Origin of the sequence: Rhodococcus sp. 05-340-2 (assembly GCF_002258915.1) — a bacterium.
Taxonomy (GTDB): domain Bacteria; phylum Actinomycetota; class Actinomycetes; order Mycobacteriales; family Mycobacteriaceae; genus Rhodococcoides.
Genome location: NZ_NOYU01000015.1, coordinates 115,343 through 173,013, shown reverse-complemented (window position 1 = coordinate 173,013; position 57,671 = coordinate 115,343). Strand labels below are relative to the sequence as shown.

Below are 57,671 nucleotides of genomic sequence, written 5' to 3'. Positions count from 1 at the left end.
AGCGCCGACACCAGCATCTCGCGACATCACCTCACCCTGCGTTCCAACGATGGCGTGTGGTGGTGTGCCGACAACAGCAAGACCGGTACCTGGATCAACGGAGTGCGTGTAACCCCCGGCAGATGGACCGAACTCGCCGACGGCGACCGCATCGCGTTCGGCACCACATCAGGCACGAACACCGCCACGTTCTACCGAACGGGTGCCCATGCTGCCCGCTGACCGGAACCTGCTGTTCTCGCCACGCCGAACCGCCGACCCTGTGCGACACTTCTTAGCCCAATACACTCGGAGGAGAACCGCCTTGAGCAGTGACGTCCCCGCTCACGCGTCGACTCCGCCGACCCCGATGATCCGATGAGCGGCGGCGCGCCTCCACCCGACAATTCGGCCAAGGAAGACGACGGCATGGACCCCCCTGGGCCCGATGGTCGTCAGAAGCCGAAGTTCGACGTCGACAACAACTGCGGTTGGCTCACCAGAATGTTGCTGCGGATCGGCGGCTTCCACCGCCCGTGGATCGACAACAATTCCGACGCCTCCAAACTTGCCGCCCAAGCCGGGATCCTGATTCTGGTGCCTACCATCGCCTTCGGCGGCGTTCTGGCCAGTGCCTGGGCAGTCAACGTCGGGCACCGCTTCAACTACTGGTTCATCTGGGTCCTTGCCGCCGTGTGGGCACTGTTCGTATTCTGCGTCGACCGATGGATCATGACCTCGATCGACTACGGCGACCTATTGGTCGGACCCCAAAACTGGCTTCGGCGAGCATGGCGTTCGGCATGGTTCTACCTCGCACGCATCGGGATGGCGGTCGTCGTCGGTTACGTCATCTCCGAATCGGTCGCTCTCGGCATGTTCAACACCGCAATCGAACGGGAGCTGCCGAGCATCCAGTCCGACAACCTCACCGACTACAAAGCATCCATAGGCGCAGAGTACGACACAGCAATCGCCGATGCGAAAGATGCGCGCACAGCCGCCGAAAACGCTCGAGATATAGCCAATAGCACCCGGGAGACTGCCCAGGCTGATTGGCAGGATGAACGTCGGGGGACTGGAGGCACGCTTGACGCCGGCGACAGTCCCCCCAGCGCGAACTGTCTACTTCCGAGCGACCCGCGGGAGATCTGCGCGGAAAGCAACAGAAGATACGTGTACAACCAAGCCGACACGACTGCAATTACCAGCCAGCAGAAGGCCCTAGAGGCGCAGGACCTCGTTCGTACGCTGGAGAGCACCCGCCAGACTCGAATCGACGAGAAGGCCGCCAAATACGAAGCGGTCAACGCCGCCGACACCAATGCTGTGACTCGCCACAGAGCCCTTGTCCGACTCATCGGCGACGACCTCGGATACAGATGGTTCTACATCGTCATCATCGTCACGCTACTTGTCGTCGACCTCACCCCACTGCTGCTCAAACTATTCGGCCCTCACACTCCCTACCTGGAAAATGCGCGACGGGACGCAGCTCGTCTGCGCGCCCGCACCACTGTCCAAGTAATCGAAGGCGCGAAGGGCGAAGCGGACGCCCAATACGACTTGGACGACCGCAAGCACCGCAACCGGGCGAACACTGTGGCCCATGCCGGTGACCTCGACGAACGCGAGCACCGCAACCGGATGGACTCGCTGACCCGAGAACACGAGCACACCCTGGCCGACGCTGCCGCGAAGCACGCCGTCGCACAGACCCGTGAAGCGCTGCACAAACTGTCGGACGACTCCGCCGCCGCAAAGGATCTGGCCGACCACTATCTCAAGACCGCGTTTGCACACCTGAAAGAGCGCCGCCACCGTCCGCGCGCAACCCCCACCCAGCCATACACACAACAACACCCGCGCAACGCACAGCAAGGTGAACAACAACCCGACGACCTCAGCGGCGAGACCCCAACTCCGACACCGCAACCCCCACAGACACCGCAACCGCAACCCCCACCGGCGCCGGCACCGGCACCGCGCGCAAGCAACCACAGACCTCCTGCTGCTTCGCCGCGCGATGAGTACGGACTCGAGATCGGCAATGTGTTTCCCGACGACACAGTCGACAACCCGCTCGACAGGCACTGGCGAATCACAAAGTTCTGGCGACACGTCAACGGCGGTTCTCTTCTACTCGCCGTCGACGAGGACAGTCCCGACAACGGAATCGAATACGTGATCAAGGTCTACCTCCCCGACCGCTCCTGGAAGCTCCGAAAGCGTGATCGGGCCCAAGGCCTCGCCGAACTCGATGCTGTTCCCGCACTGGGCGTGTCGATAAACGACGCCGTCGCAGACGTCTACTTTTCGGACATCTACCAAGACCAGATGGTGATCGTCACCCGACGATATCCCCACACCCTGAATACATTTCAAGACGCCCGAATCAACGGCAACGAGCCCGGGGGCTTCGACCTTGCCCTGGTACTGCAGATCGCCGAACGACTACTCAGCGCACTGGCCTGGTCGTGGACGAAAAGAGAGAAGGGGGCTCGCGCGTACCTGGATATGAAGCCCCCCAACATCTGCATCGACAACGACGGCACCCCGAAGATCATCGACTGGGCACTTTCTCGCAGTCTCGATGAGGCCGCACACACCAGCTCACGGCTGCGGTTGCAAAGCCTCTTCTACTCGCCACCAGAGCAAGGCTCAGCAGGGCAGCTGTGGCCGACCCACCTCGTTGCCGCCGACATCTACGCCTGGGCCGCAACTCTGTACGAGATGATCACCGGGAAGCCGCCGTATCTGTACGAGGCCGAACAGCAAGGAATCACCCTCAACGACTTCCAAAACGGCAACCCTCGTGCCGAAAGGGCCTTGGACTCATATCGCAGACTGCGCAGTGGGCCTCTCACCCCGGTTTCGAAGTTCGCACCGTTTGTACCCGAAGGTCTCGACAACTTGCTGCGTCGATGCCTCGACCCTGCACCCGAAAGACGCCACGTAGTGCCGACGGACAACAGTTTCGACGCACGTGTGAAAGCAGCTGAACGTAGCGCGGACCAGCTCATTCGATGGCTACGACTCGTCAAACAAGATGCTCTGCACGTAGACGCAGGCGGCGCGATACCGGCAGCCCAACAGGTCGGTAACTTCACGCGTTTCAAGAAACCTCCCAAGCAACAACAGCAACAGGACGTCATCGGCAATGCTGGCCATCTGGTTCAACAGCAGCACCAGCCGCGAACACCGCACCCCGACAGTGTGCCGACCGACGACCCCCCTTACCTGCCACCGGACAACGATCCGGACGCGCCGCGCTCACCCGCCATCAATCGCTAACGGAGTTCCGATGCCCATCAAGTCAACAGGCCGGCGGTTTCCACGGCCACGCGTGTCGAAGCGTTCGCTGCGGCGACGTCTCGACCGACTTCGGCACTGCCCACTGATCGGACGAGTCGGGACCATCGCGGTGGGTGCTCTCATCGCGGCCGGATTGTGGATGATCGATTGGCGGATGGGCATGGCGATCATTACCGCGCTGTTGGCCGGCTGCGGACTGTGGTGGTTGGCGTCTCGACGCGGCACACGAAACGGTGCTGCCCGAACCGTCGAACTGAGACCCGTCTCGCACACGCCCACCACCGACCGCCTCGGCAAGGCGTCGCTCGACAACACGCAGCGCGTCTTTCTACATGATCTGCGCGGCACGAGCGATATTCCACCCATCGAGTTGCGAGGCGAAACAGTGACGTTGGGGCGCGCACGAGGTAAAACAGCGGTCGTCACCGATAGAAAAACAAGACGCCAGCGTGCGCACTTCGTCCGTCACCCACAGACGCGTCGGTGGTGGGTGACAGCGTTGTCCGGCGCGCCCATCACCGTCGATGGGCATCGCCTGTACGCAGGCCAACCGCCGTTCGAGATACACGACGGCGCGGTCCTGATTGTGGGGGCTTCGGTGTATCGCGTCACGTACGTCGGCGAGCAACATTTCCCGCCGACCATCCCCGTCGGACAGGTACACACCGAGCGTGCTGCGCCCGCCGTGCGACAAAGCCTGCCCCACACACTCGGACGACCTATTCCCCAACCAGCCGGTGACGAGTCACCCACGCAGGCAATGGCACCCGCAGCAGCAGCGCCTCTCAAACTCCAAGCAGCCGGGGAGACCTCGGCGGGCGACCGCCGTCACAACAACGACGTTTTCCTGATTCGAGGACACACATCAGCGATTGCCGATGCCGCGGGCGGCGGCGAAGACGGCGTCCTCACAGCCCGAACCGTACGCGCGACACTACGAACCCTTCTGCCCACCTCGCCTATCGACGACGTCTTCGCCGCCACTGATCAAGCACTTCGAGGACTCCGCGGACGCTCGGTTCTCGCCGCGCCTTCCACGCTCGACGTCCTGACACTCGACACCTCCACTTTCACTGTCTCCGGCGGGCACGTGGGAGACAGTCAGGTGTTTCGTGCCCACACCGACACAGCCGACGACACCGTTCACGTCACAGCGATGACACCAGCCCTGCATCAGCACGCTGCCCTGGACAACGCAATCGGGTTCTTCTCCGACGCCCCAGCGGGCTACACCTACAAGTTGTCTCGATGGCACCAGCCAGCAGTAGCCAATGACCGCTACATCATGGTCACAGACGGCTTCCTCAACGCCTGGTCCGGCCCGCACACCCAAATGGACACCACACCTGATCGAGACCCTGAAGACGCCATACGTGAGGTTCTCGGATCCCAGCCACCGGATGCCAGTCCCGCTCGACTAGCAGAAGCACTCGTTCGTGCGGCCCTTTCTGAGCACAAACGCCACGGCACAATCGCCGACAACATCACCGTGGTCGTGGCGCATCTGTCACCCAGTGCTGAACCGGAACAAGGAGGATCCCGTTGAAAGCGCCCTATGTCCTTCCACCTCTCGAGACTGGACAGCACGGATTCCACGTCGAATCGATCTACACGCCATTCACAAGATACATACTCAACAATTTCGAGGGCGACCCAAGACTGAGCAACAACTGGTGCCCCGCAGTTGTCCGGGACACGGAGACGGGCGCATATCACGTGGTCAACCACAGCGAGTACCCCGTATACGTCGCGATGAGCGTACCGCTTAAGTCATCCAGTTTGTCATACAGGCAGGTGAAACTTGATGCAGCAGAACCTGAACACAGACTGGGTAGCCACACCTACGGCGCAGTACTCGAACAATTACCCAGAGAAGCACGCGAATCAGGAGACGCCCGCGATGAGCGCAAAGGCAATCGCTTTGCACTGTCAGAACCTGGTGCCCGTTACCGCATAGCGGTTGGACCACCTCCAGCGTTTGCAGTCCACGCCATCCGCCGCCAGCGCGAGTACGTTGTACTGGTCGACACGCCCGAAGCAGGCCCCGACACATCGAATTCGGATCTTATCCCGACTTTCGTACCGAACGAGCATATCGAACAGCTTTCATCCAACGAACACATTGCTCGGGCGCTGCGCGAATGGCTACACGACGACAAGCACAAAAGCACTCTTTTCTGGTTGACCTTTCGTGAATATGAATTCATTATCGGCGGGTTCTCGAATCCCAAAATCGTCAGAAAAGGCAAGATAGAAGAGTGGCTTGGAAGCTACTCGATCAGCGAGACAGGCGTATTCAAGAATCTCCACAGAGTCATGGATAAGCATTTCGACGATATCAACAAGCTGTCATGGGCAAGCGAAGATGGCCTCAATCCAGGGATGAGTCGTTGGCTGGTTGACCACCACGTACTCACTGTCTCGGACGTCACCGACTTCGACAACGAGATGAAGAAGGTACACGGTTCGGGATGGACGTCGCTGTTCGGTTGACACAAAGAAGCTGCTGAAGCAGAAAGTGAGCGGTGTTCACGAACAGTCGGCCTCTAGACTCCGAATACCACTTCCCACTAGGTCTCGCGAGGTCGGCGGTGTCACAGCGTTACCGCACATCCGGACGTCTCGTTGCTTGGTTCCCCCGCGTAGAACGTACGAGGACGGAAATCCCATTGCGCCTTTGAGTTCCGGTACGTCGAGCATTCTGAAGGACAGGTCTTCGACGGCGATCGGTCGGCGTGTGGACTTTCGATGGTGAGCGGCAGCGGGCACGACCAAGCCATGGTGGTTACCCGATGCCGTCACGGTGCAGAGAGCGTCGCTGACCGATCGCGCAGTCGAACCTCCACCTCGCAGCTCTGCGATGAACGGGGTGATCACCGCATGATGGCGGCCGCCCGCGGATACGGTCGACAGCGCCTCCGAGGTTCGATGATTCTTCGACTGGCCCCGCAGCACCGACACGAACGGCTCGAACACCGGGGCCCGCCCCTCAGACGGCCGTGATCTTGCCTGCCGATACTCGAACAGCGTGCCCGCGGCTTCTCTCGCGTCCTCGGCATGCGGAGCTGCCCAATACCGGTCGATGCCGGCCTGGATTCGTGCGATCGTTTTCGGCTTCAACGGACGAGTGCGGTCCCCTATCCGCTGGCCGGTCTTGGTCCAGTCGATGATGGTCGAGGCAGGGAGCCAGTCGGGCTCGAGCACGGTGTCCGCACACGCACGTGCGGGGCACCGGTAGGAGTACTGGCTACGGTACTTACCCACAGCCACCCCTGGGTTCTTCCAGGCCTGCAACGCACGCACGGGCCCGCAGCGAGAGCAGGTTGCCGGCGGACGGACCACGGTCTCGAAGTCAGGTGCCCGGTTGCCGGCCTTCCAGAAGCACACATAGAGGCGATCGCGGGACTGCGGCGCTGGTGTCCCAAAAGTCCATGAGTGCATCGAATTCAGGCAGATAAGGCGATGTTCGTAAACGAGGGCGTGCATCGCCGCGATCCATGGCCTGTAGAGAGGCCATGAGTAGATCTCGACGACGTTCTCGACGAAAACCAATTCGTATCGGTGATACTCGGTGAACCGAACGACGTCCCACATCGTCGCCCTCGATCGCTCGGCGGCCTCGGACGGTAGGTCGTCGGACAGTAACGAGATCTGCGCGGCGAGGCGCTTGGCCCCGCGAGCATTCGAGTGCCAGGTGCATTCGGGGCTGAACCATCCGATTGTCGTGCGAGGAAACAGCTTCGGAGTGATCTGAGAGAGGTCCGCGAGGATGTGCTCGGTGTGCTGGTGGTTGTACTGGTGCGTCTCGATTGCCTTGTCCCAGTGGTTCGACGCTGCCGATACCCTCACCCCGGGGATGGCGATCATTCCGGTCGTGGATCCGCCGGCACCGCAGAAGAAGTCCGATGCCGTGATGTCGAGCGATCCACTCATCGTCCGGCTCCGTCGGGCACGCTGTCCCACACCCGTCGGTCGAGGATCCGGCCGGCGGCCTTACGGCCGACTCGTCGAACTTCGGTGCCGTCGTCGAAGTGGTGGTAGTCACGGAATCTGGCGATCACCTCCGCTGGTGCCCACTCGCCCCACTGCTTGAACAGAAAGGGCACATCGGCAGCGGTGCACTGGTCCCGGATCTCTCGTACCCATCGCGGATGCATAGGCCGTGCCCCGCGGCCGGACTCACCGCCGACGATCACCCAGTCAAGCGCTGGTTCGCGCTCGCCGCCGCATTTCGAGTCTTCGACCGAACGGAGCCCGTCGCGAGTCAGCGCTCCTCCGATTCTGCTGGGTCGTAGGCGCGTGAAGTCGATCGGTCCGAGGAGCGGTTCGGCAGAGACGAACCGAAGAGCTGCAGGCGTGTCCAGCAGCGCCCATACTCGCAAGGTCTGCAGTCTTCTGGTCTTCGGCCGAGACGCCGATCCACAGGTTCGGCAGCGGCCAGCTCTGGTACCAGACATCGGCGGGGCGGAAGGCTGCGACGACGCCAGCGATGGCGTCGTCGACGGCGCGGCGGAAGGCATCGGACTGGAGCAGTGCCCGCATCCGAGCGGGTCTCTTGGTAAGCAATTGAAAGGTGTGCTGGCGGGCGAGCGCGATCACCGCGAACACCCGGGCGATGTAGTCGTCCGGGATTGCTGGATGGAAGAGGTCGCTCATCGAATTCACGAAAATCCGGCGTGGCCGGCTCCATCGCAGCGGCTGGTCGAGCTTGCCGGGGCGCATCTCGACGTCGAATCCGTGCTCGAAGTAGTGCCCCGGTGTGCCGCGGAACCGCTCAGCGAGGGTTTGGGCGTAGCAATGATCGCAGCCCGACGAGACTGCGGTGCAGCCGGTGACCGGGTTCCAGGTTGCGTCGGTCCATTCGATGGCCGTGGCGTCGCCCATCATCGCTCTTCCGGGTCGTGGAGGGCATCGAGGAGCTGGAATCGTAGATCGGCGTCAATCGCGAACGAGATCCCCCTGCTGGGCAATTCGATCGTGTAGCTGTTTCGATCAGGTGCGGTCGTGATGATCCATGGGTTGGGGTGGAGCGGGACAGCGTTTGTGTCGGTGGTGGGGTCGGTTTCGGTCATGGCGTCCTCCGAACGTTGGGTCATTGGCTGCAGACGCTCGACGCTGTTTGCGCATCGGCGCTGGTGATGTCGAGGTCGTATTTCGCGGCCACGGTGAGATACGAAGTGACGTAACGGCATTGGTATGGCGCGTTGGGTGGCAGCCAGGTGTCGATTCCCTTGTCCGACTTCTGCTGATTCGTACGTCCGTCCACCGCGAGCAAGTTGATGTCGACGGCGTTGGCGAAGGCGGTTCGCTGGTCGATCGACCAGGCCCACGCCCCTGCGTCCCACGCCCTCGCCAACGGGTACACGTGATCGATCTGAATCTTCCCGAGGTCGTCGATCGTCGATCCTGTGTAGGGGTCGTGGAGTATCCCTGCTGCGACTTTGCAGTCGCGGGTTCCGGGCTTGAACTCGACGTCGATCAGTTGGGTTGCCAGGACGTCGTTTCGAGTGTCACAGCCGTTGTGCGATCCAGGGGCGGACGAGTCATCGGTCCACGCCGGGCCGAACACGCACCCTGAGCCCTTCTTGCAGGATCGGTCGTATCCATCGACGTCTGCGAGCGAGTCCACCGTTTCGAGCTGAGCGAGGAGCTGCGCGATGGGTACAGGCGTGCTCGCCGCGGCTGGGTCTGGGGTGTCGACCACCGCTGGTCGTGAGAGCGGATCGGCGTGCGTTCCGAACGTGTACGTCCCGACCGCGAGTACGGCCATCACGATGGGCACCGCGATGCGGAGTCGTCCGCGCGCGCTCATCGAACCGCCTCCGCCGGCAAGTCGGCATGCCCGCAGCTTCCGCGCCGCCTACGGTCCGAACGGTCTGACCAACGATGCAGTAGTGCCAGAGTCAGAGCCGAGAAGGCAGCGAGCAACGTGCCGGCCAAGGAGATGACCAAACTGACGGTGACCAGATCCTTCACGATCGGCAGAGCCCCGTTGAAGATCGCGAGCATGCCGACGACGTAGCCGACACATGCAAGCGCAACAGTGCGAGCCTCGCGGCGGCCATCTTCGGCCGCGAGGTGGCGCTCTACGTCGTGGATGAGGCCGTCTCGGCCGGATTGTGGGTCCATCAGGGAGTCCTTTCGTAGTGAGCGCGATAGCAAACGCAGTCCTGCACGGGGTAGATAGCGTCGCGGTGAGGTCTGTGACAGCCGGCCACTGAATCGCACCCCAGGAGCGTTCTCCTGTGGCCGCACCGGGCGGGCAATATGCGCCCGGGTGTCACAAGCGTTGCGAGTTCGGGGCCGTCGGGTACTGGTCTAGTGGCCGGTCGCCGGGATGGACCGGGCCGACGTTGCGACGCCACGGCCCGGTCAGGTAGTCGTAGTGCTCTTGAGTGAAATCGGAACCGATCAGATCTCGTACGACCAAGCCTCGGCCGACATCGCGGGCAGCGACTCTGGCAGCCCCGCATCCGAGGACGCCGAGCAGGTTCATGGTCGCTGTGAGTTCGTGACGCCGATTGTCGCCGCAGGCCGCCGTGTGGGCAGCGTGTGTCGCTTTCCGCCAGCCGGGTGCGCACCACCACGCGGCGCTGACCGTCTCCGGTGCGGTTTCCAGCAGATCGGACTCGACGTCGAGGGTGCGCGCCAAGTCGAACACCTGCCGCCACCGCAATCCGAAAACCACCTCGAAAACGTGGTCCGTCAGCTCATGGTCAGGAACGGTTGGTCGGAAGCGGTCGGCGGCGTTCGGAGTAGCAGCAAAGTACCTCTCAGACAGGCCGTGTTGCATCCGGCGATGGACTTCGCTGGCGATGGCGCTGTGCGCCTTACTGTTCGAGCTGCAGCCGGTACTGCCGGCAGCTCGTGCGTGCGGTGAGAGGTCGACCGAGGGCGGCCGCGTTGTCGAGATCGAGGATTGCATGGGTACTCCCGTTTCTGTGGGACAGATGGTCGGTCTGTCGATCAATTTCTGACTGGTCTCTGTGCCGCTATGCGACCAACAACGCGGCGCGATATCACTCTGCTGCTTAATTTTCCGATCTTTCAGCGCCGTCCAGCCAGTCACCGATCCTGCCGCGGACGGCGTCACCACCGGGGGGATCGTCGTAGGCGTCTTCGAGCGCTCCCCGCGCTCCGGATGAGATGACCGCGAGATCGCAGTCTCGTGTGTCGGCCCAGTCGCCCCACGTCCATCCCCTTCCTGCGTCGATGTGAAATTGTGTTGCTGCAGCCGGAACACCGTCGACGAAGACTTGGATGTGGGTAGGACCATCTGGATCGCGGACGACGATCACCTCGATCCGAAGTGCGGGGGCGAATTTTCTCGTCACGATGTCGCACCGGCCAGACGCTCCGGTCTGTCGAACTCCCCTGCCGCCCGACTGTTCGAGTTCACAGTCCGGTGGCGCTGCGACGAAGCCTCTCTCGGTGGTCGCACACCCTGGACGGGATCGGTATCCATTGCGCCACTGCGGCGTCGAAGCAGCCACTCGATCCCAGTTGCTACAGCACACGCCGAGCAAGAAGCGGCGAACACCATCGCTACACGGCGCGGATCTCCGTCGATGGCGGCATGGTCGGTCCGGCGTAGCAGTGCAGCCCAGGCCAATCCGGCAAATGCAGCAAAAACCGCCAACACTGCCGCCACACCACGCGCTACGGCCAGCGCGCAGTCTCGCGGCGAACCCGAACTGCTCGCAGGTCCATGATTCCTACCGTCGATCCGGACGAGGACTCTCATATTCGACACACCTCTGCTCTTCTCGGAAGTCGGATGGTCAGTCCGCTCATCTGGTGAAAACGGCGACAACAACGAAATGGTCGACGCCGCGGCTTCGTGGAACCACCCACCAAGCCGATACGCCAGGACACTACCCACCGGACCCGGAGTTCGCTAGGGCTCAGCAGCGAAAACGTCCCCGGCGCACCCAGTGCCGGGGACGGGCCTGGGGCGAGCAGCGACCCGGCGCACCGAACCGCCGCTCACTCCTCTCCCCAAGGCGTCCCCTACTCGGTCCCGTACAGCTCGCAGCGGTAGTGGTCTTGACCGCGTTCGTCCACGGCGTCCCAATCGACGCCGACGGCGTCGGCAAGGTGCCGCAGGTCGCCCAGAAAGTCTCCGAACACCGTTGTCAGCTCCTCGGTTTCGAGGCCGATCGGCCTGGCGTATGCGATCAGCCCTTCGGCAGCGTTGGCCGCTCGAACACCGTTGTCCCGGCTTCGGGTATCGAGGGTGTAGCCGATGCGCGGACGCTCGCGTCCCTCGACCGATGCGCGGAGTTCTTTCGACGTCTCGATGCCAGGTAGTCGCTCGGCCTTGTACTCGATAGATGCGTCGGACATGTTGTGTGCCTTTCTTTTTGTGGGAATCGCTACACGATGGGCGTGCAGTGCAGTGCGGCCATCAGGCCGGTATGGATGGCGTGAGCCGGGGATGGTTCGGCGTGTTGGAGGACGTGGGCGGTGGCGTCATCGATGACCACGGTCATGTGGGCTCGGTGGCGGGTGAGCATCACGCACGCTCTGCCGGAGTCGAGATTGAACGGCTCGGCTGTCCGGTACCCGGCAAGCGGGTGCAACACGACAACGGCGGCGCGTTCGAGGCCTTGCAGAGAGTTTGCGGTGCCGACAAGTACGTCGGGGTGATCCGAGAGCAAGGCCCGGACAGCGGCAGCCTGCGTGACATGAGGGACGACGACAGCCAGGTCCGCCGCTGTCATGGCCCGCTGCCCGTCCGGTGTGGTCACATCGGCGTCCAGCAGTTCTCGCGCGCGCAGGGCGCACTGTGTGGCCAGGACGGGGTCGGTTGGGCCTCCGATGACCCGCACTGGCCGATGCGCGAGTTCAGGCAGGTCGGGGCCGCTGGAATCGGTCAGATGCTCCGGTGGGCGACGGGAAGTAAAAGGCAGGCCGGGGTAGAACAGCGGTTGAATGAGGGCCGTTGTCCTCGCGCCGAGACGCCAGGTGTGTTGCAGACGGACCACGCCGACCGAATCGCCGTGAGCTGCTTGCAGAGCGAGGGGGGCAGGCAGGTTCGGTGCGGTCTCGCTGCCCTCCCACCGCGATACGTCTCCTGTGACCACCGGATCGATCTGTCCGGGGTCTCCGACGCAGACGACCTGTCGAGCCATCGCGCCGAGCGCCCCCAGATCGGCGTAGGTGCATTGCCATGCTTCGTCCACGATCAACACATCGGCACCGATTCGGTCCGGGTCCGAGAAGAGCCACCGCGCCGTGGTACCGATGAGAATTGCGCCAGTCTCATTCGACCACCGCACTTTTCGTCCTGCCACTACGGGAGTGTTTCCACTGTCGGGGAGGGGCGCTTTCGCTTTCCAGATCAACGCTGCTCGATCTGTCAGCGCGCCGAGCCGACGTGCGATTTCCACGGCTTGTTCTCGGGTTTGCGCCGCGATACCCACCCGTAGGTCTGCGCGATGGGCCAAGGCGGCGGCGAGCAACGCGACCAGTCGAGTTTTTCCTGCGCCCGGTGGTGACGGGACGACGACGGCGGGGTCTCCGGACCACACAGAGAACAGCACGCGTGCAGTGATCGGGTCGGCCATGATCTGTGATCCGGGCCAGTGGGCGGGCGATGACGGTTCGGTTCCCGTGAAAGGTGTTGCGGCGGTTTTCGGGGTGTCCGTTCGGGGTGCGACGATACGCATTGTTGTGCCGTTCTTCTTCTAATGTGTTGTCAGTGAACATTTTTGATCCCCTAGTGATCCTGGACATCCTCTGCACCCGCTATCAGGACATCGAGCGGGACTTCGCGGCGCACGGCGCTCGGGGCTTGTCCGGTCGAAAGCCAGGAACGGCGAGCGCGGTACAGATTCCAGTACCTCGCCCGTCCTGCTCGCATCGTCGCCGGTGAAGGCGGTTGGGGCATCAAGGTCACCTGGTCTCCGTCGTTCGGTGCGTGCGCTCCGACCGAGCCGAGACCGAGCGTCAGTTTGCCGTTGACCACCTGTGCGGACGTGACGTCGGCAGAGAAGCGCTCGAAGAATTGATCGAGTGCTGATCCGACCCATCCCGTAACTGCCGAATCAACCCGCATCCTCGAGTCCAGCCGGTCGCAGGTCACCGACACCGAAACGTTGCGGCGGCGTGAACCTGTCGGCGGTGCCGCCACCGATGCGATGCCCTGGGCCACGTGTCCCGTGTGCAGCGCTCGTACTCGCCACAGTGGATCACTCAGCAACGCAGCGGCTTTGAGGTCGGCGGCATCGCATCGGGTCCGTAGTCCCATGGCTGCACTAGCTGAGTTGTCCGGCCGTGACCAGTCGTGGCCCGCAGTCGTGGCCGACAATGTCCGATCCCAGGAGTATCGGTCATCGTCGTGTATCGGATCGAGAAGCGGCAACAGCGGTCCCGTTGCGATGCACGCTGCCCACTCATGCAGGCCTGCGACGCTCTCGTCGGTAATGCCGAGCCAGGAACGCCATGTTCGGGCCGCTCGCTCGGCGTCGGGCGCAGTGCCGAGGACCAGACGCGAGGACGACGCAGCAACCAGATCGATCACCGCCGACGTTCCGGGATGGTCGGCCCGATCGGCCCACCATCCGATCATGGCGGCAGCCCCCGCTATGTCCGGATCAGGGTGGTGGGCGTGCGCACGCGCCAGGGCCAGCAGGCTCGGTATCGTCGCGGCGTCATCAGTGAGCAGCATGGCCGGTTCAGCCGTACCCACCGTCGTTGCCCCGTTGCGAGCGAGCAGGGCCAGAGCCTCGGTGTCGTGCGCGGACTCTTCGGTGCATCCATCTCGAGCGACGGACACGGCCAGCGTTGTTCCTCGCGTGACCGCACGCACGGCCACTGCGGTCGTGGACGGCTTGAAGGTTGCATGTGCCAGCCGAGGGACCGGTTGCATCTTCTCGGCGGCGTAGAGGCGTTGCGCGAGGTCGAACCACTCCACGCTCATCGCTCGTCACCGTCGACGAGGATCAGGGCGTTGCTCGCGCACTCCCACCCTGCGCGCAACGCCATTGTGGCGGCGTCGGCCGCTGCGCTGGCGACGACGATGCGGATATCGGCGGCGGCGATTCCAGTGCCGGTGAGCACCCTGTCTGCGTACTTGAGCAGTTCCACGGGTCCGCTTTCGTTCATCGCGTGGCCCCCGATCCGACTGGCACGTGCACCGTCGATGCCCATGCCGGTGTGACGCCCCTACCCTGGACGCCGCCGATGATTGCGCACACCAGGTGCGACCTCGTGGGCCGGTCGGGCCAGGGTGTATCGCCATCGGTCAGCACCACGACGACGTGGGGTGCAGGGCGCGCAGCGTTGGCTGCGGCGATTCCCACCCTCATATCGGTTCCGCCACCACCAACCAACGTCACATCAGCGACCGATCGTACGTGTTGTGCCGTAGTGGATTTGGCGTCACACGCCAGAATCCGAACCCGGTCGCGTGCGATGCCACCAGCTTTGAGAACTCCCGCCACTTCGCCCATCGCGGCATCGAGGTCTGCGCTCGTCATCGACCCGGACGTGTCGATGACGAGCGAAACCGTGATCGACGGCCCCCGCATAGCCGGGGCGACGATTCCAGGAATGCGACGACGGGAGGGACGGGAGTACGAATAGTTCGTCCTACCCGCCTGCTCTGCCAACGCACGCCGAATTACGGCCCGTAGCAGACGATCCCACGCCACAGTCGGCGGGGCGAGAACATCAGCTGCCCACCGGACCAGTCCCGCCGGGGCACTACCTCGACCGGTACCAGCTGCTTCGCGAACTGCCTGCGCGACAGATCGGCGCACCAGGTCCGCTTCCGCATTGTCCAGTCCCTCCGTGATCACTTCTCCCGAGCCGATGAGTTCGCCGGGGACCGCAGGGCACCCCGATCCTGATCCGCATCCCGGATCGCCTTCAGCGCCAGCGAGTTCGACGGCAATCGGTTGCACAACCGGGTCACGTAGGTAGTCGTAGTACTGCTCGGCTGTGTCTCCGGGAAGGCAGCCGAACGATTGAGGGGTGATCACCCCTTCGGGCAGGCCGACTCCCGCAGCCAACAGGTCGTCGTTGATTTCGGCGTCGGCCGCGAAGTTCCACACCAGGTGATCGATGGGCTTCCCCAGAGCGGCGGCGCGGTCAGCATGTGCCCGCAACAGATGCCCGACCTCGTGCAGTAGCACTGCACCGACCATCGGCACCGGCCATGCGCAAGGCCCGATCAACAGATCCGGGTCCAAGTACAGCCGCCACCGAGCATCCACCGCGAAGGTACCCAGGCCCGGTGCCGCCACGGGTTGGGCTGCGAACAGGGCGCGCATGAAGTAGGGCATGTGTTCGGCCGACACCAGCCGTGCGAGTCGGAACGCTCGCATTTCAGCCGGTTCGAGCGCGCGCACACCGCTCATGCCGCTGCCTCGACCAAGCCCGCTGCCACCAGCATCGGTGCAAATCGGCGCGCGCTGGCCGGAACGGAGGCCTTCGCCGGTCGCGCTTTCGCCAGGGTTCGTGCCGCAGCCCCGGCTACGTCGGGCGCTCCTGCCTCGGCGGCGGCAATCAGCGGACCCCAGGCGTTGCGCCACGCTTCGACAGTGCCGCGCGAGGCCGCCCACGCCGTCACACCGGACAGCACGGCCCACACCAGATCAGGACGCGAGCGCCAATCGAACGCTGTCTCGGGGTTTTCGACAACGGCTACGGGGTCGGGGAGGTCGGCGTTGCGACGCCATTCGAGGAACTCGACACCGGTGCCTTCCCCGATCAGGCCGAACACCACCGCGTTGGTCGCGGCGTTGTCATCGTCGCGAAGATGTGGCAACACCTTCGCGAGCATCGACCAGGTGCGCCGAGACGGCCATGCGCCACCTGTCTGCACTCCGACCTTCGGGAACGCATCGAGCGCCTCGGGTGCACGCTGGATGTACCCGATGATGGAACTGCGCACCAACGCCTCCCGCTGCTCGTCGCTGGTCACCGCACGCGAATAGGCTGTGCTTGCCCAACCCGTGGCCATGCCGTCGAGCCATTCATCGACAGACGGCGTGAACTCGATGTGGCAGAAGCGGTTTGCCAAGGGGGCCTCCAACTCGTACCCCCCTGCTGCGCAATCGGGCGGATTTGCACCTGCGATGACCCGAGTCTCCTTCGGCAGTTGCAGATCACCCACCTTCAAATCCAGTGCGACTGCCAGCATCGCAGCCTGAACGGCCGGTGGACTCGTGGTCAGCTCGTCCAGAAAGAGGTAGCCCCCGCCCTCTGCATGTAGCCGTCGCGCCCAATCCGGGGCCTCCAATCTCACTCCACTCTCACGGACTACCGGCAGGCCTGCGAAGTCGGCAGGCTCCCGCAAGGACCCCAAGACCGTTTCGCACAACACCCCTTCGGATGCAGCAAGTGCTCGAACCAGGCTCGACTTCCCCATACCCGGCCCCGAAATCAACAACGACGGGACACCAGCCCTTCCGCACGCATCCACAACAGTTACCGCAGTCGCCAAATCCGGCATTTGAAACTCCTCGAAAGATGGGCAAGATGGTCAGTCTCGCCAACAACAGAACGCCTCAATCATACCGCGCCAGAACGCTTTTCACCCAGTCACACCAACCGCCACTGTCCCCGGCGCACTCAGTGCCGGGGACAGTGGCGGTCCGGGCTCAAAAAGCACCGGACCGCCACGTGTGCTGGGTGAAGTGTCCGGGTCCCTCGATATCGTCGAACCCACTCGAAAAAGGCCGGGTCGCCCGAAAGAAAGGACCCAACACGTGACACCGCTCGAAACAGCCATCGCCGCGCCACTGCCCCCGCCCGCGGCGGCGGACATTTCGTCATGGCGCTCGGACGCATTGTGCGCACAGACAGACCCCGAGGAGTTCTTCCCGCCCCCGGGTGGAGCAACCAGCAGAGCAAAGCGGGTCTGCGCAGAATGCCCCGCCAGAGCTGCTTGCCTCGCCCATGCACTGACGTACAACGAACAGCACGGCATTTGGGGCGGAAAGACACCACGAGAGCGCCAAGAGCTTCAGCACACCACAGCCACAGAGAGCCGGCCTACCCGGCATCAACAACAGGCGCTCACGATAGCCACGCTTTCGGCCCAGAACGTCCCAGTCGAGTCCATCGCAAGCCAGCTCGGAATCACCACCCGGCAGGTGTACCGAATACGCTCCCGCACAGCGTGAATCAACGCGCGAGTCGCCGGTCAAACCTGCCCGGTGATGCCGACCCCGTTATAGTCGGCGCGGTCAACCGCGGTTGATTGTTGAAGCGTCTCGACTTGCGTCGCTCCTCGCTGAAAGCTTCTCGCCGCAGGAGATGTCTTGGCCGGCGAGAAGGTCCGCAAGAACGACCGCGCGCGCCGCATGGGCCAAGATTTCGGCAGGTAGCGGTGGACCATCGAGGGTTCGGATTCGCATAGTTGTCAGTATGGCGTTCGACTCCGACAAGTTGCTGTCCCGCAACGTTTCCGGTGCCGATTCACGGGTCACTGGGGTGTCCATGGCATGCATACCTCGCGCATTCTCGACCAGTGCATGTGCGGTGGCCGTATCGCGCCTCGGCCCAAACCGCCTGTTTCGACTGTTGGTTTGCCCTGCAGACAGATCCGTGGGCTCAGGCGACCGAGGTGGCCGTTCGGATGGAGGTGGCCGGCCGACCAGGCATCGATGTCGACGGGATGCACTTCCCATCTCAGCACCTGCCCCTCACCCTGGCTGCGCTTCTTCCCGATTGCATCGATCGATGCCAGGGTTGCGCTCACCCGGTCGATGTCGCCGACACCTCGCCAGAGCACAGTCCGCGTGGAGGTCAGTAGGAGCGGCATCTGGCGTGCGCGATATCGGCCCTGCCGGTCGGAGATGACCGATGGTCGGTACCTCGAGAGTTGCTCGAGCGCACGGTGGTCGGGGCGTCCGCTCCAGTGATGGATTTCCGGGGCGTCGACCGGGTCTTCGGGATAGGCGTATGTAGCGCACCAATGCCAGTCGTCGCCTCCCCCCAGAGTGCACCGAGCGAGTGGCAGATCCAGATCGGCGGGCACTTCGTCGGGGCCGGCGGCTTCGAGGTACTGTCCGCGGCCCCGAGCAGCGGCTTTCTCGTCTTCCCACATCTCGGATGCGAGCAAGCCATCGAGGCTCGTCGCCCATGGAGCTGCATGCGCAAGTCCGACCGCCAGGTGTGCTTTCACCTCAAACGGCCTCATCACGTCAGCGCCTCCATGACTTCCAGCGCCTCCTCACGGCGCTCTCGAAGATGGGTTCGCCAGTCGAGCTCCTTCGGGTCGTCGCCGGCGAGAAGGGTCCGCTCGAAGCTGGTGCGGACGAGACCGTGTCCGATAGCTGTACGCCCGCCGATGGTTCCGGACTCGACGAACCTGCCGACGACGTCGGAGAAGAAGGCCACGTCCAGATCGGTTGCGCGATCGAGACGCAAGAAGGACTCGAATCGTGTACCGGCAGGCAGTGTTTCGATCTCGTAACGCATCAGAGAGCTACCGTCGACGGTGGCTGCGTCGGTTCGGGCGACTGTGGGGAAGTCATGATCGGTGGAATCGTCGAACCGGCTGTATCGTTCGAGCGCCATGGTGTCGAATTGGCTCAAGACAGCACGGTCAGGTGCGGGACGGCTCATGAGGTGGTCGGTTTCGAGGACGTGCGGAATCACTTTGCCCACGCGGAGACAGCCGTCGATCATTCGACCGCCGCCGCTGCCGCCAAAGACGCTGACCTGTGGGTTCAATGTACGGAGCCGGTGGAGCCGTTCGCCGGACAGTGGCTCTCCGGTGACCTTGGTCAGGCTGCCCCCGTTCCGAAGTGTGTGAGCTGCAGACAAGCTGAGAAGCCCTTCGTATGCAAGGGCGTCCCGTAATAGCTCCTCTCCGATCCGCCGGAGCGCCCCTCGGAAGGAGTTGCCGGACACAATCGGAACCAAGGCTGCGGAACCGTTGGGCTGCAGTATTTTTTCGCGCCGGAACAAGGTCGTTGTGGTGGCGCTGTGTTCACCGCGGTGCGAGATCGCCGAGACCGCTGTGATGTCGAGCTGCCAGCGCAGGGTCGAGGTCACTTCTGCCTCCTGGGCGATGTAGCAGTCGCTGTGGTGGCCCGGCGCGCTTGAACAGCTTCGGCCACGATCCGTGTTCGGAGTACGAGGGCGGTGGTGTTTTCCCGTAAGAGGGTCAGGACCGGTATCGATTCCTCGCGTAGAAGGACCGATAGTTCGAGGCGTTGTTCTTTCGTCGACGGCGCTGACTCGAGATCGGTTGCCACGGTGCTCCACCATCGATCGAGGTCGGCTCCGCCGGTGTATGTCGCGACCCGGACTCGGTCTGGCAGGTGGTGGTCCCAGTACAGCTCTCTCCGGCGTCCCACCCACCCGGTGTCCCAGTTGATTCCGTAGTGCAGCAGCAGCAACAGTCGTTCGGCTATTGCTGCTGCACCGGTGACGGGCGGCAGGAAGCTGGCTGCGTCCAGCCAGGTTTGGGTCGGTGTCGTAGCTCTGATCGGGGTCATGCCGTGCCTCTGGTTGACGTTGAAGCCGTCGCTGCGAGGTCGAGGTACACAGGCCGCTCTCGCCACGGATCGAGGCTGTCCCAATCCGCGAACACAGACGTCCACGTTCGATGCGGAATGTTCTTGAGCGTGCTGAATGCCGGCGCTGCGCGCGCAAGGGCGGCCAGGGAGAACCCTCGCCGTCGCAATCGCACGACTGCGCTCAGGCGTTCCGCGTCGTGCTCTGTCCATGGAAGCGCGATGTCGTCGACGGCGACCCGACCCCACCGGGCATGAGGAAGAATGTGCTTGCGCCCAGGACGTAACGGAACGACGACGGCGGACGTCGGAGAGATCGCTTGTCCCAGAACGCGACGTAAGCGGGTCTTCGACAATTTCGTGGCACGCCGTGGATCGCTGGTGACCAGCAGGAGGTCCGAGCGAAGTGCCGTTGTCGTGTACACCCAAACGCAGACGCGACACATCGTAGGAGCCGCAACGTCTACCCACCCGTCGAACCCGGTGAACGTTCTCGACACAGTCTCACGCACTCGCCGTCCGGAACCTTCTGTCGCGCCACCGCACCGCGCGCACGCGGAGTCACCTGAAACTCCGGTTGGTGGCCACGAAACCGCAAATCCTGTCGCGGCCTCGTAGGCGGTCGTCACAACGTCGAGCGCTGCTCTGCCCCTTGATAGTTCGGCCATATCTGTACTCTAACGGCGCGCCCGGACACTACGGACAGGCCAACTTTCACCGGCACAGTCCAACTCACCAAGGACTCGGGCCGGGCGCTGGTGCGTGCCGGCCGACGTTGGCAGGAAAGTCGTCGGCGAGCAGAGCAGCCAGCTCAACGAACGCGCGTTGTGCAGGCTTGCCCAGTAACTCGAGATCGATGGTGTCGCCTTCGGCAAGGTGGTCGTCGTACGGGACGACCTGGACGGCGCGAGTGCGTTCTGCGAAGTAGGACTTGAGTTGCTCGACATCGAGGGCGGTCGAGCCCTTCCGTGATTCGTTGATGACGACGACGGTGCGTTTGACCAGGTCGTCGAAGCCGTGTCGCGACAGCCATTCGAGGGTCGCCCCAGCGCTGCGTGCTCCGTCCTTGGCTGCGGAGGAGACCAGGACCAGTGCGTCGGCTTCTTTGAGGACGCCTGCCATGGCCGAGTTCATGAGACCGGTGCCGCAATCGGTCAAGATGATGTTGTAGAACTGTTCGAGGATGCGCAGTGCGGCGGTGTAGTCGTGCTCGTTGAATGCTTCGGAAACGGACGGATCACGCTCGCTTGCAAGAACTTCGAGCCTGCTTCGCGCTTGCGAGGTGTAGCTCCGTACGTCGGAGTAGCTGTGTACTTCTTTGTCCGCGAGCAAGTCTCGCACTGTGCGGTCACTGTCTCGGTGAATGCGGTACGCGAGCGTCCCGAAATCTGGGTTGGCGTCATAGGCAATGACGCGGTCGCCCCGCAGTGCTGCGAAGGTCGATCCAAGCCCTGTTGTCGTGGTTGTTTTTCCGACCCCGCCCTTCATGGAGAGGACTGCGATCTTGTAGTTCCCTCGAACCGGTTGCCGTACGCGGCGCAGGAGCTGCTCGTACTCGAGTTCAGCCGGCGACTGGCCGGGATTGGCTGAACCGAAGGAGAGTCGGTAGAGCCATCGTCGCCAACCTTTGCTAGGTGGCAGTTGCGCACGGCGGATCAGCTCCAGTTCGTCGATCGACCGCGGAGGGGCAACAGCTGCTGTCGGCCTTGCTGTCGGAATTGCTGTGGGCACTGGTTCTACCAACTGAACGGGCTGCGAGGTGAAGGGGCGATGAGCTGTCACTGCCGGAGAGTCGGGGGCGCTTGTTGGCTCCGGGTGAGATGTCGGTGCTGAACTGCCGGCCGACTTGTTGGTGTGCCATTGCTCAACAGCGGGTGCGGAGCCGCCCTGCCCTGGCCAGGCCGAGGGCCGGTCCGGTATTGGTACCTGACCATCGTTGACGCGCGGCGGCCGTGGGGCCGGCTCCGAGGTGGGTCGATGAGCACCAGAATTGGGCTGGCTCGCCGAGGGGGAGCTGCTGGGTGCGGCGCTGGGCCGGTCTCTCGGCACGATTTCGGATGCGACTTTGGACCGGGCTTGGGGTACGTTTTTTGACACGTTTTCATCAGCGTTGTCGGCTGCGATTCTGGGTGCGTCGATTGGCACGAATTCGCTGGCTACAGGCTGTTCACGGGCGGGTTCTGGCTGACCTGCACCTGAGTCCTGGAGGAGGTCACTGTCCTGCCCATCGTGGCGATCTTCCGACCCCCCTTCTGGCTCGGAATCGTTCGACTGATCGGTCGCATTGTTCGCCGCCGACGGATCAACTACCCACCGGGGCAACGCGCTGCCTGGGTCGGACTCTGTGGGACTCATCGGTCGCCACCTCTTCCTCTTGCTCATTCAACGGACGATATCCGGGCGAACATAACACCGGCACCGGACACCTCGAACAACCCGAAAACTGCTGCCGAGCGACCACACGGACGCCCATTGTGTAACCGGTAATTCCGCCTGTTCGGGGTAGCAGCTTCTGCTTCGTCCAGTCTGAAGTGTCCGTGTCCCGACTATCGTTGTGGCGGTGCGTAGCAACGATTTCGACGGCCTCGATCTCACTCGCCTGCGGTCCCTTCGATCCTCGCGACATGACATTTCGACGATCGTCGATCGCGTGGCCGAACACCTCGACGAATTCGATGGGTACGTCGCATTCAGCGGTGGAAAGGATTCCGTCGTTGCTGTTGATCTCGCCCGTCAGGCGGACCCAGATGTCCCGGTAGCTTTTTTCGATTCCGGTCTCGAATACCCCGAGACCTACGCCTACGTCGAGCAGATTGCGACGAAGCTGGGACTGGACCTGCACATCATTCGCGCTGAACCAACGCTGTTGACTGTGATGGCCCGGACCGGGGAATGGGACCACGGCGGTAGCCCGTCGGCTCATGTACCCGCGCGAGGCTTCGAGACCTTGATTGCGCAGCCTGCCCGGGCTGCGCACACCAAATTCGGTGACGGGGAGGTCTGGGGCGTGCGGGCAGACGAATCCAGGAAAGGAACCGGCAGGTGGTCGATGTACTACTCCGCTCTCGCACGTGAGATCAACGAGCGCTGCCAAGGCGCGAGCTGCTGCAGCAACAAAGCGGAGCAGCGTCGACACCACGGGGGGACGGTTCGCCGCAACGATGGAACTGTGGCCTATGGTCCGGTGTGGGACTGGTCCGCGGACGATGTGCTGGCCTATTCCCATCAGCACGAGCTTCCGAGCAACCCTGTCTACGCCAAACTGGCCGCGCTGGGCGCACCTGCAGCGAATCTGCGGGTTTCACACATTCTCGACGGAAATTTTCTCGAATCGGGCAGGGTCACTCGTCTGCGTCGAGGTTGGCCGAGCCTGTTCGAGGAGATCGCCGCAGTGCTCCCTCGAATACGCGAGTTCGTGTAGATCGCCATATCGACTGTGCGCGTGTAGCATTCCTGGTACTGAGATTGCACAGGGTGAGTCGGAGGCACACCACACGGTGGCCTCCGACTACTTTTTCGTGTCGAACCAGGAGATCTCACATCCGGCGACCGCCGCTATCCCTGGCTCATGAAAAATGAGCTTTCAGGGTTGAGCTCCAACAACAGTCGATATCCCGGTCCTGTCCGCTCGGTCTCATCTGTCAGGTTCAGCATCCGACCCACGAGATCGTCTCTGCCGATCTCGCGAGCGAATTCCCTCGCGGTGACGAGACGTTCAGCATGGCGCGCTTCATCGACTGTGGTGAGAGATTTCCGGATCGAGAACCCGCCGTTGTAGGCGGCCTGCTCGGCTGCTCTTGACGGCAGAGGATGGGTCATTTCCTCGAAGGCGTCGTCGGTGAGCGGCGATCTGTTTCCCTCCATATGGTGAAGATTTTCGGCCACCTGTCGAATTGTGGGTGTCGCGCCTCCAGATCCGGAGTGCAGGAGGTATGCCCAGGGGGTCGAGTGCACGAGATAGCGGGGGATGTAGCGCTTGTTTTTGCGGCGTCTCCTGGGGATGAGAGCCGCCGGGAAGTCCGATACCGATGGATCGCCGTGGATCGCTTTGACTTTCTGCGCCGCGGCTATTGCACACCCCCAGTCCAACGAGCCCCACAACGGGTACGGAACGTGCCCACCGTGCACCGCTCTGAGGTTTTGTGCGATCGCATCGTGATAGTGGCCTCCCACGAGAAACCTGTCCTCGGGCCACCCGTTGAAAAAGACGTACAGCGGAATTGCATCTTCGGTCAGGCTCTTGAAGATCAGGTTGTCGTATTGCTTGACTCCCTTCACTGTGTGTCCGAGCTGCTCGTACATGTCGGCATCGTGACTTGCGCGTTTCGCTTGAATTCGGAGCTTGATCCACCGCTCCTCGGCCGAAGAACCGATCCACCACTCCCAATCTGCGCCGTTTCCCGCTTCGACAGCCTTGTCGAACTTCGTCACTCGCAACGACGGAATGTGAGTCTGCAACCGAATCAAATTGAGATCGGTGAGCGTCTCTTCTCCAGGTCCGATGCCGCCTGCAATTCCCGTCTCCATCAGGTCCCACGTGTCGGAAGCAGCGAAATTCATTGCATGGACCATATGGTTGGTCCGAGGGTGTCTACTCATTCCGTAGTCGATTTCAAGCGGTCCTGCGGTCGCGTCGCGATCGCAGTTCGTCGATCCCGGCGACCTTGCCGCTTCCCGCAGCGACTGCAGGGAGCGCACGGATATCGGCAGCCACGTCCGCGACTGTATGCCCGAGCGCGATGCCGAACACGCCCTGCCCACCGCGTAACAAGTCCACAATCTCGTCGTCAGATGTGCACTCGTACACCGAAATACCGTCGCAGAGCAGGGTCACAGATGCCAGACCCTGGGCGTCACGCGCACGCAGGCACTCGATCGCAATGCGTACATTTTGCAAAGACACTCCGGCCTCGAGCAGGCGACGAATCACTTTGACCACCACGATATCGGAGAAGGCATACATCCTTTGCGATCCCGAACCGGATGCAGCGCGGATCGACGGTGACACAAGCCCTGTACGGGCCCAGTAGTCGAGCTGGCGGTACGTTACCCCAGTCACTTGCTGGACCTGGGGCGATTTGTACCCCGGACACCCGTTCACGGCGTCGTCGGCGATGCCGTTCGAGGTCTTGAAAAGCCCCGGCACGATGTCCTCGAACGAACCCTGTTCGCTGCAGCTCACAACTCGCACCCACCCTTTAATCGATCGTTCGATGCACGATACCGCTCGACATCACTCTCCTTTCTCTCCCGGCCAGCGGGCCAGCTCTGCACGTTTGGCCCGCACCGTTACTCGGTGGACAAACCGAGCAGCCATCCGATGAACGGCGTAAGACGAGGAACACCGAACCTGAAGAGCAGAAACACCGCGAGGAAGACGGCTATCGTGACCCGCCTGGATCGGAACTCCGTGAAGGAACGGATCGCTATAACGGCAGTGACTGCCACTACCAGGGAGCAGAAGTTCAGCACGTCGTCGCCGCTCGTCCGAGCAAACCTGCCGATGCAATCGGGCTGAGTGGGGTCATTTCATGGGGCGTGATGCTGTTCATCGCCGCACCGTAACGATTGTGGCACCGATGGCGGAGGTCTTGAACGGAACGTAGAATTCCCCGAATAGGGGAATTCTACGAAGCTTGATCCCACGGGCGTGTCGGACAGTGTTCGGCCACCACCGTCGCCCTGCCGACGTTCAGCATTCGCGATCTCCCGCGCTTCCGGTGGCCGTGAACCCGGATCTAGCGCATACCTGCGCCCTGACAATCACTGCCATACAACCTGTTTCGCAGATGTCATATGCCTGCCCGTTACCTTTTGAGCAGTCCTGAGAACCGAGCGTTACGGGTGCAGGTCGGCCGCGGAATCAGCCTGCGAGAATCACGTTCATCGCATTCAGGAGCGCGCCGACAGCCGGGATTCGGGTCGAGCTCGCCGCACGCAACGAACGCGTCACGGCCGGCTCGGTCGGCAGATACCGCACCCCGGCCGTTCGGACTCGCGCGGTGTCCGGAACCAGCGCGACGGCCAGACCTGCTTCGACGAGGGCCAGTTGGGTCGAATAGTCGGACACCTCGTAGCGGATCGTCGGTTCGACTCCAGCTTCGCGCAATGCGTGCACGAGCGCGGAGTGCGCATCCGACCCTGATGGGCATACCGTCCAGATCGATTCCGTTTCGCCGGAGAGGGTTGCCATCTCACGGCTATCCTCGATCGGTACCGCGAGGTGTACATCCTCGGTGTGGAGGGTGTGGACGTCGATACCTGCGGGGACCGTCGCCGGCCGATGGTCCCAGGACTCGAAGACGACGAGATCGAGGGTGCGGTGCTGGAGGCGGTCGAGCAAATCGATTCCTTCTCCGTCGACGACCTCGGGGCGCAGCAGTGGATACGTGCGAGCGAGGTCTGCCAGAGCTGGGACCACCAGCCGACGTAATGCACTTGCGACCGCGCCTACTCTCAGCGCTCCGGCAACGTCGGTATCGATCGAGGCAAGGTCGTCTTCTGCGGCTTCGGCGAGAGCGGACATGGCGGCCGCACGTGTCGCCAGTGCGCGACCGGCGGGGGTCAGCCGTATCGACCTTCCCTCTCTCTCGACCAGGGTGGTGCCGGCTTCCTTCTCCAACTTGCGGATGTGTTGCGACACTCCAGGTCCGGTGAGGTGTAAAGATTCTGCAGCTCGAGTGACAGAACCTTGTTCGGCTACTGCGGCGAAAACTTTCATCCGATCCCACGACAACATATAAGTGATACTACTGTTTTAGCGGTAGAACTGGCTAGTAGACTTATCGGTTTGTAACTGGTTGCCTTGACCAGGTGACCAGAACCGCGATACCGAGAGCTGACGCCGCCGATCGGGGGGTGGGCGGGAATGCGGCGCTGGTCATCGCCGGTGCCGCGTCGCTGTCGCTGTCCGCCACCTTCGTCAAACTCGCCGATGTCACCTCGGGGACGGCGGCATTTCTACGATGTCTTATCGCGCTGGCGGCTCTCGTTCCGATGGCGCTGTGGGAACTTCACCGACGCGGCGCAATGCCGACGAGGTTGTATCCCATGGCCATTGGTGCCGGAGTCTTCCTCGGAGCGGACTACGTGATGTGGACCGCGAGCATCCTCGACGTCGGTGCCTCGATCGCCACCGTCCTTATCAATGTCCAGGTCGTCGTGCTGCCGCTGATCGCGCTCGTCGTCGATCGAACCGCAATCCCCCGACGATTCCTCATGGCGGTGCCTTGCATGCTGCTCGGCGTTGCACTCGCCGGCGGACTCATCGGCGGAACAGGAGCCGACAACGCGCTCCGCGGGTCCATCCTGGGAATCTCCGCCGGTGCCGCGTACGCGGCCTACCTGTTCCTGAACCGCCGCTCCACCCAGCGAAGCCCCAGCCATCTGGTCACCCCGATCTGTGTGGCCACCGCATCGGCAACGGTCACTGCCGGCATTGTCTCGGCAGGCCTCGGAGACCTCGATCTCGACATCTCCGCGGCCGCGTGGGGATGGATGATCGCGCTCGCTTTGCTCGGACAGGTTGCCGCCTGGCTGTTCATCAGTTCGGGATCCCGATCGCTGGCGGCTAATACCGTCGCGGCCTTACTCCTGCTGCAGCCTGTGCTGGCTATCGCGTTCGGATTCGTTGTCCTCAGCGAGCGACCCACCTGGATTCAACTGGCCGGAGCCGCCGTCGTCGTCGGAGCCGTCTGGACCGCAACCCGACACCCCCACCACCCTGACTCCACTTCAAGCCACGGAAGAGGCCTTCATGACCCCATCTCCGACGAGCATCGATCGAGTCGTCCTACCCACCGATAGCACCATCCCCGTCGCCCGCAGCGCCGAATACGACACCTACTTCAGGATCTCCCGCAGCGCCGACCCGCACGCGTGGGCGGTCAGCGCACTGACCGTCGTCACCGCCATCACCACAGATCTGCCGCAGTCCACTCTGGACAACGACTCACGACTCCGCCTACTCGACGCCCTGGCCGTAGTCGTCGGCGACGCCTCCGCCGCAGCAGCTGTGGCCGCACAGGGACGAGATCCTTCCCCGCTGGCAGCGCCGGCAGACCACAGCACGGACGATCGCACCCCGCAGGCTCCCAACGACGCTGCACGACAAGCGATCACACGCTGGAAGAAGGGCCACCACCTGTTCCACCTGTTCGTCATATCCATGAACAGCCGGCTCGCGGCAGTGCTGGAGTGCCTTGCAAACAAGCAGTGGCCCGCTCTCGCCCACCAACTCACCGAACTAGGGACTCTCTACGCCGGGGCGACCGAGAGCATGCGGTACGCGTCCGATTTCTCACCGGAGATCTACCGTGACTTCGTCCGGCCATCCATGGAACCGCCCTGGCTCGAACCCGGGTTCTCCGCCGTGTTCAACCGGGATCACGACGTGATGCTCACCCGCGCCAAGATCGTCCGTACAACACTCAAGACGGCTGAACTTCCCGGCGTCGCAGCAGATTCCGCACGACGGCTCTGGAAGAGCCAGGCCGAGAACCGGCGCGCCCACCAACTCATCTGCCAACGATTCGTCCCCGGCGGCGATTCACTGCTGCAAGAGCACTTCGACAGCACCGGTCAGAGCAACTGAAACAGAAAGGCTTCGCCCTCTCATGATCACCGTCATCGAAACCTGGCACCTGACCGCCGAAGCGGCCGAGAACGCCCTCTCGGTCCTGCAAGAAATGGACGAACTCCTCGACGACAACGCACACCACCACCCGGGGTGGGCGGGCCACGCGCGCTTCTTCCAGCACGCATCGGACCCCCAACGCGTAACGATGACCTACCCCTGGGAAAGCGCCGAGCACGCCACGCACCTCATCGAATCGGAGACGCCACTACTCGAAGATTTCTACCGCCGGTACTGCGAACGCCCCCGCGAGGTCGTCTTCGCCCACGAGCTGCCGGTCGACGTCGAATGACCCCCGACCCAACAAAGCCGACTGGCGACTGGACTCCCGAGCAGCTCAAAGCCTTCGGCACCGACACCCTCGATCGAATATGTCGACACTTCGCCGCGCTCGACGACGTGCCCGTCACGACGCCGGCCGATGCGGCCGATGTCGCCGACGCGATCGACAGCGAGCTGCCATCCGAGGCAACAGATTTCGCCGACATACTCGACGACACCTGGAACAACGTCGTTCCGCATTTGACGCACTGGAACCATCCACGATTCCACGCCTACTTCAGCAACAGTTCCTCCGGACCGGCCATCCTCGCCGAGATGACCGCTGCGGCATTGAACGTCAACGTCATGTTGTGGAAGAGCGCGCCCTCGGCTGCCGCCGTCGAAGACACCGTCACCAGATGGCTCGCCGAACTGCTCGACTACCCCGCCGCAGACGCACTGCTCGTCGACGGTGCATCACTGGGCACGTTCTACGCGTTGGCCGCCGCCCGCCACCGGGCACAGCCCGAGGTTCGACATCACGGAACATCCGGCCAGAAACCCGGCCGGATCTACACCTCCGACCAGGCCCACTCGTCGGTCGACAAAGCTGCGATCGCTCTCGGCATCGGGCTCGACAATGTCGTACGCCTACCCACCGACGCTAGCGGCCAACTCGATCCTGCTGCTCTGTCGACTCGCATTGGATCGGACGTCGCGGACGGTTACACACCGATCGCTGTTGTCGCCACCGTCGGTACGACCACTTCAGGTGCTCTCGACCCGGTCGAGGCGATTGCGGCCGTGTGCCGCGACCACCGAGTGTGGCTGCACGTCGACGCCGCGTACGGAGGCTTCTGGCGCATAGCCCCGGCCATCGCGCAGGTCCTTCCGTCACTCGCGGCCGCCGATTCTCTCGTCGCCAACCCACACAAAGTGCTCTTCACCCCTATGGAGTGCGGGGCACTGTTCTGCCGTCACCCCGGAGCACTCGAAGCCGCCTTCACACTGGTTCCCGAATACCTGCGTACCGACACCACCGGCGGTATCGACTACATGAATTACACCCTCAACCTTGGGCGACAATTCCGAGCTCTGAAACTGTGGTGGACCCTGCGCGCCTTCGGAATACGAGGCATCCGAACTCGACTCGAACACAGTCTCACCCTGGCGACGAGGCTGCGAGACGCCCTTGCCGCAGACCCGCGGTGGCATCTCGCGAACGATTCGCCGCTCCCCTTGCTCTGCCTCCGGATCTCCTCTGCCGACGGACAGGCGACGCGGAAGATCCTCGAGACCGTCAACAGCACCCACCGGACGCTGCTCTCCCACTCCGAGCTCAACGGCCACTACGTCATCCGAGTGTCCATCGGCAACATCCACACCACTGCCGACCACATCGACCAACTGGTTGCCGAGCTCACCGAGGCAGCCGACGCCGTCGTCGGCACACCCCGTCCACTCGCTTCAGTGACCGTCACCCAACAGGAGGTATCCGCGTCGTGACCACCACCATTTCCACCGAGGCCATGCTGCACGAGAAGGCGGCAGCAATATCCGCCATCGGGCGGTGGTCCGCGGCCAACGAGAACTTGCCGTGGGCCCCGGCCCCCGACTCCCATGCCGTGCACTGGAGTTATGCCGAGCTTCGACCGCTCGCGATCGCGGCAGCCGACATGGTCAAGGGCGACCGAGCAGCTCTACGGGTACTGACCCTCGCCAATCCGGGCCATGCCCGCGAGGCCGCCGTCGGATATCTCTATTCGGGGCTGCAGATCATCAACCGCGGTGAAGGTATGACCCCGCATCGGCACGCGCCGACGGCCCTGCGCTACATGCACGAGGGTGACGGGGCATGGACGGCCGTCGGTGGAACCAAGATGTATCTCGAGCCTCGCGACGTGGTGATCACCCCCGCCGGCGAATGGCATGAGCACGGCAACGACAGCCCCACCGACTCCCCCGCCATCTGGCAGGACTGCACCAACGACCCCCTCGTCGCCGCCCTCGCCGCGACACAGTTCGAGCTCCACACCGACAACACCCACCTCGAGCCCCACATTTTCGCGCAGGACAGACACCACCGAAACCTGAGCGAGCCGCTGCTCTACAAGTGGGACAACGTACTTCGCGCCCTCGGTGAGCAACAGCGGACCCACGAGGCCGACCCGCACCACGCATACCGACACACCCTGCACGCAGAAGGAACCCACGACCCTGTCACACCGGTCATCGATGCTGCATTCACACTCCTACCTGCAGGGATCCGAACACAACCGATGCGGCGCACCGCTTCCGCCGTCTTGATCGGGGCACAAGGGTTGTCCACCATCCACGTCGACGGAAAGCCGTTCCGGTGCAGCGAAGGAGACAGCATCGCCGTTCCATCGTGGTCGACTGTCAGCTACGTCAACGACACCGACATTCCAGCCGTGCTGTTCGAGTTCAACGACGCGCCCGCGATGACCGCCCTCGGTCTCTACCGCGAAGAGAAAGACGCACAACGGTGACACCAACGTCGACCATCACGATCCTGCTGTCCGAAGCCCACATCCTGACGCTCAATGACGGCTCCACTCGACCATGCGGCTTCTGGGCCGAAGAGTTCATCACAGCCCATCGAATCTTCACGGCCGCAAACATACGGACGATCATCGCGACACCCGGCGGCGGCGCTGCGCACGTCGAACCCGACAGCATGCACGCCCCTCACAGCCCAGACCCTGACGGGTACAGAACGTACCTATCCGGTCTGAGCGAGAATTTGCGCGCGCCGGCCGCGCTCGAAACGGTTGACCCCTCTACCGTCGACGGGATCTTTGTGCCCGGCGGCTACGGGCCAGTGGTGGACCTGCACAAGAACTCTCACGTTGGAGAGTTTCTCCGCGCGCTCCGACGGGAGGGGACCCCGATCGCGACGGTCTGCCATGGAACTGCGGCGTTGCTTGCCGACACCGCATCCGGAGCAACGTGGCCGTATGCAGCCCTGACGATGACGAGTTTCTCGGACCAAGAGGAAGCCGATGTAGGACTGCTCGGCACGCTCCCCTTCACCGTCGAGCAGGAAATCCGGCGCCGGGGCGGCACGTACACCGCAGGACACCCGTGGCAGCAGCACATCGAAATCACCGACACCCTCATCACCGGACAGAACCCCGCCTCCACCGAGGCGGTCGCAGAACAGCTGACCCAACGGATCGCAAACTACTCCAGTTCGACTACCCGTTCAGGAACTCGCTAGTTCACCGGCCGGTTGACCTCTCGGCTTTGTCCCTGGATGGAACTGCTCGGAACGCTGTAACGTGCGTGGGATTTAGAATTTTATAGGCCTATTCTGTCTGTCAGCACCTGATTGACGTCTTGGCCGAAGTCGCCACGACCAGCATTCTTAACCACTGACCGACCGAAACGAAAACACGACCATGACAACTGACATTACAGATACAGAAAACCCGCCACCCTAGGTCGAGTGACGGGTCTTTCCATCGATTAAAGCGCCGAAATAATGCAAATCAACATTAATATCGAAGGGATCAATGTAGACGCTGCTACAACCAATCCCGTTGTTGCCTTAATTACTTCTGTCACGGCAACAATGATCGCCGCTAAGGTGTATAATTTATCTATCACGATTCAAATAGGTCCTCCATTCAATAGATTTACCGATGCTTTTCCGGCATCCACCAATTATAGCAGGTAATTCACCTTTTCGCTTGAGCAACCCATTCCTCCAAACGATGATAACGAACTCTGCGAAGAGTAGAAGGCAGATACTTTAAGTAGTCCTATTGTCGCATCAATTCTGCCGCGCCGCTGCCCGGCAGACCTTACGGAATTGACCGCTTCGATACCTGCGATAGCACTTCCCGGATCACCGGCCAAAACGATTCAAGACCTCGCCTCAATCACCCCGGAGGCGTCGTGCATGCTGGGACCACTCTACAGCTGGCTGACTGCATTCGGCGACCTAGCATTGCTCGACCTCGTAGGCTGCACGAATGGACAGAGCAAGCATTCCGTCGCCTGGCGATATGGACCATCTGAGCAGCGCAGAACGCAAAGCGAAGCGCAAAGATGACCGTGGACGGCGAGTCGGCACCAACGTGCGCGATTACGAGCGCATGTGCGGATCTGGACCCGATCGATTGGCCGAGACTCTGATTGCGCGCCACAACGTCAGGATGAAGAACACGGAGAAGCTGCCGGATGGATTCCGATTCGAAGCAATCCTTTTTCTGGCACCGATAGCAATACTGGATATCGCGCATCGCAAGCTGAACCTTACTTTGGATCGCGCACCGTCAGCCTATTATGGCAAATGGCCTCACGACCTCGGCTGGGGAGTGGACAGCTGCGTCGCGGCCACCCGACTGCTTCTCGCAGGACAAGTGGTGGCCGCTGCCACGATCGCCCGACAACAACTCGAACGATGGACTGCGGTCATGGCACCTGTCGTCGGAGTCGAGCAACATCCGTCTGAAAAAGTGGAGGACTTCATTGCGCGTGCGTGGACCGCATACGCCGAGCGCATGCCAAATCCTGGCGCACCGCCGGAATCATCCAACATCGAGGGCGACGCAGACCCGACTACTGCGCAAGATATCGAGGGCGACGACAGCTCCGCAAGCACAGAGGAGCCAACCGCGCCTCATAAGCACGTCGTCCTGGCGAACGGACGTGAAGTATGCCCAGCCGTCGTCTACGGCGTTCTCAGCGAAATAATGCATGCGCGACTCTTCGAGGAAGCCATGTGGTGGGAGTCGGCCGCGCTCCTGAGCAGATTCGATGTACCAAGTGTCGTATACGGCGCGGTGGACTGCATAGCGGATGCGTTGAGCTTGAGCCTTACCCAGATTCAATACATGACGGCTGCTGGCCTGTATCGGCAGGGCGATCCCGAGGACGCCGTGACGTTGATAGCAAGTATCAACCTTGCCGTACGGCCTTCGGCTGACGTCGCGGGTGAAGAACCACCAGACGATGCCCTCCCGTATTCGTCATCGTTCGTACTGCCGAGATTGCCTACCGTCATGCCATTGTCGCCCGATGAAGGCCTCTTGCCGGTGTTTGTTCGCTACCTAGACGATCAACGATCCACGTACGAGTCGCTGGCCTGGAATCATCGGCCCGCAGGTCGCTTGTATCGGGACGACGAGCTTGCGACGTTAGCCTTCGGCGCTCATCGCCAGGCGAGTGCATCGTTTGCGCTACGAGCCCTCGCCGCCGAGCGAGACGAACTAGGCGACGATTTCAACATTGACTCGGTGGCCTCGCGCGGGACGAACTACATCGTGGTTGCCGAGTTGGCGGCTCTTGCTGCTCTGTGGACACGCAACGGTCCTCTGATACCAGCAGCATCGACTCCCCTGGCTCTGGTGTCGTCGACGTTGCGGTCCGCATACTGGTTGTGGTTGGAAGACGACGACCGGGCGATGGCTTCGCTTCGATGCACGCTAGAGCAAATCGCTCGATCCAGGGTCCACCGGACGAAACCGGCGAAAGCGGAGCGCCTTGAAGAATCCGTGCACAACAAGCCTCAGCGGTGGATAGAGGCCGCCGGGTGGGGTCGACTGTCGGCTTGGAATCGAGTGTTGGGCGCGTACGCGCACGCCCACAAAAAGCCTAATTGGGAAGGCGCTAGAGAGCTCCTGAAGGACTTGCAGCTCGACGCGGACGAGCCGTACGCCTTGCAGCGAGCGCGTGGTGACGCACTGAATGTGGTGACGACTCTGGTGGCGCACGAGTCAATCAGCATTCTGGCTCTCTTCTCACAGAAGGTGGCGGCTACCGCAGCTGAACTGCTGGAAAACCACTCAGGCTTGGACATGACACGGGAATGGATGGATGCGTTGATGAGTAACGCACTTGCCCATCGGAAAACACCGATTACAGAACAAGACTGATCGGCCAGCCCGAACACCCCGCTCCGGTAGCTACTCGACGGGCTGGGCGGCGTCGGCGGGGCACCATTGGTGATCGAGCTGAAGGTACCCCTTGCCGTTGCCGATCGGAATTTTGAAACTTAGGCAGCAAATCCACTGTCCCCGTCCAGTTTTCGCCCATGCGTGAAGAAGCCCAGGGGCCTTGACGTCCATCGCGAGACCTTCCGATCTCTCGCCTGTCCGTCGCTGTTGCTGAAGCGGGTCGAATAGAGCTAAGTGGCTCGAAGGTCACGGGCCAGTTCTCTCACAGTTCGCTGGTCAAATGCACGACCGCTCGCCTGTGCGGCCGGTGGGCGACAGACATGTCCGCGCCGGCGGGCCTGCAGCGCAGTAATCTGCTCGCCGAAACGTGGGTGCGCTGTGTGATGCCGCGTCCGTGAACGGTGGTTTCGATGGTAATCGACCAGATACGGCCCCTCCCTGCTCGATACCGCCGTGGCCGACGGCCTGAGAGAACCTCATCGACGTCGTTCAAGGTCACGGCGAACAGTATGCCGCGGTCGGAAAGGTGTTGTCGTATAACACGACATCTGCGGAGCTACCGGCTCCGACCTCACCCACTCTGCGTACGGTGACCAATGCTGCGCGCGCTTTCGCACCCAGAGGCAATGGGGCAGCTCTGATTTCGTACTTCTCGTAGTGGCCGGTTTCGTGGAGCAACCGAATTGTCTCTGGCGTTCGAGCAGTGGCCGCAGGTTGTTGTACGGCTGTCGCCAGAAGTCGTGCGCACGGCAGGTCTTCGGGGTGTATGACGGGCCGCGCTTTAGTGGCGATGCTTCTCCACGCCAGTCCGGGCGGCGGTGCGGTGTGCCAAACCAGCAACATCAGCGTGGCGGGATCGACGATCGCAAGGTGTTCTTGGGGACGTAAGAGCGAGTGAACGATGAGGTCCGACAAGTGAGTAGCGGCGCTCTGGGGTGGCAGCGGGGAGGGTCCGAGGTCGTGCGAGAGGCCGTGGAACACACGGTCTCCTGTCGCGCGGTCGAGGCGAATGCGACCGGTCACGTTCACTCGGCGCTGCGCATGGTCTGCAGTGGCCTTCACTGTGGTCAGTTGCACTGCTGTGTCGGCGTGTGCGGCCACGAGGTGTCCCAGAGCTGGGGCGGCGTCGACGCCGAGATCATGTGGCTCGATGGCGTCGGCAACAGTACGCTGTCGGCCGTGGTGGGGCGCTGCCATCGTGATTGCGGTTCCTCGCGTGAGATTCCATTCGAAGGCGTGAGCGGACGGCGGAGCTGCAGATGCCTCCTCGACAGGTGAAATGAGCAGCCACACAGCTCGTGTACGACCGCGGTGATCGAGGATCGGCTCGGCGGTCACCCTCTTGCGGCCGGCCGTGACGTCGTGACGTCGTCCCGTATCGGATGCCGAGCGGACCGCATCGAGTGCCGCGGTGCGGTGGGAACCGCGGAGAAACTTCTGTAGTGGAGTTGCCCGGCGTGAGGTGTCGCCCACTCCCACCACGGTGTGTTCGTGCGGTCCGAGGGTGTCGATCAACAGCCACTGATGGCGCGTGTCGCGGCTGGCGTGGTGAGTGGATTGGGTCGTCATCGCTCGTCCGACCCGATGGCTTCGGGAGGGCCCGCTGTAGCGGTGATGGGGTCTGTGACATCGGGGCGGCGGCTTCGGTCGCGATCGAGCTCGCTCACGTCGAGGGTTGATCGTGTGCCGTCCGTCGAGAATGTGGTGCGCCGGCGGGTGGGCATCGCGGCGATGATCGCGGATCCGATCATGATCGTGGAGAAGCTCCACAGTCCCATGGTCGCGATGATCCCGACGTGTAGCACGATGTCGAGTGTCAGGCCCACTTTGCGCCATCGTCTCGTGCCTAGAAACAGGATTCCGATCAGCAGTTCGATGACCAGTGCTCCCCAGGTCATCGAGATCACCAATGCCGGTATGTTCGAGGTCCAGATCAGCATCGGTTCGAGTGGGTAGCTTGCTCCGAATGCGTTGTCGCGCAGGAAATAGTACTCGGCGGTCCCGTTGACCCAGTCCGAGACACCGAACTTGCTGATCGCACTGTCGAAGTAGATGAAGGCCAGCTGCAGTCGCAGCGCGAGCAGGCATGCGTACGAGAGGGGTTGAATCCACCGGTTGGGTTCGGTGGTGGGGTGTTGCCAATGCCAGCCTCTGTCGTCGAGGAGGGCAAGGGGGACGATCAGGATGCAGACGATGCGCACGACCGATTCGCCACCGTCGGGCAGTGCGATGCTGCCGGCGATCGAGTAGGCGACCCAGGCATGTGGGAGTGCGGTCACTCGGGGACGCCACCCTGTGGCCACCAGCAGCAGGATTGCGGCCATGCCCCAGTGTCGCCACTCCAGTGGGATGGCGTCGTGTCCGAGGCAGTACAGAGATGCGCTCTGCACTCCGGCGCAATGCGGAGCATCGTTCTGTCCGATCACCGGCACCATCAACGCAGCTGGGGTGGTGAAGAGCAGGATCGACAGCTGAGCTAGCGCCAGGACGGTGCGGCCGGTCCCGAACCACCTGTTGCGAGGATCGTGCTCGGAGACTTTTCGGTAGACGTACTCCACTGTGTCGTTGATGGTGCCTGCGGTCTCGAGCCGAGCGGTGGTCATCATGAGCACTGCACATTCAGGTGCGCGGTTGCGGTGACTTTCCGATATTCGTCCGTGAGACGTCGGAAGCTCCAGGGTGTGGTGTGCTCTTCGGTCAGGACGACGTCTCCACAGACGGTCGGTATCGGTGAGTTGCTCGTCACCTCGTCCGGAACAGACTCGGCAGCGGTGACAATGCATGTGGCCGTTGGGTCGTCGCAGGGCAACCAGGTTCGGACGGCGGCGTTGAGGAACCCGAGTTCGGGGCCTTGCGCCCGTTGGGTGCGCGATAGCCCGTAGAGGTTGGTCACCGCTCCCTGTGGGGTCTTCATCAGGCTGTAGACAGCATCGGCACTGTCGACGGTGTAGGCACCGACCTGGGTTCCTTCCGGATCGCGGGTGAAGAATGCCCAGTCCTGTGGATCCAATGCGTTGAACGCCGTCCGGACGGGGTGATCGCCGTCGCGTGTGAACAAGACGTTGCTGGGCAGTGTGAAGACTATGGCGAAGGCGAAACCGCCGACTACTACTGCCGCGGCGACCACGAAGAGCAGAACAATCAGCACCTTCGGTGGCCGACGTTGCGCCCCAATAGAAGTCGAGTACTCGCCGCGACCGGCCTCGATTGTGCTCGCTGTTGCCTCGTCGATCTGGTGCAGCTCGGGTCGAACGTCTGTCATGGCGGGCTCTCATGCTCGGACGTGGCTGATCGGATGGGTCGACCACCCCTGGGTGCGGTGCACGGATCGAAGCGGGATCGAGGCAACGCACCCAGGGGCGAAAGCGTTGACGGGTCTCAGAGCGCTGAGGTCACCAACGCAGCAGTCTCGGTTCGCTCGAAGTCGCCCTTTCGATTCAGGTCGAAGCCGTAGGAGATCGCATCGGGGACGACGTAGAGCACGACCCCTACTTCGGTCGCAGCTGCGACGTTGGCGTACCCGACTGCGTTGAGGACGCCGGCCACATTGATCTCTACAGCGATGTTGGAGTCGTGGTAGAAAAATCCGTCGGTATGGACATCTCCGCCGGACTCACTCGCGCCACTTTGCGCGGCCAACGTCTTCAGATCAGCCGAGATGGTGTCGATACCCTTCTGAGCCTGGTAGGGATCGTTCGCCTGAACGGCGTGGGTCACCGAGGAGTGGAAGTTCGGATCGACAGAGACCAGGGCATCGGTGAGTTGGCCGATCTGTTCGTCAGTGGCGGTAGGTGCTCCTTCGACCTTGAATTTGGCGGCGACGTCCGGATGGTCCTGCGCCGCACGGCCGCTGGCGAGCGCGAGTAGCCCCACCACGTCCTGGTCGGTGTATTTATCCTGCTTCGGACCGGTCGCCGATGCGGCCTGCACCGGCGCGTCGTGAACGGTCAAGGCCTGAGCAGTCCCTACTGCCCCGAGACTCAGGACCACCAGCGGGGCGGCAATAGCGGCGGCGACTTTAACTTTACGTGGGAACACAATTCATCCTCGAAGGGTGTGTTTCGACGAGACCCCTATACCGGCGGGCGACGCCGAGGCGGCTTCGATCGACGGGTTCGCCGACTCGAGCGCTCGATTTGCCACGCCGATGACCGCGTGGACCACCCCAGACCGTGCCGACTACGCAGCTCCACGCAACTGCTATCGCGCACCGATTTCCCCACCATGCCTACGCAGCAACGGCACATGCGGGTCGCCTGGCCGGTTCGCCGATGGACAGTCCGTCGGCGAACAAAACAAACCGAACAAGCTGATACTAACGACGAGACAGGCGGGTGTAAACCTTTACGAAGGACTAATTAACGAGACAAACGATCCGAATGGGACGACTGACGTGAAACCTCGCTATTGGGATTTCTACGGCTCGATGATGTTGAACTGTGCAGAGTTTCGCACTCCCAGGCGTGCAGTGATGCGACTACCGATTCGATGGTCGAGTAGCTTTTCGCTCAATGCGAGGCGCTGCGCGGGCCGACCTCGGTAGTGAAAGTAGACGCCGATTCGGTTGGCGGTAGACGGGATCTCGACGTCGTTGGTGCCCCAGTTCAATTCGTGGCCGCGCCCATCGACTTCGAGGCCAGGTTTGGTGAACAACGCGTGAAACCACGTATTCACCCACGCTGGCTTCACAGAGACAGTTGCAGTAATGGTGTCGACGGGAGAAGTCATGTGGGTTGCTCACCTTCCGGTACGAACTTGATGATGTCCTGCAGGGCTTGCATGTGTTCACCGAGCGCGGTACGTCCGCGGTCGGTGGCCCGTATCCATGTGCGCGAGTACCGAGCGGTTCGACCCTTCTCTACCGCAACGTACCCGGCCGCTTCGAGAGCTGACACATGTTGAGAAAGTAGAGAATCACTGATCTGAAGTGCCGATGCGAGGATCTTGAACTCCACCGCAGCCACACCTTCCCTCGACGCAGCCGCCAGAATCGACAGTCGAATCGGCTGGGTCAGTGCTCGATCGAGTTGGTGCCGTGGATGATCGACCGTCACGACGTTCGCACTCCGCGCACCGACACCAACACCGGGACGACGGCGACGATACCTGCGCCGGCCAGTACCAACGCACCGGATGCGACCGCCAGTATCAAGCCATGGGGCGCTATACAAAGAGCGATCGTGGCGACGCCGATCAACACCGTTCCGACGGTGGTCGACCCGGAGGAGTCCCGTCCCGGTGGCAATGGGACACCAATCGACTTGCCTATCAACAGAATCGCGCATATCGCCAGAATCGCTACAGCGGCGGGCAACCAGACCCAGCCAGGCTCGACGAACCCCATTACTGCATAACCAGCCGCCGCGACCACCACTGCCACCGACGAGAGCGTAAGTGAACGCCCACGGGATGAGGCACTGCGGTGATGGCTGCCGATTCGGCGTGAAGCCTGCTCGGACTCGAACAGCGCTCGCGCTGAGTCGAATTGCTCGGACATTTTTGCCTCCCTAGCTGATCTCCCACGAGCCTAACCGCTACTTTAAGATTCGTAAAGTAGTAATCCTCAGGGGACAGCGGCGACCAGAAATCAATCAACTGATTGCAACAACACTTCACTGGCTAGAGAACTTCGGACCGGACTTTGAGCGGCACCCCGTCACGGAAGGATCCTCCAGACGAGCCAGCCACGGTGAGCGCGACGCTGACCAAGACTCTCTGAGGGGGATCGACAACGAGGCGTGTGGGCGGATCGAAAGTGACGGGCCAGTTCTCGTACATCTCGGGGCTCACTGCGCGACCGCCAGACCGTGTGGCCGGTGCAGGACGGCCGCGTCGACGCTGGTCGGGGTCCACCGCAGGCCCTGTTCGCCGAACGTGGGCGCGGTGAGGGTGTAGCGGCCGGTGCGCTCGGCGATACCGCGCCCGTGCACGGTGGTCTCGAGGGTGATCGACCGGATACGGCCCCTGCCCTGCTCGATTCCGCCGTACGCGACAGGCCGCGAGGAGATTGCCAGGTCGAGACCGGGCATGCGTCCGTTCGTGATCGCGAGAATTCCTGCGTGCGTACGGTTTCGGGCCAACAGGGCACGCGCCCGGGTTGGCGGAACATCGCGTCCGTGCACGGTCGTCACGACCAGATCGAGGCCCTCGATACAGATGCTCGCAGCGTCGAGGGGGTCTGCTTGGCCTGGGTCGATCAGGTGGATTTTCGACAGGTCGCCGCCCTGCTCGTGGACGGCGAGGAGTCCGAACTTCGACTGCCCGATCAATGCGACGTGGTGGCCGGCCGCGCTGGCTGTAGCGACGAGACCGACGAGGATCGATCCGGCACCGGTAATCGAGATGGCCGTTCCGCGGGCCAGCGCACCGCGTGGGAGGAGTTCCGACAGTGGCGTGGGCACGGGGATGGTGCGCAGGGTCTGTGAACGCACAGGGCCGCTGAGGGTCTGTTCGTCGGCGGGCGGGGCCGTTGGCTGAGATGGGGCGAACAGGGATGCGTCGACGGGCTCGATGGGTGCGTGGACACGTCGTCCGGGGATCGCGGCCATGCTGCGTCGGAGCGCGGCGAGCTGTTCGGCCTTGCCCAAGCCGGTGAGGTCCCCGATTGCGTCGACGGTGGCCATGTGGATCGACCTTTCGCGCGCCGGTAGGAACCACCACACCGTATCGAACGCATGTTCGATTGTCGAACGTGCAGGTGGGCGCGTTCAGCGGTGGAGGGTGTGAGTGTCGAGGTCGTCTGCCGTGAAGGTCCAGGCGAGATGCCGGTATAGGTGAAGCGTTCGTTTCACCTGGTCGAGGGCGCTTACGACGGCCGGGTCGCTGGGGTCGCGCCCCTCGTCACGGATGGCTGCGCACTCGTCGTCGTCCATGCTGTGTTGGACGCACAGCGCTGCTTTGTGGTTCCCAGGCAACAGTCATTCATGTGAATGACTGGACGAGCTGCGTCGTTCTTTCCGGCATGACGGTGCATCGGTCTTCTCGAGCCTGCGCCGCGGGGTTCCGATCTACGTCTAGTTCGACGCGTCGGCCTCGGGGGCGGTTGCTGCGTCGTAGATCAGGTCGTCCGAGCCGTGGTAGCGGTAAGCACGCTGTCCACTGGGCAGAGTCACCCAGCCCGCCTGGCCGTGATCGGCGTCCGGATCGAAACTACGGTCGTTGGTCATTCAACACTCTCATTCTCCGCAGGCGGGCGCACCACAGTCACCTTGCTCTTGACGACAATCGGGGCATCCGCGGGCCCCTGCAAATGCTCATCGATCCACATGGGTAGATGACGCTTCTGCGATGGATACCAATGCCGACGCCAATGCCCCCGAACGACGTGGCGGTGCGAGAGCTTGCCAGATCCTTCCGACGATGAAGCACTGGATGCAGGCCGCGGCTGCCGGTACGACAAATACGTCACCTCACGCATCCGCTTGACTACGCCGTCGTTGTCTCGCATGCGCGCCGACTGCTGGCGGGTGGACTCCACGAACTTGTTGCCTCGCAGCATGTTCACCATCGAGAAGAACGTTCGCGCAACGTAATCCAGGTCATTCATGGCGGTCACGGAATGCGCAGGTTCGTCGGGACCGACGTCCGTGAAACCCGCGCCTCCTGATCGGTTCGGTGCACTGGGCGCAGCATCGGATTCGGCTGGGCTGAGCTGGACCTCGGCGAAAGGAAACACCGGTAGGTAGTCGTTGACGACGCGGTACAACCGGTTTCCGTCAGTAGGAATTGCCCCGTCGGCCCGCGCCAACCACCACCGCAAAGCAGGAACGGTAAGCATGGCCATCAGGAGAACATCGGTTCCACTTCCACTGTCGCGACCTGTCTCGTTCCACACCAGGACCCGCCCGTGGTCGGGCACTCCATCCGCTGGAGCGAGATAGAGAACTCCTCTGCTCGAGGGAAGATCTGCCACGGTCACAGCAACATCATGGTCTCGATCGGCACTCTGGCCGGCCTCGATCAACGCAGTCATCTCCGGCGTCGCATAGTAGGCATACCGGTCCGCCGTCGACGCGCGCAGAAGGAAGTGGCTGTAGTAGAGCATCTGGAACCAACGGAAGGGCTGCAGGCCGACATCGTGCGATTCCGGTTCGTCATCGAGCCAGAAGGGCAAGTGCTTGTGGGGCTCCCGCGCGACAACTTCGACCGGCAGCTTCGTCATCCGGGACAACCTGTGGAGCATCTCGCCCACGTCGGTCGGGTCGGACCGAAACCGGATGACGTCGTAGCCGCCCTTAAGGAATTTTCCCAGGTAGGTCTCCACCGGCCAGGCTGCGGCCTCGATGGCCTCGAGCACAAGGGGCCACCGCGCCGCGGTGACCTTTGCTTCCAGGACCTCGGCGGCCTGCCGGCGGATACGCATGTCGACCGAAAATTGTTGCCCTGGAACGAACTCACCGTCGAATCCATCACGGCGAACCCGAGTGCCCTTCGCATTCCGAGGCTTCTGCCCTCTTCTATCCGAACGCCGCGCCAATTTTCCCATCCCGCCCCCTCGTCTACCACTCCATGGCACAAATCCGCATCAACACTCTGACGATATGGACCATCGCAACATTAACTGGCAGTTGTCATTCGGAGTCTGGTGTTGCGGCGGTGACGAGTTCAGTCAAGACCCCGTGGCAATCCTTTGGGTGCAGGAAGTTGATTCGGGACCCCATTGAACCTTGTCTCGGCTCGTCGTAGAGTGCCCGGACGCCCTTACTCCGTATGGCTTCTGTTTCGCCACTCACGTCGTTCGTGCCGAATGCGATGTGGTGGACGCCTTCTCCGTTCTTGGCCAGCCACTTGCCTACTACTGAGTCGTCCCGGGTCGAGCCCAGCAGCTGGAGGTACGAGGCGTAACCGTCCGGGGTCTCGTTGATCTTCAACATCGCTTCACGGATACCCTCCTCCTCGTTCGATTCCAGGTGAGTAACCTCGAATCCATAGGTGGCACTGTAGAATTCGACGGTTTTGTCGAGGTCGAAACAAACAATCCCGATATGGTCAATTCGAGTCAGCATGCCTACAGTCCACCGCATAACTGCTCGCTATGCAACATGCTGACATGACCGAATCCGCTTGTCTGACTGATATTTACAAGATCAGTCAATCTGAACTCTGCCAACAGTCCCTACTTTGCTTGGTTGCCTAGGTCGTCAAATTCAGCCCAACCCTTGACTCGGGCCCAGTTCAAGCCGCTGCGCAGGTGATTTCGTGCCATGCAGGTGTCCCCGTCGATGTCGCAGACTTCGATCACCTAACGGTGGCCCAAAGCTTCGCTGCTTTGCAAAGCGCGGCAGAGGTAATGACTGGAGGAACGATCTGCTCCAGCTCTACGTCATAGGAGATTTTCGCTTGGCCTCAAGGGCTCTAACTACCTCGGCGGCCCCTTCTTGACGGCTGGCGGTAGTCGTCACAATGGGGACGTCGCGTTGACCAAGCTCGATCACGGCCTGGAGTTCGCGAAGTACTGCGTGGACTCCGTTCTGATCTGCCTTGTTTACGACGTAGAGGTCGGCGATTTCCAGAACACCAGCCTTGGCCATTTGGATGCCGTCACCTGCTCCAGGCGCTAGAACAACGATGGTGTCGTCCGCGATTGATGCGATTTCCACCTCTGACTGCCCGGTTCCGACCGTCTCGATCAAGATCCTGTCAAATTCGATCTCAGACAGGATCGCGATCATTGTCCTGGCCGTGGCCGAAAGTCCTCCGAGATGGCCACGACTGGACACTGACCGAATGAAAACTCCGGGATCATCTGAGTGCTCCTGCATACGGATGCGGTCACCGAGGAGCGCACCGCCGGTTATCGGCGATGACGGATCAAAGCAGAGCACTGCCACGCGCTGACCCCGCTTGCGGTACTCGGCGATAAGACATGAAATCAACGTCGACTTTCCGACACCAGGAGGACCTGTCAAGCCAATCACCGTACAGGCGGTTCGGGGGTGGTCCGGTGCAGCCGGAGAGATGACGTCAACCTCAGTGATGGCGTAGTTCTCCGCGCGAGTCATTAGTTGCGCCAGCGCCCTGATATTGCCTTGCCGTGCAGACTCCAAGGTCTGACAGTTCTGGTGCCTCGTCACTCCGTCTCCTTGAGCGGATGTAGGTTCGTTTGTGCCCAACGGGTGATCTCCTGAAGGGAATCCCGAGAGGTAAAGACCCGGAGCACTCCCATTTCAGCGAGCTTGCGTGCGTCTCCAGGTGGAATGACGCCGCCACAGAAGATGGGTATCTCCATCGCGTTATTCTCGGCCAACAGCTCGATTACGCGGGGTACCAGTTCCATGTGAGCGCCCGATAGCAGTGACAGACCGACAGCGTCGGCACCCTCTTCCAAAGTGGTGCGGACGATTTGCTCGGGTGTCTGACGCAATCCGGTGTAGATAACTTCCATGCCGGCATCACGAAGTGCGCGCGCCACCACTTTGGCACCGCGATCGTGGCCATCCAGCCCAGGTTTGGCAACCACCACTCGGACACGATGCACGCGGCCTTCGGCCTTTCCTGCGTCGAAGCTCGGGTTCGGAGCTGTCATGCCGTCACCAGCGGTGTGATCCGCGCCTCGCCGATCCGGGAACGCAGGTCGACGTCGGTGACACCGAGCCCACTCGAGGGTGCTAGGCAAAGTATGCCAACTTTGCCGAGGTGCTCGTTTAGTTGAATCCTGCGTGCGGCTTCTGGTGTCTCTTGAAACGGGTGCACTTCAGACAACATAGGTTGCACTTGGCCGCGCTGGATGAGGCGGTTCGTCTGCCACTGCTCGTACAAATTCGCCCCGTGGCTGCCTACTATTCTTTTCAGGCGCATCCACAAGTAGCGGTTGTCGAACGTGTGTTGGTAACCCGTGCTCGATCCACAGGTGACGATTGTGCCGCCGCGGCGGGCCACGAATACCGAGAGGCCGAAGGTCTCGCGGCCAACGTGCTCGAAGACGATGTTCGGATCCTCTCCGATCTCTCGCCTGATGATCTTGCCCAGCAGTTTTCCTGCCGCGACGGTGGCGTCCGGGTCAGCGGAAATCTCACCGATCTCGCGCCGATCGATGACCAGCTCACAGCCAAGCTTGCGGGCGACCTCGGCTTTTGCGTCCGAGCTGACTATGCCGATTGGTATGCCGCCGCCGTTGCGGACGAATTGCACGGCGTAGCCACCGAGGCCACCCGCCGCGCCCCAAATGAGGACTACATCGCCTTGACGCATGTTGGCACCGCGCTCGCTGACGAGCATCCGGTAGGCCGTTCCCGCGCACAATGGGTTGCTGGCAGCCTCTTCCCAGGTGAGGTGCGCTGCCTTGGGTAGTAATTGACTCGCGCGGACGACCGCATAGTCAGCGAGGCCTCCGAAGTTTGTCTCAAACCCCCATGCTCGCTGCTCGTGGCCGAGCATGCCGTCGTGATGGGTGAGCGGTTCCTGGTCATCGACATGAGCCGTCCCTACGGCGACATGGTCCCCGACCTTCCACTTGCGCACACCGGCCCCGACGCGCACGATCACCCCGGCTGCGTCCGACCCCAGTACGTGGTACGGCTGGTCGTGACGAGAGGCCCAGCCGCCCTGTTTTGCGTAGTGCCGCAGGAAGTTGAAAGTGGGGATCGGCTCGAAGGTAGCGGACCAGATTGTGTTGTAGTTCATCGCCGCTGCCATAACAGCGACCAACACCTCATCAGGAGCAAGTTCCGGCATGGGCACACTGCCGAGGTGAATCGACTTTCGAACGTCTTTGTCCTCGACGCCGGCGAAAATCTGGATGTCTTCTACATCTAGGTAGGCGGCGTTGTATTCAGGTGGGACGGGAAGGCTCTCAAGTACGTCCGGAGAGGCACCCGCGATTACAGCTTCAGAGAGTTCGTTCATTGTCATCCTTGTTCGTCGGTAGGGTGTCGGTACAGGTGATTTTGATACGTCCAGGCAGATCACTGGCGTGCAGAAAAGTCCGCAGATGTGCTCGGATTTCTCGTGCGCTCGGGACATTGCGAGTTGGTCCAGACACACTGAGCACCGCGGTGTCGGTACGGCCCCTCACCAGCTGCACTTCCGCCTCTCGTACCCAAGTGTGGGTTCGGGCGACGCGGGCGACTGCGGAGGCATCAATGAGGCTTCGGGTGCGGATCCACCGACCCTCCCGAGGTCCTAGGTGTCGCATCTCGCCGTCTGCCGCGACGTACCCACAGTCGTCGGTGCAAACCTCGCGGCCGTCGGCGAGATGAACCCAGATCGTGCCCGCTATACAACAGGGCAGTAACTGTTCCGACCGGCCACGCACGGTGAATCTCACACCGTCCGATGGCATCAAGCGCGGAGGGTGGGGAGCGTCGTCGTTACATAGTGTCCCCGCGCGGACGCCAGCACAGATGTACGGGGTCCCCGCGCCGGCTGCTCGGGGCCGGACTTTGCTCGTAGAGCTGACCAAGGATGTTTCTCGGTCTGAAGCGAGATCTGTGACAGCAGTGCGAAAATCGGCAAGAAATATTTCTGCTTCCGCTGCACCCATCAGATCCTGGCGATAGTCGAGCCGCACCCGGCACTGCGGCCAGTGCGCACGGATCTGCAGCGTTCTGGCCAAAGCAGCGTTTGTGTTTGGCGTGAAAAACTCCCACTCCGAACGTAGGCCGGGGATTTCCAGGTCAAGTTGGGCTGGCGGACGGGGAAATGACAGGCCGAGCTCAGTACTGAGCCGAGCGAGGGGTCTGCCGGGCACACCGGACACCAGGTCCACGAACGGGACGCGGCGATAGCGAGCCAAGTGTGTGAGCGCCCGGCGGGCCGAGGCAACGGATTTTTCCGTCGCCATCTGGCGGGAGGTTTCGATGGATACGGGGACCACGTTGGTTTGCAAGCCGGCGACATGTCCGGTGTGTTCGTCACTGACGTCCGAAGCCACAGACAACACCGGATCAATGTTGTCGTAAGCCGTCATTTGTCGAGTGAGCGCTGCGAAAAGCATCGTGAATGTGCTCACCTGCAGGTTTTGAGCGATCGCGCGAAGGGCGGCAACCGCTGAGGGCTCCAGTTCGATTGTCGGCGAGGCAGCAATGGACCGCTGCCCCAGACGGCCGCCCTCGGGAAGTGTCAAGGGCATCCGTTTGTCGATAGCAGTACGCCAAAATTCGATGGCCTCCGCGGTGACTGCCTCCGTGGCAACGGGCGTACTGGGCGCGGCCAGCGGCGTCGGATTCACTTGATGGCCGATTCTCAGTTTCCCCAGATAGTTCGAGAAATCGCGGGCGACAATAAACTTGCTGCGCCCGTCAAAGCCGGCGTGATGAGCCTCGAAGACCATCGAGCAGCGGTTGGGAGCATGGGTTAGAAGTTGGAAACGAATTGGTGCCTCGGTGGCTAGGTCCCAGCGCTTGTCCTGTTCGCGCTGCTTGCACCATTCTCGGACCGCCGCCGACTCGGAGCCGTCTTCGCATGGGATAGTGGCGCGCTCGAAAGAACATGCCTCAAGTGCCGGCAGGACGCACTGGCGCAACTGTCCCCGCACAAGCCGCAGCACCGACCGCAGCGGCTCGTGTCGTTCAAGCACGGCGCGCGCAGCGGCCTCGAGGTGATGCTCGTCAAGTACACCGCGAAAGGTCGCCACGAAATATCCGCCGCCACTAATCGAGGGATCAATCGTGGCTTCGGCCCAGAGTGCGTATTGGCCCGCATCGGCGGGCCTATCGTGCAGGATTGTGGTCATTCGTCACCGCCCTGACTGTGTCGGCGACGCCGCCGGCAGTCATCTGCGATGAGCTCAGCGACTCTCTCACGATTAACCTTCCCGCTGGGGGTCCTGGGCAGTTCGGGCAGTTCCGTCACCGAAACAGGGACCGAAACCTCGGGCAGTACCTTGCGTAGTCGCTTAAGAGCGTTGGCCTCGACTGGGCCGGTGCAGCCCTCACGAAGGACTACTGCGGCGCGCAGGCTGGCATGGCCGGACTTAGTCACCACCATGACCGTCGCCGCTGCAGCGAAGTCGGGAGCTGTTAGCAACTGCGCATCGATTTCTAGGAGATCAACGCGGATTCCCCGCACTTTGATCTGGCTGTCCATTCGGGATAGGAAGCGCAAGCCGCTGTCTGTCAGCTCCACCAGGTCACCGGTACGGAAGGCTCGGGTGTTACCGGCTGGTGAGGGAAGGATGCTGACGTAGCGCTCCACTGTCAGCTCGGGACGCCCCAGATATCCATCCGACAATGGATTTCCGGATACGAGAAGCTCTCCGATGTTCGGAGTTTCTGGAACTTCCGGCGCGATGAGTAGTTCGCATCCCGGCAGGGGTTCGCCGATTGGTGGCAGATTGGGCCAGGCATACGGATCGGGCCCCAGGATGTGCGAGGTCACCATGGCGGATTCGCTTTGTCCGTAGTGGTTGACCAGCCGGCAGCCGGGCATACATGCGAACATTGCGCGAATATCTTCCGAGCACACTACTTGCTCACCGGCGGTATTTACCTCGACCAAGCACAGTTGCGCCAGCATGTCCCGCTGGGCCGTCACTGCCAGCATCTGCAACGCAACGAATGGGACGAACAGCCGCTCGATTCGTTGATCGGAGAGCCATCGAAGCAATTGGGCTGGTTCACGGCGTAGCTTCTCCGGCATGATCGCAAGCGTGCCGCCGCCGCACAGCGTGCCCAATATCTCCTGGAACGAGACGTCGAAATTTAGCGGGGCGAACTGTGCGGTGCGTAGTTCGGGGTGGGGTGAGTGGGATGTTTGCCAATCGACCATTGTGTCGATGCAGAGATGGTTCAGCGCTACGCCCTTCGGCCAGCCGGTCGATCCGGATGTGTAGATGATGTAGACCGGAAGTGCGGCATCGCACGCGACGGCGCGCAGGTCGATCGGTTGGGTTACTCCGGGGGGCAGCCCGATGTCGACCAGCGGGGCGTGGTGGTTCACACGTGATCGCGTGGTGGCGATTAGGGCGCGAGGTGCGCAGTCATCCACCATGAACTGAATCCGTTCCACGGGGTACTCGGGGTCCAACGGGACGTACGTCGCTCCATGCAGCAGCACCCCGAGTAATGCAGCGACTGCACCCGCGCCTCGCGGAAGCGATACCGCAACCCGGTCTCCTACGTTCACGCCGGCCAGCGTCAAGTTGGACGACACCGTTTGCGCCCAAGCTGCCAGTTCTCCGTAGGTGTACGAACGATCGGCGTCGACTACAGCCGTACGCCCCGGATCGTGGGTGACACGGCGAACAAATCCAGTTAAGTGACAATCGGGTGTCGCCGGACCTCCCCACAGTGACTTGAATTTTGGGGCGGTCATGCATCTTCTCCCCGCGGCGCTACCCCTGCTAGTTCTTCATCAACGGCCTCCACGAATTCTTCGATGGTGGGGTTGTTAAAAATTAGATGCAATTCCGCTTGCAGCCCATACTCCCGCTGGATAAGGGCAAGGATTTTCGCGGCCGTGAGCGAATCACCGCCCAAATCGAAGAAATTGTCATCGAGCGTGAGATTTTCTTCGCCGAGAGCCCGTTCCCAGAAACTCGTAATAGTGGTAGCCATCCGTTGTTTGCTCATATTTCTCTGCTCCCCATCCGAGTGGTCAGTTGGCTGCACCCTTGAGTGTGTTTGGGTACGGGATTGACCCGGACTGCTGCTGCTCCGGTTAGATGCGGTCATTTCGATTCGAGCCCTTCTGCCACCGCCCGTTGCATTTGGCCGATGCTGGCCCGAGCCCGTGCTGCTGCGATCATCGAATTCATGACATTGCGGCCCGCGGCCACGTCATCGGTCACAGCACGTAGTTCTGCGCTACAAACCCCGCGCTCGAAGGGACGGCGGCGGCCCGGTACGACACCCGAACGCAGTTGCCTTTCAGTGAGCCACTCCTCTTCTTCGGAACTCTCGGCTTCGACGACGCCGACGACGGGGCCGCGGGTGGCGTAGGCCATGTCGTCAATGCGCGATTCCAGCCAGCCACTGCGCAGACAGTCCAACAAGCCACCATGGGCAGCGATGTCATCTAGCCACCCCGTAGCCTCTGCTTCGATTTCATCGGCGATGCGAGCTATTGCCTCGGACCCGCCGAGGGGGTCGACGTATCTGGCTAGATCGGTTTCCTTCAAGATGATCTGCTGAATCCTCAGCGCAATGCGTGCCGATAGCTGCCCAGGCGTTTGTTCGGCCTCGTCGAAGCCGCACACATGCAGAGACTGCACCCCGCCGAGGACGGCCGCTACGGCCTGAATGGTCGTACGCGCGATGTTGTTGAGCGGTTCGGAGGCGGCGAGAGCGGAGCCGAAAGTATTGACCTGAACACGCATGCGGCTCGACTTCGCGTCAGCAGCGCCGAAGAGGTCCACCATGCGGCGGGCATACATCCTGCGTAGGACACGGAACTTGGCCGCCTCGGCAAGAACCTCCATATGGGTCCCAAAGATGAAGCTGAGCCGGGGTGCGACCTCGTCGACGGTAAACCCCCGCTCCAGCATCCCTTGCAAGTACGTCTCCGCATCAGCGATGCCGAGCGCCACTTCCATTGCTCGGCTCGCACCGGCTTCACGGGCGTGTCCACCCGAGATCGATACCGGATTGACCTTGGGCAAGTTGCGTATGCAGTACTCGATAACGTCTAACGAGAAGCGGAAGCTGTCGTCCAAGTCGAACACGAACGCCTTGCGAGCCGCGTGCTCTTTCAGCATTTCGTTCTGCAAAGTGCCACGTAATAGCGCAGGGTTGACGCCTGATTCTTCGGCAACCACGATCCATAGGGCCAAGATCATCGGTGCGGTCGCATTGATGGTGAAAGAGACTGACACCTGATCCAGCGGTATTCCGTCGAACACTGCGGCCAAGTCGTCGACGGTGGACACCGAGACCCCGGCGCGACCGACCTCACCGGCAGCCGTTGGATCGTCCGGGTCGAGTCCGAGCTGGGTGGGCAGGTCGAAAGCCAACGAAAGACCTGTCTCGCCTTGGTCGAGGAGATAATGGAACCGCCTATTGGTGTCTACGCCGTCGCCAAGCCCAGCCAATTGCCTGATCGTCCATGGCCTAGACACATAGCCCTTGGGATGAATACCTGCCTCATAAGGAAACTCGCCTGGTTTACTCATAATCGTCGCCTTCCAGTTCTGCACGCAGCCGGTCGCCGTAGGCGTCCAACGCATCGGGACTCAACATGTCGTTGTGTTCGCACTCCACTGCGATCTCCGTGACTGGACGAGCGATAAAACGTGTCCAGTCTCTTGAATAACCTGGATCGCGTTCGTGATCGCTTCCCTGGAACACCACAGCGCCGCCCCCGAATAGGTCCGGTGTGTGGCCGTGCCAGAGGTCAGAATTGAATCGGAGATTGCGAACGACGTGGCTGATCATCCAAGCTGGCGGAATAGCTGCGCCGAGTGACGAATGAGTTTCCAGCCATTCCGTGGCCTGCTCGTAAGAGGTCAATTCTTTCAGATCGGGCAGGTCGACGTTCTTGGACACGAAATGCCGCAGGACGTCGGTCTCATTGAAATCCGCGTCTGGCGAGCGTGTCGTACCGGGTTCTACTAGAGCTGCGTCCAACAGTATTAGCCGACGTACGTGCGCCCCTCTCCGTTCCAGCACGGTAGCCATCTGGTGGGCGACGACACCACCGAAGGACCATCCCAGCAGGTCGTAGGGCCCATCGGGCTGGACTGACTGGACGAGGTCGGCATACTCGCCGGCCATTTCGCGGACCGTACGCGGACGTTCGCCGTCGACGGTTTGCTGAATAGCGAATATTGGGCGCTGCACGATGCTTCCCAAGGCGCGGTACGCCCAGCTGACGCCCCCACCAGGGTGTATGCAGAAAAGTGGACGCCCTGGCCCTCGGCACAACTTCACGACCTGAGGTATCTCGTCGGAACTGGACCAGTTGAAGAGTTGTTTGCTCAGGCCCGCTACGGTGGGGGCTTCCATGAGTGCACGGACGCTGATTTCACAGTCGAAGGTTTCCTGCACGGCGGCTACGACACGCATCGCAGAGAGCGAGTTGCCGCCCAGGTCGAAGAAGGAGTCGTCCACGCTGACTCGCGGCAGGTCGAGAACCTTCGTGAAAATGCCGGAGATAATTTCTTCAACCGGAGATGACGGCGCTCTGTGAACGCCGCTGGCGAATTGCGGCTCGGGCAACGCCCATTTGTCCAGCTTGCCGTTGACAGTTAACGGCAACTCGTCGATGACCATCACCACGGCCGGAACCATGTACGCAGGCAATCGCGCGGCAACTCGTTCGCGCAGCGCCCCACCATCGATTCCCGCAGACACCTCGGTAGGTACGACGTAGCCAATCAACTGCTTGCCGGTATCGGTATCACGGGCCACCACTGCCGCACGCTCCACTCCGGTCAAGGCAGCGAGTGTTGCTTCCACTTCACCGATTTCGATGCGGTAACCACGAATCTTCACCTGATCGTCAGAGCGACCCACATACTCCAGCTCGCCGTCGTGATTCCAACGAACCAGATCGCCGGTGCGATACATCCGCGAACCCAAAGGGCCGAGCGGACACGCGACGAATCGCGATGCCGTCAAGCCCGGCCGTCGCACATAACCGCGTGCCACACCCCGCCCCGCGACATACAACTCACCAACCACACCGATCGGAACCCGCCGCAAACCGGAATCCAACACAAACAACGCATCACCCGGCACCGGCGTACCGATAGGAGCTCCATGACCAGGCTTCATGGGCGCACTCATAGAGGCGTAAACGGTGCTTTCGGTAGGACCGTAGGAGTTGATCATTTCTCGGCCTGAAGCCCACCGATCGACAAGTTCGGGCGAGCACGCCTCACCCCCCACAAAAATGGTCCTCAATGCGCTCAGCCGCTGCGGTGACAGCCGGCCGAGGGCGGACGGGGTCTGGGTCAGAACCGAAACACTTTCGTTCACAAGTAGGTCATGAAAGTCGGTGGCAGAGTTGGCCGTGTCCTCAGAGGCTATGACTAAGCGGCCACCGTGCAGCAGAGCGCCCCACATCTCCCACACCGACACATCGAACGAGTACGAATGGAACATCGACCACACCTGTCCTGGCGACAATTCGGACGTCCGTGCGGGTCTGGTGAACAGTTGCGTCACGTTCTGGTGGGTGACCGAGACGCCTTTGGGTGTGCCTGTCGTTCCTGAGGTGTAGATGACATAGGCCGTCAGTTCTGGATGGGGGAATGGAAAGGTGACAGTGGGAGGTTCGACGGTGACCCTGCCCCCGAGGGTCACGACTGCCACTTTGCTCTCATCGACCCGGTGCAATTGCGCTACCGTTGTCACTATTGCTGCTGGTTTGGCGTCTTGTAGAACGAATGCCAGGCGCTCGTCAGGGGTGTTGATGTCGATCGGCAAGTAAGCAGAACCCAGCTTCAGCACCGAAAGTATGGCTATCACAGTGTGTTCCGAACGTGGCAGCAACAGTGCAACAACGTCCTCTACTCCCACCCCACGCCCAGCCAACAAATGAGCCAACTGCGTCGATGTGTCGTCCAACTCCTGATACGTCCACGACCGACCCTCGAACACCACCGCTATGACGTCCGGCCGCACCCTCACCTGCTCGGCGAACAACTCCGGAATCGACACGCCAGCAACGGACTCCGTCACAGCCGACCTGTTACCCAGTACGTCCAGCTGCGTCAGCTCATCCTCACCCAGGATGTCGAACGAAGCCAAAGGACGATCCGGGCCCGCCGCCATCGCAATCAATAGTGTCTGGAGCCATACCAGGATTTGCTTGGCCAACCGCTCGTCGAGGACCGCCATGCGGTATTCCAGCCGCACCCTCAGCTGTGGACCGGGCCAGATCTGTAAGGCGATTGGATAGTGAGTGAACTCGCGACTTGAGGCTATGCGTACGCTCAGTCCGTTTGTCTCGAGCTGCCCGCCGGACATCCTCAGTGGGTAGTTCTCGTAGACGAAGAGGGTGTCGAACAGTTGTTGATGTCCCGCGGCGCGCTGGATATCGGCCAGGGCCACGAACTGGTGGTCTAGCCCATCGTGGTAGTCGTCCCGCAGCATGCCGATCAGTTCAGCCGTGGTCGTCGTCGCGGTCAGGGATGCTCTTACCGGGACGGTGTTGATGAACATGCCCACCGCCGACTCGCTGCCGAACAGTTCTGCTGGCCGCCCCGATACGGTAGTGCCGAAGACGACGTCTCCGCTGCCAGTCAATGCGCCCAGCAGACGGCCCCAGGCGGCCTGTAGCACGATGTTCATGGTCGTGTTTTGCGAGCGAGCCAACTGCTCAACAGAACGCGTGACGTCGATAGGGAGGTCGACTCGCAACAGCGATCGCGCATCAGTGAAGCGATCTCCTGGATCTAACAAGGTCGGCGTTTGAAGTCCCGCCAGCAGCTTCTGCCAATGCCGCCGCGCCGCGCTCCAGTCCTGGGCGGATAGCCACTCGACGTAATTTCGGAAGGTGGGCGCGGGTGCCAGAGTCTCCCGTTCGTAGACGGCGAACATCTCTTTGAGCAGAATCTGGATTGACCAACCGTCCACCACGATGTGATGGACGGATAGCACCAGCGTGTGCTTATTCGTCCCAGTCTGATGAAGGAGAATCCGTAGCGGTGCCTCATCTACGAGGTTGCCGCAGGCGGCGAGCTCTGCATCCAGCAGCCTCTGATCGCACTCGTAGCCGTTAACTACCGTCCACGGTATGTCTGGGCGTGTCGGAATGATCTGCACCGGCTCGGGGAAACCCTCGGAGACGAACCGAGCCATTAGGTTGGGGTGGCGTCCGACGACTGTATGAGCGGCCTCGCGCAAGCGCGGCACGTCGAGTACGCCAGCAATCTCGATACCCAGTTGCACGGTGTACAGCTCTACGGGTTCATTACTGCCGGAACGGCGATGGAAAAGCAGCCCGGTTTGAAGCGGAGTCAGCGGGAGAAGGTCTGCTGGTTCCACGATTTGTGCGAGTTGATCGATCTGCCGCTGATTGACCACCGCCGGCAGGACGTCGGAGGGAGTCAGTCCTCCGCCGCCGTTCTGCACGTACGCCGCAATTCCAGCTAGAACGTCATACCAGCGCGCGTACAGCTCGGTGATATAGGAGCGATCCACCTGTGTGCTCGTCCAACTCCAGGACACGTGTAGTTCTGACTGCGAACCTTCGGCTAGCACGGCTGCATTGATGCCGACTGTGTGCGGCAACAGCATCGAGCGGGAACCAAAGCGTCGAGCATCAGGCGATTCAGTCGGTCCGAGGATCCGCCAATCTTCGAGGGGTGCGTCGAGCTGGCTCACGCTGCGCCGGCCGAGGTAGTTGAAGCCGATGGCGGGATCTACGCCAGACAGATTGTTGGTGCCTAGATACTTGAGAAGACCGTAGGTGATTCCGTCGGGGTGGGCACGCAGCTGTTCCTTGGCGTCCTTTATCCAGATACCCATGTCCGAGCCCCCGGTCAGAACAGTGTCACGGTCCATGGGTACGACGTTCAAAGCGACCGGGTGCTTTGCGGTGAACCATCCGACGGTGTTGGTCAAATCGATCCCACTGCCGATTTCATCGCGACGTCCGTGGCTCTCCACGTCGATGCGGAAAGGGACGTCGAAGTGCTGGTGCTGTTCAGCGAGGGCAGAACCGAGTGCGATGAGCAGCAGATCCTGAACGTTGATGTGCAGAGCCGCAGTCACGTCGGTTACCAGCACTTCGGTTAGCTCCGTGTCGATGCTGACCGACAGATGCTCCACATCGCGCCAGATACCAGGAGTCGGGTGCGGGCTGGGCAGCAGGGTGGCAACGGCTTCAATGCGCTGCCAATGCGGAAGCTGGTCAGTGACTTTCCGCTCGGCAGCGTACTGCGCCAACATCGTTGACCACTCACGGAACGAGGTGCCGCTGGCATCCAGGGTAATTTCTCGCCGCTCGGTGAGGCAGCGCCAACCCGTTGCGAGATCCCTTTGGATGATTCCCCAGGAGACCGCGTCGACCGCGAGGTGGTGGACGATGAGCAACAGCTGGCGGGTGCGCTCAGCCCACAGCCCATGCACCATGGCTCCTCGACGCGGGTCAAGACGGCTCAAGGCATTGGCAAACGTGGTATCGGAGAAGTCCACGACGGGGGTTACACAGTCGGCTGCGCTGATCGAGCCTGTTGGTAGGACGATGCAGTTGTCCGCGTCCTCAGTCGGGGCGTTGTCCACCTGCAACCGGAGCATGGCGTGCCGATCGACCAATGCCTGTAGTAACAACACCACGTCGCTGTACTTCGCCTGCTGCGGCCCCTGGAACAACATGGTTTGGTTGAACTCGTCTGTCGGTGCCGTGAGAGATGCCAGCCACCGCATGATCGGCGTTGCCGTGACGGGCCCAGCCTCAGCCGGCCGAAGGAGAGACTGCTCCGGGACCGAGAGCTGGAGAGCGTGGGCAAGTCGTGCCACGGTTCGCTCCACCAGGATGTCGCGGGGCTTGCAGTACAAACCGACTTGCCGGGCCCGGGACACCACCTGAATGGACGAGATGCTGTCGCCGCCTAGATCGAAGAACGAATCGTCGACTCCAACTTTCTCCACATTCAGTACGCGCGCGTAGATGTCAACCAGGCTCTCCTCGAGTGGAGTAGTCGGTGCTCGGTATTGGTTCGATTGTCCTAGTTGAGGTACCGGAAGCCTCTTTTTGTCAAGCTTGCCGTTACTCGTCATGGGCAATGCATCGAGGACCACGACCGCCGCAAGCGACATATATTCGGGCAGCCACGCGTCGGTCAAGCGGCGCAATTGGTTGCCATCCAACTCGCCCGCCCAGTCTGTGTGGGGAACGACGTAGCCGATCAGCCGTTTGTACCCTGGGTGGTCCTCATGGACGACGACCGCAGCCTGTCCTACTCCGGGGGCCGTCCGGAGCACCGATTCGATCTCACCGATTTCGATGCGGTAACCACGAATCTTCACCTGATCGTCAGAGCGACCCACATACTCCAGCTCGCCGTCGTGATTCCAACGAACCAGATCGCCGGTGCGATACATCCGCGAACCCAAAGGGCCGAGCGGACACGCGACGAATCGCGATGCCGTCAAGCCCGGCCGTCGCACATAACCGCGTGCCACACCCCGCCCCGCGACATACAACTCACCAACCACACCGATCGGAACCCGCCGCAAACCGGAATCCAACACA

The 57,671-nt window shown here is 61.9% G+C and carries 51 protein-coding genes and 1 pseudogene (2 of these 52 running past the window's edge); 13 read left to right on the top strand and 39 right to left on the bottom strand.

Translation table 11 applies throughout. The annotated features are described in order from the left end of the window. From CH271_RS09590 to CH271_RS28395, 4 genes are all read left to right on the top strand, one after another. Window positions 1-222, top strand: partial view of an FHA domain-containing protein gene (locus CH271_RS09590; protein WP_032364845.1) — the 3' portion only. The gene continues 744 nt to the left of window position 1, outside the view; only the last 222 of its 966 coding nucleotides appear in the window; the start codon falls outside the window, past its left edge; the stop codon is at window positions 220-222. Window positions 223-357: 135 nt separating this feature from the next. Next, the gene (locus CH271_RS09585; RefSeq protein ID WP_032364844.1) at window positions 358-3,273 is read left to right on the top strand and encodes a DUF4407 domain-containing protein; all 2,916 of its coding nucleotides are present in this window, start codon (window positions 358-360) and stop codon (window positions 3,271-3,273) included. A 10-nt stretch (window positions 3,274-3,283) separates the two neighbouring features. Next, window positions 3,284-4,840, top strand: a complete 1,557-nt coding sequence (locus CH271_RS09580; protein ID WP_170945381.1) for a SpoIIE family protein phosphatase — start codon at window positions 3,284-3,286, stop codon at window positions 4,838-4,840. A gap of 248 nt (window positions 4,841-5,088) precedes the next feature. Beyond that, entirely contained in the window at window positions 5,089-5,787 is a 699-nt protein-coding gene (locus CH271_RS28395; protein ID WP_141214628.1) for a hypothetical protein, read from the top strand. A gap of 36 nt (window positions 5,788-5,823) precedes the next feature. On the opposite strand, the gene CH271_RS09575 is transcribed toward CH271_RS28395, so the two are convergent. From CH271_RS09575 to CH271_RS09515, 13 genes and pseudogenes are all read right to left on the bottom strand, one after another. After that, window positions 5,824-7,227, bottom strand: coding sequence for a DNA cytosine methyltransferase (locus tag CH271_RS09575; RefSeq protein ID WP_094633419.1), 1,404 nt, complete (start codon window positions 7,225-7,227; stop codon window positions 5,824-5,826). Further along, window positions 7,224-8,178, bottom strand: a pseudogene (locus CH271_RS09570) (DUF5131 family protein). The gene CH271_RS09575 and the pseudogene CH271_RS09570 overlap by 4 nt, the downstream one beginning before the upstream one ends. After that, window positions 8,178-8,366: a hypothetical protein gene (locus CH271_RS09565; protein ID WP_139278549.1), complete on the bottom strand. Its 189-nt coding sequence runs from the start codon at window positions 8,364-8,366 to the stop codon at window positions 8,178-8,180. Before CH271_RS09565 ends, CH271_RS09570 begins: the two are co-directional and overlap by 1 nt. 20 nt (window positions 8,367-8,386) lie before the next feature. Then, window positions 8,387-9,106 (bottom strand): HNH endonuclease family protein, encoded by a 720-nt coding sequence (locus CH271_RS09560; RefSeq protein ID WP_032364841.1) that lies wholly within the window; start codon window positions 9,104-9,106, stop codon window positions 8,387-8,389. Further along, entirely contained in the window at window positions 9,103-9,423 is a 321-nt protein-coding gene (locus CH271_RS09555) for a hypothetical protein (RefSeq protein ID WP_015586223.1), read from the bottom strand. The genes CH271_RS09560 and CH271_RS09555 overlap by 4 nt, the downstream gene beginning before the upstream one ends. Window positions 9,424-9,574: 151 nt before the next feature. Then, window positions 9,575-9,982 (bottom strand): hypothetical protein, encoded by a 408-nt coding sequence (locus CH271_RS09550; protein ID WP_032364840.1) that lies wholly within the window; start codon window positions 9,980-9,982, stop codon window positions 9,575-9,577. Between the two features lie 343 nt (window positions 9,983-10,325). Further along, window positions 10,326-10,628: a hypothetical protein gene (locus tag CH271_RS09545; RefSeq protein ID WP_032364839.1), complete on the bottom strand. Its 303-nt coding sequence runs from the start codon at window positions 10,626-10,628 to the stop codon at window positions 10,326-10,328. A gap of 676 nt (window positions 10,629-11,304) precedes the next feature. Then, entirely contained in the window at window positions 11,305-11,640 is a 336-nt protein-coding gene (locus tag CH271_RS09540) for a hypothetical protein (RefSeq protein ID WP_032364838.1), read from the bottom strand. Window positions 11,641-11,669: 29 nt separating this feature from the next. Then, window positions 11,670-12,965 (bottom strand): AAA family ATPase, encoded by a 1,296-nt coding sequence (locus CH271_RS09535; protein WP_032364837.1) that lies wholly within the window; start codon window positions 12,963-12,965, stop codon window positions 11,670-11,672. Between the two features lie 50 nt (window positions 12,966-13,015). Then, window positions 13,016-14,218 carry a hypothetical protein gene (locus CH271_RS09530; protein ID WP_032364836.1) on the bottom strand — a complete coding sequence of 401 codons (1,203 nt, stop codon included), beginning with the start codon at window positions 14,216-14,218 and terminating at the stop codon, window positions 13,016-13,018. Continuing rightward, window positions 14,215-14,403, bottom strand: coding sequence for a hypothetical protein (locus tag CH271_RS09525; protein WP_032364835.1), 189 nt, complete (start codon window positions 14,401-14,403; stop codon window positions 14,215-14,217). The genes CH271_RS09530 and CH271_RS09525 overlap by 4 nt, the downstream gene beginning before the upstream one ends. Then, the gene (locus CH271_RS09520; protein WP_032364834.1) at window positions 14,400-15,659 is read right to left on the bottom strand and encodes a vWA domain-containing protein; all 1,260 of its coding nucleotides are present in this window, start codon (window positions 15,657-15,659) and stop codon (window positions 14,400-14,402) included. Before CH271_RS09520 ends, CH271_RS09525 begins: the two co-directional genes overlap by 4 nt. Continuing rightward, entirely contained in the window at window positions 15,656-16,756 is a 1,101-nt protein-coding gene (locus CH271_RS09515; RefSeq protein WP_032364833.1) for an ATP-binding protein, read from the bottom strand. The genes CH271_RS09520 and CH271_RS09515 overlap by 4 nt, the downstream gene beginning before the upstream one ends. A 172-nt stretch (window positions 16,757-16,928) precedes the next feature. Here CH271_RS09515 and CH271_RS29575 point away from each other — a divergent pair, with 172 nt between their 5' ends. Continuing rightward, window positions 16,929-17,429: a WhiB family transcriptional regulator gene (locus CH271_RS29575; RefSeq protein ID WP_368665488.1), complete on the top strand. Its 501-nt coding sequence runs from the start codon at window positions 16,929-16,931 to the stop codon at window positions 17,427-17,429. Between the two features lie 302 nt (window positions 17,430-17,731). On the opposite strand, the gene CH271_RS09505 is transcribed toward CH271_RS29575, so the two are convergent. The 4 genes from CH271_RS09505 to CH271_RS29700 form a co-directional block, all read right to left on the bottom strand. Further along, on the bottom strand, window positions 17,732-18,448 hold the full coding sequence (locus tag CH271_RS09505) for a hypothetical protein (protein WP_032364832.1): 717 nt from the start codon (window positions 18,446-18,448) through the stop codon (window positions 17,732-17,734). Further along, window positions 18,448-18,846, bottom strand: a complete 399-nt coding sequence (locus CH271_RS29500; RefSeq protein WP_306436638.1) for an RAMP superfamily CRISPR-associated protein — start codon at window positions 18,844-18,846, stop codon at window positions 18,448-18,450. The genes CH271_RS09505 and CH271_RS29500 overlap by 1 nt, the downstream gene beginning before the upstream one ends. Before the next feature lie 458 nt (window positions 18,847-19,304). After that, a complete protein-coding gene (locus tag CH271_RS09495) occupies window positions 19,305-19,754 on the bottom strand; it encodes a hypothetical protein (protein ID WP_032364830.1) in 450 nt (149 codons plus the stop codon). A 750-nt stretch (window positions 19,755-20,504) separates the two neighbouring features. Further along, window positions 20,505-21,260: a MinD/ParA family ATP-binding protein gene (locus CH271_RS29700; RefSeq protein WP_441344163.1), complete on the bottom strand. Its 756-nt coding sequence runs from the start codon at window positions 21,258-21,260 to the stop codon at window positions 20,505-20,507. Window positions 21,261-22,326: 1,066 nt separating this feature from the next. Between CH271_RS29700 and CH271_RS09480 the strand changes: the two genes are divergently transcribed. After that, window positions 22,327-23,193 (top strand): phosphoadenosine phosphosulfate reductase domain-containing protein, encoded by an 867-nt coding sequence (locus CH271_RS09480; RefSeq protein WP_052049301.1) that lies wholly within the window; start codon window positions 22,327-22,329, stop codon window positions 23,191-23,193. Window positions 23,194-23,327: 134 nt separating this feature from the next. On the opposite strand, the gene CH271_RS09475 is transcribed toward CH271_RS09480, so the two are convergent. The 3 genes from CH271_RS09475 to CH271_RS09460 all read right to left on the bottom strand — a co-directional run bounded on the left by CH271_RS09475 (window position 23,328) and on the right by CH271_RS09460 (window position 26,493). Then, window positions 23,328-24,299, bottom strand: coding sequence for a DUF6615 family protein (locus tag CH271_RS09475; protein ID WP_306436898.1), 972 nt, complete (start codon window positions 24,297-24,299; stop codon window positions 23,328-23,330). 85 nt (window positions 24,300-24,384) lie between these two features. After that, window positions 24,385-24,954, bottom strand: coding sequence for a MerR family transcriptional regulator (locus CH271_RS09470; protein ID WP_303396048.1), 570 nt, complete (start codon window positions 24,952-24,954; stop codon window positions 24,385-24,387). 681 nt (window positions 24,955-25,635) lie between these two features. After that, window positions 25,636-26,493 (bottom strand): LysR family transcriptional regulator, encoded by an 858-nt coding sequence (locus CH271_RS09460; RefSeq protein ID WP_176460259.1) that lies wholly within the window; start codon window positions 26,491-26,493, stop codon window positions 25,636-25,638. A gap of 92 nt (window positions 26,494-26,585) precedes the next feature. On the opposite strand from CH271_RS09460, the gene CH271_RS09455 reads away from it, so the two are divergent. From CH271_RS09455 to CH271_RS09425, 7 genes are all read left to right on the top strand, one after another. Further along, window positions 26,586-27,578, top strand: a complete 993-nt coding sequence (locus CH271_RS09455) for a DMT family transporter (protein WP_230591638.1) — start codon at window positions 26,586-26,588, stop codon at window positions 27,576-27,578. Further along, window positions 27,529-28,365 (top strand): hypothetical protein, encoded by an 837-nt coding sequence (locus CH271_RS09450; RefSeq protein ID WP_052049299.1) that lies wholly within the window; start codon window positions 27,529-27,531, stop codon window positions 28,363-28,365. The genes CH271_RS09455 and CH271_RS09450 overlap by 50 nt, the downstream gene beginning before the upstream one ends. 22 nt (window positions 28,366-28,387) lie before the next feature. Next, window positions 28,388-28,699, top strand: coding sequence for a hypothetical protein (locus CH271_RS09445; RefSeq protein WP_032364824.1), 312 nt, complete (start codon window positions 28,388-28,390; stop codon window positions 28,697-28,699). Then, entirely contained in the window at window positions 28,696-30,174 is a 1,479-nt protein-coding gene (locus CH271_RS09440; RefSeq protein ID WP_052049298.1) for a pyridoxal phosphate-dependent decarboxylase family protein, read from the top strand. Before CH271_RS09445 ends, CH271_RS09440 begins: the two co-directional genes overlap by 4 nt. Next, on the top strand, window positions 30,171-31,178 hold the full coding sequence (locus tag CH271_RS09435) for a cupin domain-containing protein (protein ID WP_052049297.1): 1,008 nt from the start codon (window positions 30,171-30,173) through the stop codon (window positions 31,176-31,178). Before CH271_RS09440 ends, CH271_RS09435 begins: the two co-directional genes overlap by 4 nt. Further along, the gene (locus CH271_RS09430) at window positions 31,175-31,909 is read left to right on the top strand and encodes a type 1 glutamine amidotransferase domain-containing protein (protein WP_052049296.1); all 735 of its coding nucleotides are present in this window, start codon (window positions 31,175-31,177) and stop codon (window positions 31,907-31,909) included. The genes CH271_RS09435 and CH271_RS09430 overlap by 4 nt, the downstream gene beginning before the upstream one ends. A 757-nt stretch (window positions 31,910-32,666) precedes the next feature. Next, on the top strand, window positions 32,667-34,571 hold the full coding sequence (locus CH271_RS09425; RefSeq protein WP_032364823.1) for a hypothetical protein: 1,905 nt from the start codon (window positions 32,667-32,669) through the stop codon (window positions 34,569-34,571). Window positions 34,572-35,087: 516 nt separating this feature from the next. Here CH271_RS09425 and CH271_RS09420 read toward each other — a convergent pair. The 19 genes from CH271_RS09420 to CH271_RS09335 all read right to left on the bottom strand — a co-directional run. Further along, on the bottom strand, window positions 35,088-36,161 hold the full coding sequence (locus CH271_RS09420) for a GAF domain-containing protein (protein WP_032364822.1): 1,074 nt from the start codon (window positions 36,159-36,161) through the stop codon (window positions 35,088-35,090). Further along, window positions 36,158-37,198: a sporulation-delaying protein SdpB family protein gene (locus tag CH271_RS09415; protein ID WP_141214631.1), complete on the bottom strand. Its 1,041-nt coding sequence runs from the start codon at window positions 37,196-37,198 to the stop codon at window positions 36,158-36,160. The genes CH271_RS09420 and CH271_RS09415 overlap by 4 nt, the downstream gene beginning before the upstream one ends. Then, a complete protein-coding gene (locus tag CH271_RS09410) occupies window positions 37,195-37,854 on the bottom strand; it encodes an SdpA family antimicrobial peptide system protein (protein WP_052049294.1) in 660 nt (219 codons plus the stop codon). The genes CH271_RS09415 and CH271_RS09410 overlap by 4 nt, the downstream gene beginning before the upstream one ends. 116 nt (window positions 37,855-37,970) lie before the next feature. Next, window positions 37,971-38,543, bottom strand: a complete 573-nt coding sequence (locus tag CH271_RS09405; RefSeq protein ID WP_032364821.1) for a hypothetical protein — start codon at window positions 38,541-38,543, stop codon at window positions 37,971-37,973. 465 nt (window positions 38,544-39,008) lie between these two features. After that, a complete protein-coding gene (locus CH271_RS09400) occupies window positions 39,009-39,320 on the bottom strand; it encodes a hypothetical protein (RefSeq protein WP_141214632.1) in 312 nt (103 codons plus the stop codon). Continuing rightward, entirely contained in the window at window positions 39,317-39,646 is a 330-nt protein-coding gene (locus tag CH271_RS29105) for a transcriptional regulator (protein ID WP_032364819.1), read from the bottom strand. The genes CH271_RS09400 and CH271_RS29105 overlap by 4 nt, the downstream gene beginning before the upstream one ends. Then, the gene (locus CH271_RS29100) at window positions 39,643-40,089 is read right to left on the bottom strand and encodes a hypothetical protein (protein WP_206539365.1); all 447 of its coding nucleotides are present in this window, start codon (window positions 40,087-40,089) and stop codon (window positions 39,643-39,645) included. Before CH271_RS29100 ends, CH271_RS29105 begins: the two co-directional genes overlap by 4 nt. A gap of 289 nt (window positions 40,090-40,378) precedes the next feature. Beyond that, the gene (locus tag CH271_RS09390) at window positions 40,379-41,215 is read right to left on the bottom strand and encodes a hypothetical protein (protein WP_052049293.1); all 837 of its coding nucleotides are present in this window, start codon (window positions 41,213-41,215) and stop codon (window positions 40,379-40,381) included. Between the two features lie 390 nt (window positions 41,216-41,605). Further along, on the bottom strand, window positions 41,606-41,758 hold the full coding sequence (locus CH271_RS28790) for a hypothetical protein (protein WP_155290193.1): 153 nt from the start codon (window positions 41,756-41,758) through the stop codon (window positions 41,606-41,608). Continuing rightward, window positions 41,755-42,954 carry a hypothetical protein gene (locus tag CH271_RS09380; protein ID WP_032364816.1) on the bottom strand — a complete coding sequence of 400 codons (1,200 nt, stop codon included), beginning with the start codon at window positions 42,952-42,954 and terminating at the stop codon, window positions 41,755-41,757. The genes CH271_RS28790 and CH271_RS09380 overlap by 4 nt, the downstream gene beginning before the upstream one ends. A 208-nt stretch (window positions 42,955-43,162) precedes the next feature. After that, window positions 43,163-43,597, bottom strand: coding sequence for a methylmalonyl-CoA epimerase (gene mce, locus CH271_RS09375; protein WP_015586177.1), 435 nt, complete (start codon window positions 43,595-43,597; stop codon window positions 43,163-43,165). A gap of 312 nt (window positions 43,598-43,909) precedes the next feature. Then, entirely contained in the window at window positions 43,910-44,665 is a 756-nt protein-coding gene (gene meaB, locus CH271_RS09370) for a methylmalonyl Co-A mutase-associated GTPase MeaB (RefSeq protein ID WP_015586176.1), read from the bottom strand. After that, window positions 44,662-45,117 carry a cobalamin B12-binding domain-containing protein gene (locus tag CH271_RS09365; protein ID WP_015586175.1) on the bottom strand — a complete coding sequence of 152 codons (456 nt, stop codon included), beginning with the start codon at window positions 45,115-45,117 and terminating at the stop codon, window positions 44,662-44,664. Before CH271_RS09365 ends, meaB begins: the two co-directional genes overlap by 4 nt. Further along, a complete protein-coding gene (gene ccrA, locus CH271_RS09360) occupies window positions 45,114-46,436 on the bottom strand; it encodes a crotonyl-CoA carboxylase/reductase (protein WP_015586174.1) in 1,323 nt (440 codons plus the stop codon). Before ccrA ends, CH271_RS09365 begins: the two co-directional genes overlap by 4 nt. Continuing rightward, on the bottom strand, window positions 46,420-48,264 hold the full coding sequence (locus CH271_RS09355) for a condensation domain-containing protein (protein WP_015586173.1): 1,845 nt from the start codon (window positions 48,262-48,264) through the stop codon (window positions 46,420-46,422). The genes ccrA and CH271_RS09355 overlap by 17 nt, the downstream gene beginning before the upstream one ends. Further along, window positions 48,261-49,844 carry an AMP-binding protein gene (locus tag CH271_RS09350; RefSeq protein WP_015586172.1) on the bottom strand — a complete coding sequence of 528 codons (1,584 nt, stop codon included), beginning with the start codon at window positions 49,842-49,844 and terminating at the stop codon, window positions 48,261-48,263. Before CH271_RS09350 ends, CH271_RS09355 begins: the two co-directional genes overlap by 4 nt. Continuing rightward, window positions 49,841-50,101: a phosphopantetheine-binding protein gene (locus CH271_RS09345; protein WP_032382025.1), complete on the bottom strand. Its 261-nt coding sequence runs from the start codon at window positions 50,099-50,101 to the stop codon at window positions 49,841-49,843. Before CH271_RS09345 ends, CH271_RS09350 begins: the two co-directional genes overlap by 4 nt. Window positions 50,102-50,199: 98 nt before the next feature. Beyond that, window positions 50,200-51,663, bottom strand: a complete 1,464-nt coding sequence (locus tag CH271_RS09340; protein ID WP_032364855.1) for a methylmalonyl-CoA mutase family protein — start codon at window positions 51,661-51,663, stop codon at window positions 50,200-50,202. Beyond that, a protein-coding gene (locus tag CH271_RS09335; protein ID WP_254923896.1) for a non-ribosomal peptide synthetase crosses the window boundary here: on the bottom strand, window positions 51,632-57,671 show its 3' portion. 5,573 nt of this gene lie beyond the right edge of the window; the window shows 6,040 of its 11,613 coding nt (coding positions 5,574-11,613); the start codon falls outside the window, past its right edge; the stop codon is at window positions 51,632-51,634. Before CH271_RS09335 ends, CH271_RS09340 begins: the two co-directional genes overlap by 32 nt.

What these genes read in the sequence shown, in the direction of transcription:
- CH271_RS09585 (WP_032364844.1), top strand. Translation starts at nt 358, where the DNA reads ATGAGCGGCGGCGCGCCTCCACCCGACAATTCGGCCAAGGAAGACGAC.
- CH271_RS09580 (WP_170945381.1), top strand. Translation starts at nt 3,284, where the DNA reads ATGCCCATCAAGTCAACAGGCCGGCGGTTTCCACGGCCACGCGTGTCG.
- CH271_RS09575 (WP_094633419.1), bottom strand. Translation starts at nt 7,227, where the DNA reads ATGAGTGGATCGCTCGACATCACGGCATCGGACTTCTTCTGCGGTGCC.
- CH271_RS09565 (WP_139278549.1), bottom strand. Translation starts at nt 8,366, where the DNA reads ATGACCGAAACCGACCCCACCACCGACACAAACGCTGTCCCGCTCCAC.
- CH271_RS09560 (WP_032364841.1), bottom strand. Translation starts at nt 9,106, where the DNA reads ATGAGCGCGCGCGGACGACTCCGCATCGCGGTGCCCATCGTGATGGCC.
- CH271_RS09555 (WP_015586223.1), bottom strand. Translation starts at nt 9,423, where the DNA reads ATGGACCCACAATCCGGCCGAGACGGCCTCATCCACGACGTAGAGCGC.
- CH271_RS09540 (WP_032364838.1), bottom strand. Translation starts at nt 11,640, where the DNA reads ATGTCCGACGCATCTATCGAGTACAAGGCCGAGCGACTACCTGGCATC.
- CH271_RS09535 (WP_032364837.1), bottom strand. Translation starts at nt 12,965, where the DNA reads ATGCGTATCGTCGCACCCCGAACGGACACCCCGAAAACCGCCGCAACA.
- CH271_RS09530 (WP_032364836.1), bottom strand. Translation starts at nt 14,218, where the DNA reads ATGAGCGTGGAGTGGTTCGACCTCGCGCAACGCCTCTACGCCGCCGAG.
- CH271_RS09525 (WP_032364835.1), bottom strand. Translation starts at nt 14,403, where the DNA reads ATGAACGAAAGCGGACCCGTGGAACTGCTCAAGTACGCAGACAGGGTG.
- CH271_RS09520 (WP_032364834.1), bottom strand. Translation starts at nt 15,659, where the DNA reads ATGAGCGGTGTGCGCGCGCTCGAACCGGCTGAAATGCGAGCGTTCCGA.
- CH271_RS09515 (WP_032364833.1), bottom strand. Translation starts at nt 16,756, where the DNA reads ATGCCGGATTTGGCGACTGCGGTAACTGTTGTGGATGCGTGCGGAAGG.
- CH271_RS09505 (WP_032364832.1), bottom strand. Translation starts at nt 18,448, where the DNA reads ATGAGGCCGTTTGAGGTGAAAGCACACCTGGCGGTCGGACTTGCGCAT.
- CH271_RS09495 (WP_032364830.1), bottom strand. Translation starts at nt 19,754, where the DNA reads ATGACCCCGATCAGAGCTACGACACCGACCCAAACCTGGCTGGACGCA.
- CH271_RS29700 (WP_441344163.1), bottom strand. Translation starts at nt 21,260, where the DNA reads ATGAAGGGCGGGGTCGGAAAAACAACCACGACAACAGGGCTTGGATCG.
- CH271_RS09475 (WP_306436898.1), bottom strand. Translation starts at nt 24,299, where the DNA reads ATGGAGACGGGAATTGCAGGCGGCATCGGACCTGGAGAAGAGACGCTC.
- CH271_RS09460 (WP_176460259.1), bottom strand. Translation starts at nt 26,493, where the DNA reads ATGAAAGTTTTCGCCGCAGTAGCCGAACAAGGTTCTGTCACTCGAGCT.
- CH271_RS09450 (WP_052049299.1), top strand. Translation starts at nt 27,529, where the DNA reads ATGACCCCATCTCCGACGAGCATCGATCGAGTCGTCCTACCCACCGAT.
- CH271_RS09445 (WP_032364824.1), top strand. Translation starts at nt 28,388, where the DNA reads ATGATCACCGTCATCGAAACCTGGCACCTGACCGCCGAAGCGGCCGAG.
- CH271_RS09440 (WP_052049298.1), top strand. Translation starts at nt 28,696, where the DNA reads ATGACCCCCGACCCAACAAAGCCGACTGGCGACTGGACTCCCGAGCAG.
- CH271_RS09425 (WP_032364823.1), top strand. Translation starts at nt 32,667, where the DNA reads ATGGACAGAGCAAGCATTCCGTCGCCTGGCGATATGGACCATCTGAGC.
- CH271_RS09420 (WP_032364822.1), bottom strand. Translation starts at nt 36,161, where the DNA reads ATGACGACCCAATCCACTCACCACGCCAGCCGCGACACGCGCCATCAG.
- CH271_RS09415 (WP_141214631.1), bottom strand. Translation starts at nt 37,198, where the DNA reads ATGATGACCACCGCTCGGCTCGAGACCGCAGGCACCATCAACGACACA.
- CH271_RS09410 (WP_052049294.1), bottom strand. Translation starts at nt 37,854, where the DNA reads ATGACAGACGTTCGACCCGAGCTGCACCAGATCGACGAGGCAACAGCG.
- CH271_RS09400 (WP_141214632.1), bottom strand. Translation starts at nt 39,320, where the DNA reads ATGACTTCTCCCGTCGACACCATTACTGCAACTGTCTCTGTGAAGCCA.
- CH271_RS29100 (WP_206539365.1), bottom strand. Translation starts at nt 40,089, where the DNA reads ATGTCCGAGCAATTCGACTCAGCGCGAGCGCTGTTCGAGTCCGAGCAG.
- CH271_RS09390 (WP_052049293.1), bottom strand. Translation starts at nt 41,215, where the DNA reads ATGGCCACCGTCGACGCAATCGGGGACCTCACCGGCTTGGGCAAGGCC.
- CH271_RS28790 (WP_155290193.1), bottom strand. Translation starts at nt 41,758, where the DNA reads ATGACCAACGACCGTAGTTTCGATCCGGACGCCGATCACGGCCAGGCG.
- CH271_RS09380 (WP_032364816.1), bottom strand. Translation starts at nt 42,954, where the DNA reads ATGCGTATCCGCCGGCAGGCCGCCGAGGTCCTGGAAGCAAAGGTCACC.
- mce (WP_015586177.1), bottom strand. Translation starts at nt 43,597, where the DNA reads ATGCTGACTCGAATTGACCATATCGGGATTGTTTGTTTCGACCTCGAC.
- CH271_RS09365 (WP_015586175.1), bottom strand. Translation starts at nt 45,117, where the DNA reads ATGACAGCTCCGAACCCGAGCTTCGACGCAGGAAAGGCCGAAGGCCGC.
- ccrA (WP_015586174.1), bottom strand. Translation starts at nt 46,436, where the DNA reads ATGAACGAACTCTCTGAAGCTGTAATCGCGGGTGCCTCTCCGGACGTA.
- CH271_RS09355 (WP_015586173.1), bottom strand. Translation starts at nt 48,264, where the DNA reads ATGACCACAATCCTGCACGATAGGCCCGCCGATGCGGGCCAATACGCA.
- CH271_RS09350 (WP_015586172.1), bottom strand. Translation starts at nt 49,844, where the DNA reads ATGACCGCCCCAAAATTCAAGTCACTGTGGGGAGGTCCGGCGACACCC.
- CH271_RS09345 (WP_032382025.1), bottom strand. Translation starts at nt 50,101, where the DNA reads ATGAGCAAACAACGGATGGCTACCACTATTACGAGTTTCTGGGAACGG.